Source organism: Streptomyces sp. NPDC043996, assembly GCF_056435225.1.
The window spans coordinates 1-57000 of sequence record NZ_JBWKEY010000015.1 but is presented as its reverse complement, the minus strand read 5'-3'; the positions used below and the strand labels follow the sequence as shown (position 1 = coordinate 57000).

Here is a 57000-nt window from a genome sequence, read left to right as displayed (position 1 = left end):
CGTTGTGGAACCGGCCGCGCCGCACCTGGACGTCCACCGCGCCGACGGCCTCGGCGCGGGCCGCGAAGGCGTGGAAGAAGTCCGGGGCGAGCAGCAGTTCCTCCTCGCGGACCAGGGCGCGCTCCACGGCGCGGCGGACCGTGGCGGGGTCCGCGTCGGGGGCGGCGCGGCGCAGGTGCGCGGCGGTGCCGAAGGGCCGCAGGGAGCGCAGGTCGCGGACGTCGCCGACGAACACGGCGCCGCCCGGCGCGGTGTGGTCGAGGGCGCGGTCAAGGACGTCCATGAGGTAGGCGGCGCTGGGGAAGTACTGGGCCACGGAGTTGACGACGACCACGTCGAAGTGGCCGCGCGGAAGACCGGTGCTGTCGTGCGCGGCCTGGTGGCGAAGGCGCACCCGGCGGGCGAGGCCGGGCCGGGCGGCGACCTCCTCACCGAGCGCCGCCACGGCCCGCGCGGAGACGTCCGTGCCCACGTACTCCTCGCAGTCCGGGGCGAGCCGGGACAGGAGCAGTCCGGTGCCCACGCCGATCTCCAGGACACGGCGGGGCCGCAGCGCGCGCAGGCGCCGCACGGTGGTGTCACGCCACTCGCGCATGTGCTCGGCCGGGATGGGCCGCCGGTCGGTGTAGCTGTCGTACCAGGTGGCGAAGTTCTCGCCGAATCCGGGGAGTTGGTCCGCGCCCTGGCCGGGCCCGGCATCCGCGTCGGCCGTGGCCGCGTCGGCGGCCACGGTGGCGACGGCAGCGGCAGCGGCAGCGGCAGCGGCAGCGGCAGCGGCAGCGGCGGCATCGGCGTACTGGGCGTCGAAGACCTTCTCCCAGTCCCGGACCTGCCGCGCGGCCGCCGCGCCCTCGTCCGCCCCCGCCCGGTTCTCCGGGACGACGTACGCGACCAGGCGCTTGTCGCCGGGGGTGTCCTCGCGGGCGACGACGGCGGCCTGCCGCGCGGCCGGGTGGGTCAGGAGCGCGGCCTCGATCTCGCCGGGCTCGATGCGGAAGCCGCGGATCTTGATCTGCTGGTCGGCGCGGCCGATGAACTCCAGCTCGCCCCGCTCGCTCCAGCGGACCACGTCGCCGCTGCGGTACATCCGGCTGCCGGGCGGCCCGAAGGGGTCGGCCACGAACCGCTGGGCGGTCAGCTCCGGGCGGCCGAGATAGCCGCGCGTCACGCCGGGCCCGGCGACGTACAGCTCCCCCGCCGCTCCGGGCGGCGCCGGGCGCAGCGCCTCGTCGAGGACGTACAGGGACAGGTCGCGGATGCCGACGCCGACGCGGCTGGCGGCACCGGGGGCCGCGTCCGGGGCGGTGAGCCGGGTGATCGTGGTGTGGACGGTGGTCTCGGTGATGCCGTACATGTTCACCAGGACCGGGGCGTCGTCGCGGTGCCGCTCGTACCAGGGCGCGAGCCTGCCGAAGTCGAGGGCCTCGCCCGCGAACACCACCAGGCGCAGGGCGAGTTCACCGCCGGGTGCCCCGGAGCGGTCGGCCTCCATCAGCGGGTAGAAGGCCGATGGCGTCTGGCTGAGCACCGTCACGCGCTCCGTGGCGAGCAGCGCCCGGAAGCGCTCGGGGGTGCGGCTCGTCTCGTACGGTACGACCACGAGCCTGCCGCCGTGCAGCAGCGCGCCCCAGATCTCCCACACCGAGACGTCGAAGGCGTACGAGTGGAAGAGGCTCCACACGTCGTGCTCGTCGAAGCGGAACTCGTCGGCCGTCGCGGTGAACAGGCGGATGACGTTCAGGTGCGAGACCGCCACGCCCTTGGGGCGGCCGGTGGACCCGGACGTGTAGATGACGTAGGCGGTGTTCTCGGGGCCGAGGGGCGCGAGACGGTCGCGGGGCCCTGGGTCGGTCGCGGGGCGGACGGCGAGCTCCTCGGCGGTGCCCCGGGCGGACAGGACCAGGCGCGGCAGCTCGGCGGCGACGTCCATCGGGTCCTGGCTGAGCAACAGCACGGGGCGGGCGTCGGCGAGCGTCCGCTCGATCCGCCCCGCCGGGTGGTCCAGGTCGAGCGGCAGGTATCCGGCGCCCGTCTTCAGGACGGCGAGTACCGCGACGACGGCGTCCACGGACCGCGGCAGGGCCAGGGCGACGAGCTGTTCGGGGCCCGCGCCCCGGGCGAGCAGGGCGTGCGCGAGCCGGTTGGCGCGCGCGTTCAGGGCGGCGTAGTCGAGCCGCTCGTCACCGCAGGTCAGGGCCGTGCGGTGGGGGTGCTTGGCCACCTGGGCCGCGAACAGGTCCACGAGCGTGGCGGACGTCCCGATGGGTGGGAGCGTCCGCGTCCTGTGGTCGGTGAAAGCGCTGTCCGATCCGGTGATAGCCATTGTCCAGCCCCTTGGTTCGTCCGCTCGACGCTGTCGCGCGCCGCCGTCCCTGACGGCGCTCGTGCCGTTCCTGACCGCGCTCGTGCCGTTCTTGGCCGCGCTCGTGCCACTGATGCCGCTGATGCGCTGATGCGCTGATGCGCTGATGCCGTTCATGCCGCTGCTGACCGCTCCGCTCATGCGCCCGCCGCATGACCTACCGGCCTACTGACCTACTCACCTACTGGCCTGCCGACCCGCCGAAGGCCCCGCCGGTCCGCTGATGTGCGCCGCTCGCCGTGCCTCACCCGGCCGGGCGGCTGCCCGGCGCCAGGACGCGCAGCAGGTTCTCGCGCAGCAGCAGGTCCCGGTCCTTCGCGGACACCCCCGCGAAGACCGTCGGCCCTTCGACGACCTCGGAGATCAGGCCCTTGAGCCCGCCGTTGAGGCGGCCGAGCGGCCAGTCCGTACCGAATACGATCTTGTGGTTGACGCCGAGCCGGAACAGCCGGTTCAGGTGCTCGGGCCAGGAGGACAGGCTCGGCGCGCTCGCGAACCCGCCCGTGTCCAGATAGACGTTGGGCCGGTACGCCGCCAGGTACGCGCAGGTCTCGACGTGGGTGAGGCCGCCGTGCCCGAGGACGAAGTCCACCGCGGGGAAGTCCCGCGCCGCGCGGTCGACGTTCATCGGGTGCGCGGGCTCGTAGTCGAGGCTGCGGGCGGTCGGCCCCGTGTGCACGAACACCGGCAGCGAACGGGCCGCGCAGATCTCGTAGTACGGGTACATGCCGGGATCCGACGGCGAGTAGCCGCACGGCGGGTACAGCTTCACGCCGTCCAGGCCGTAGGCGTCGACCATCCGCTCGAAGGCGCGCACGCCCTCGGGACCCCGGCGCGGGTCGACCCCGATGTAGACCCAGAAGCGTCCGGGGTGGCGCAGCCGGATCTCGTGGTGGTGCCGGGCCGCCTCCTCGGGCGTCGCCGTGCCCTCCATCCGCAGGCCGAAGTCGGGCACGAGCAGCACGGCCCGCTCCACCCCCGCCGCGTCCATCTCGCTGACGAGGCCGTCGGCGAGGTGGTCCTCGTGCTGGGCCGCGAGCCCCGCCACGACCCTGCCGTGCGACGGCGCCGCGTTCATGGCGCCGAGGCGGCAGCACAGGTTGCTCGCCACGTCCTCCACGAAGCGCCGCGGGATGAAGCGGCTTGACGCCACGTGGCAGTGGCCGTCGAAGATCCCGGTCATCCGACGCAGTGCTTGATCAGGCCGCGGATGCTGACCCCGTGGTGGGGGTCGAAGGTGGCGAAGTCGAACTCGGCGTCGGCCTGTTCCTCCAGGTACGAGATGAGGCCGACGACGGCCATGGAGTCGAGGAGTCCGGTGTGGCTGAGGTTGGTCACCGGCGTGATCAGGGACGCGCCCTCGTCGTCCACATCTCCCTCGATCCACCGCTCCACCCATTCGACCAGCTGCTGCTCCAGCTCTGCGACATCCGTGCTCATGCCCTGCCTCCCCGGTCCGTGACGCTGCTGTCTTCCTTGGTGCCTTTAGTGCCCTTGGTGCTGTTGTCGCTCTTGGTGCTGTCGTTGCTCATGGAGCTGTCGTTGTTCTTGGTGCTGTCGTTGTTCTTGGTGCTGTCGTTGCCCTTGGTGTCCCCGCCGACCAGCCGCAGGGCGTTCCCGCCGAGGATCATGCGGCGGTCCGCCTCCCTCAGCCCGGCCACCGCGGGCCGCCCCTTGGCGAACTCCGCGACCAGCGCGGGCAGCGACTCCGAGAGCCGGTAGGAGGGCCAGCACGTGCCGAAGAGGATCTTGTGGGAGACGCCGAGGCGGAACAGCCGGTTCAGATGGGCCTGCCAGCCGTCGGCGGCGAGGGCCGCGTGGAACTGGCTGATGTCGAGGTACACGTTGGGCCGGTGCGCGCACAGGTACGTGGCCTCCTCGACGTGGGTGACCCCGCCATGCCCGAGGATGAAGTTCACCCCGGGGAAGTCCCGTGCGGCCTCGTCGATCAGCAGCGGCGTCCCGTAGGAGAACTCCAGCTGCCCCCAGCCGGGCCCCGTGTGGCTGAGGACGGGCAGGCCGTGGCCCGCGCAGATCTCGAAGTACGGGTAGAGACGCCGGTCGCTGGGCGAGTAGCCGCACAGCGGGTACAGCTTCAGGCCCGCGAAGCCGTACTCGGTGACGCACCGCTCGAACAGGTCGACGCCGTCCTGGCCGCCGCGCGGGTCCACCCCCCAGAACACCCGGAAGCGGCCCGCGTGCCGACGGTTCACCTGGTCCAGATGGGCGGCGAGTTCCGGCGGCGTGAGCGCGCACCGCGCCACGTGCGAGTAGTCCGGCACCACCAGGAACGCCTCGTCGACCCCGGCCTCGTCCAGCTCGGCGACGAGCCGGTCCGCGTCGTCGTCCTGGTGCAGGGAAAGGACCCGGTCCAGCATGCGGGTGCGCTTGGTGGCGTGGCCGTAGGCGGTCACGCGGTGGTGCGCGTTGTCCGCCTGGTACTCCAGGAACGCCCGGGGGATGGCCAGTTGGCTGCCGAGCTGCACCTGGGCGTCCACGATCGGGGGCGCGCCGGTGGCGGCCGGGGCCATCAGCGCCCCGCCCCGGCGTCGGTGCCCGCCACGGCCTCGGCGAAGTGGGCGGCGGCGCGGGCCCGGCTGAGCTTCAGGTTCGCGGTCATGAAGGACGCGTCGGAGCGCAGCGGGGTGGCGGAGAAGACCAGGGACATCACGCGCTCGTGCGGGTCGAGGGCGGCGTTGACCGCCTCCACGCCCTTCTCGATGGCGGCGCGCAGCGCGGTGTCCCCGGGGTCGCTCGGGGTCACGATGGCGCCGAGCCGCCCGGACTGCGGCGTGGGGACCACGATGATCTCCGAGACGCCCTCGACCCCGGCGAAGGCGGCCTCGATCTCGGCGGGGTGGACCTTGCGGCCGCTGCCGAGCGCGATGACGTCCTTCTTGCGTCCGATCAGGGTCAGGAAGCCGTCCTCGTCGAGGCGGCCGTAGTCGCCGGTGAGGATGGTGCCGTCGGGTTGGAAGATCTCGGCGGCCGTGTCGTCGCCGTCGGTGAAGAAGTAGCCGCGGCCGAGCGGGGCGGGCCGGTTGATGAGGACCTCGCCGTCGTCGAGGAAGGTCACGGCCTCCGGGTCGATGAGGCGCCCCACGGTGCCGACGCGGTGGTCGCCGGGGGTGTTCCAGGCGACCATGCCGGTCTCGGTGAGGCCGTAGGCCTCCAGGAGTGCGATGTCCCGCTCCCAGAAGCCGTCCAGGGTCTCGCGGCGGATCGGCGCCATGCCCGTGATCATGAAGCGGACGCGGCCGCCGAGGAAGTCGGCGAGCGAGGCGCCGCCGCCGGACTTCACATGGAGCTGGAGCAGCGTGTCGTAGAACACCGGCGGCCCGATCAGGAACGTCGGGCTCTCCTTGCGCACGGCCTGGAAGACCCGCTGGTAGGGGGCGAGCACCAGGTCCGCGCCCAGCCACAGGCACACGTAGACGGACAGCCGCTGCTGGAAGTTGGGGAGCGGCAGGAAGATCAGGTGCCGGTCCCGCTCGGTGATGTCGAAGGCCTCGATGAAGCGGTTGATGACGTACTCGGTGCCCTTGGCGCTGATCTCCAGGCCCTTGAGGCGTCCTGAGGTCCCCGAGGAGTAGACGAGGCTGTGCACGTCGGCGGTCTCGACGACGGTGGCCGTGGGCGGGACGACCGCCGCGCCGGGGAGCGAGTCGGGCCGTACGACGGCCGGGTGCTCCGCGGGGACGGGCTCGTCCGCGATCAGCAGGGCGAGGCCGTGCTCGGCGAGGAAGGCAGCGGGGTCGGGGATCTCCGTGGAGTCGGCGAACGCCTTCAGGCGCGCTCCGGCGGCGAGGGCCGCGAGGTCCCAGGCGATCCAGTCGAGGCTGTTGGCCGCGCGGATGCCGATGAGGTGGCCGGGGCGCACGCCCGCGGCGGCGAGGGCTTCGGCCCGGGTGCGCGCGAGGGCCGTGAGCTCGCTCTGGGTGAGTTCGCGGCGCTTGCCCTTGACGTCGATCTCGATGACGCGGGCGGTGGTGTGGGTGTGGGAGCGGTCCAGAAGGCCCGCGAGGTTCATGGTCACCGGTCGGCCGACTTCCTTTTCGGGTGCGGTGTCTGGTCGGGGTCGGCCGCCGCCTTCAGGGCGGCGTCCAGGGCGGGCAGGAGGTCGGCGAGGCGCGCGCCCGCCAGGAATCCGACGCGGCCGCCGAGCATGTCCTCGTACGCGCCGCTGTCGGTGTCCCAGGCGATGTCGACCTGAAGGAGGCTGCCGTCGCCGTCCGCTTCGACCCGCGCGCGGCGGTCCAGGGAGTGCCACAGCCAGCCGGGTTCGGCGGTAAGCCGGACGCCGTCGTCGAGGAGCTCAGCCCGGTCCGCCCAGACCACGGCGTCGTCGCCGAGCCGCCCGGCGAACTCCTCGGTGCGGCCCGCCGGTGCCGTCGCCTCGGGGTCCGCGGCGAACGGGTCGAGGAGCCGCGGCCGCGCGTGCAGCAGGTCGAGGACGCGCTCGGGCGGGTGCGGCAGGCGGACGGCGCGGGTCACCGGGGACAGCTCGGCCGTCGGCTCGCCCTCGCCGCGGGCGGCCCGGGTGCGGCGGTGCTCGTCGACCTCGGCGAGGATGCCCTCGAGGACGGACAGGCCGTGGTCGAGGTCCTCCGGGGAGATCACCATGGGCGGCTGCACGCGCAGGACGTTCGCGTGGTACAGCGAGTAGGTGGAGGTGACGCCCTCCTCCAGGAGCCGCCCGAGGACGAGCCCCGCGGTGGCGCCGTCGGTGAACTCCAGGCCGTGCATCATGCCGAGGCCGCGGTGTTCGGCGATGAGGCCGGGGTAGCGGGCGGCCGCGGCGGTGAGCCGGGCGTCGATCCGCGCCGCGCGTTCCTTGACGCCGGTCAGGAACGCCTCGTCGGAGGCGATCGCGAGGGATTCGAGGCCCACGCGGCACGACAGCGGGTTGCCGCCGAGGCTGGAGCCGAAGGTGGAGGGCAGCACGCGCAGGACCTCCCAGACCGCCGCGGTGCCAAGGACCGCGGACAGCGGCAGGACGCCACCGCCGAAGGCCTTGCCCACGCACACCAGGTCGGGGATGACGCCGAACTGCTCGTACGCGAAGAACGTGCCGCAGCGGCCGAACGCCGTCTGCATCTCGTCCAGGATCAGCAGCGCGCCCGCCTCGGTGCACAGCCTGCGCACCTCCTGGAGGTAGCCGGGCGGCGGCACGATCACGCCCGCCTCGGCCTGCACGGGTTCCAGGAGCACGGCGGCGACGGTGTCGTCGAGGGCGGCGGCGAGCTCGTCCAGGTCCCCGAAGGCGACCTGCTGGAAGTGCTCCATGAACGGGCCGAGCAGCTCCCGGTGTTCGGGCCGGTCGGAGGCGCTGAGCGTGGCGAACGTCTTGCCGTGGAAGCAGCCGCGGGCGCTGATCACGCCGGGGCGGCCGGTCGCGGCGCGGGCCAGCTTCAGCGCGTTGTCGATGGTCTCGCCGCCGCCGTTGGCGAGGTACGAGTACGGCAGGCGGCCGCCGGTGGCCTCGGCGAGCCGCTCCGAGAGCCGGATCTGCACCTCCTCGAACATGATCTTCGTGCTGTTGAGGACGCCGGTGTCGAGCTGCTCGCGCACCGCGGCGACGATCCGGGGGTGGGAGTAGCCGAAGGACTGGTTGCCGTACTGGTCGAACAGGGCGAGGTGGGAGGTCCCCTCGCCGTCCAGGACCCGGCTGCCCGCGCCCACGCCCTGGACGCCGCAGCCCATGACGAACGCCATCTTGGCGTAGGCCGGGTGGTTGTGGGCCGCCTTCGTCTCAGCGAGGCGTTGCCGCTGTGTCCGCATGGCCCGCCTCCTCTCGCGTGTAGGTGTCGTAGTCGCCGAAGAAGTACTGCAGGAGCCGGCTCTTCTTGCCCTCGGGGGTGCGGGCCCGGCGCACCGCCTCCGTGACGTCGAGCGCGGCGACGAGACTGAGCGGCGAGCCCTTGAACCGGGTGTCCTCATAGGGCTCGTGGAGCGCGAAGAAGCCGATTTCCTTGTAGAAGCCCCTGAGGCCTTCGGAGTCGTCCACGAAGAAGTCGCCGAGGATGTGCGTCATGTCGTGCTTCCTGGCGCTGTGGACGACGGCCTCGCGCATGAGGGCCATGCCTATTTCGCGGTGCCGCACTTCGGGCAGGGTCATCAAGTGCCCGAATTCCACGAGGCGGTGGCCCTTACGGAGTTCCGAGATGTCCACGGTGTCGTCGCAGGGCAGTCCGGCCGCCGAGTCGGGCACGACCTTGACGGTGCCGACCGGCTGCCCGTCGGCGTATCCCACGATGTACTCGGCGTACGCGTCGAAGCGGTCGAAGGTCGCGGCGGTGTCCCCGGCATCGGCGAGTCTGCCCTGGTCGGAGACGTATACGGCGTCACGAAGGCGCAGGACGTCGGCCTTGTCCGCCGCGGTCCTCGCCACCCGGAAGTCCACGGTCACCTGCTGCTCCTCTCGGCGGCCTGGCCGCGGACGAACGTGCTGAAGTACGCGATGTAGCCGCGGTGGAAGTACTTGATGCGGTCATGGACCTCGGTGTGAAGGACCGGCAGCCGCTCCAGCGGCAGGTTCGGCATCAGATGGTGTTCGACGTGGTAGTTGTTGCCGTTGGTGAACCACGTCAGGAGGCGGTTGGAGCGAATCGTCCGGGTGTTGGCGAACGGGTCGCGGTTGAGCGTTTCGCAGCCGTGGTGCTCCGGCAGTTCGATGAGGGCGTGCACCGGGCCCGCGACGAGCACGAGCGGGATCAGCCACACCCACAGGATCAGCGCCGAGCCCAGGGCCAGGGAAAGGCCGCCGAGGCCGAGAAGCGCGCCGAGCGCGAGGAAGTGGTCGCGCCGGATGCGGCGTGAGACGCGTACGCTCTCGCCGCTGAATTCCCGCCCCGCCAGGGAGCGTCCGAGGTTCGCCACGAACAGCGCGTAGTGGTGGACCATCGTGAAGCGCACCGCCCAGTCCACGCCCCTGCGGAACGTGGAGCGCCGCTCGGTGCCGTACTGGTCGCCGTAGTCGAAGAATTCCCGGTTCATCGGCGTGCCGAGGTCGCGGTGGTGACGCATGTGCGCCGCTTTGTAGGCCGCGAAGGAAATCAGCATCGGCAGGCCGAGGATCACCCCGGTGACGGTGTTCGCGCGGCGGCTGCGATAGGCGAGATTGTGCAGGGTCTCGTGCTGGAGCTCGGCGGCGTGCGCGAGCATGCAGCCGATCAGTACGACTCCGGTGGCGCGCCACCACCATTCGGGCTGCACCACCGCGACCACACCGATCGCGGTGAGAGTCGCGCAGAGCGCGAGTTTGAGGGAGAACACCCACCCCCGGGGTTCGGTGCGCAGGTGTTTCAGTGCTGCTCTGAGTTCGGTGGCCTCCTGCGGATTCTTCGTGGCCGGGTCGACGGCGTCGTCCGCTGTCAGATCCATCGTCTTCCCTCGTTATTCCCGTAGCTGTCCCAGTGGCGTTTCCCGGTCGCGGGCGCGGGCGTGCCGCGCCGCACGGCGCGTGCGGTGGCGCATGGGGGCATGACGGCACGGCGGCATTCCGTCGGCCGGTGGGACGACGGGCGCATGGCGCTGCCGCGCGTTGTTACGTGTGCTGTCGCCTACTGTTGCTCAGTTGCCGAGGTCGCCCACCGCGGTGTGCGGCGCGGCCTTCTCGACGGCGTCAAGGAGGCCGAGCAGAGCGTCCTGGTGCCGTTCCGTTTCCTGGGCGCTGTAGAGCTCGGGATGGGCGTCCAGGATGACTTCCGTGGTGCCGTCGGCGGAGGTCTGGAAGAAGTACACGGTCATATCGACGGTGAGCGGGATCGACGTGGTGCGCAGGGACCCCTGTGCCCCAGCGAAGTCCAGTTCGTAGTCGAACCGCATCACGTTGACCATGGGTCCCCACAGCCGGGTGCCGCCGCCGTTCTCCGCGATTTCCCTGGAGATCTCGGCGGTGGGATAGCGGGAGTGCAGCAGGACTTCTCTGATCTCCCGCGAGGTCCGCCGCGCGAAGTCCACGAGCGGGGCCGTGGGGTCCACGGTGAGGCGCAGCGGCAGGATGTTCATGGTCATGCCGGGGACGGTGCGCACCTGCGGGCTGAGCCGCCCGCCGGTCGGCAGGCCGAGCAGCAGCTCGCCGGACCCGGTGGCCCGCGCCACATGGACCGCCATGACGCTGACGGCCAGATCGGACCAGGTCACGCCCAGCTCTCCGGCCGCGTGCTCCAGGCGTCCGACGCGGTCGGGGGTGAGCTCGGCGGTGCGCCGCCGGGCCACGGCGACGCCGCCCGTGCGCCCCGAAGGGCTGACCGGCTCGGGGTGGTCGGCCAGCTTCCGCAGCCAGTGCGCGCGGTCGCGCGCGTGGCTCTTGCTCGCGCGGTAGGCGGCCTCGGTGTCCACCAGGCGTGCGTACGGCGGAAATCCGCCGTCGCCCGGGGAGTTCCCCTGGGCGAGCGCCGTATAGACCGCCGCGGTGCGGTTGAAGATGAGCGCGAGGCTGTAGCCGTCGACGACGGCGTGGTGCACCCGCCGGTAGAGGAGGTAATGGTCGTCGGCCACTTTGACGAGGGCCGCCGTGCACAACTGCTCGGGGTCGACGGGCCGTTGGGCCTCGGTTTCCATCCAGGCGCGCGCGGCCGTATCCGGGGTGGCTTCCCCGCTCAGGTCCACTCGGCGCAAGGGTGCTGTCGCGGCCCTCGGGAACTGCCGGTGCTCGCCGTCGACGGTCCGCACGGCGAGGCGCAGGGCCTCGGCTTCCCGTTCGACGTGTTCATGCGCGGCGTCCATCAGCTCGGGATCGATTCGGCCGCGAATGTCAAGGTGGTCGCAAATGCAGTAAACAGGGTTGTTTAAGTCTTCCAACTGGGCGAGCCAAGTGCGCAACTGTGTGGCGAGCAAGGGGAAATCTGTTCTTTCGCCATTAAGCAACGTTCGCTCCTTGCGGGGACACATGCTTAAATCGACGCCACCATACGGGCGCCACGAACTCAATTCCTTTGTCGTGCATACCCATGAGGTGGGGAAACAGTGCGAAGACTGGGAGACGGTGGGGGGTTTGATGGAAGATTGGTGGGGGGTTTGGTGGGGGCGCTGATCAACAGGTGCAGCCTACAGCTCACTTGATCGAACGTCCATACCCCTAGCGTGACGCAGGGCCAGGTCACGGAATGCAAGCATCCGGCCTGCCGCTTACTGATCCGCCAATCCCGCCCTTAGCGGCAAATCAATCAGCCAAATCGACCTGCTTCGGCCACACTTCGCCGGTCAGCGTCTACGCTGGCCTGCGGCTGTTCTGCCGGATCTTCTCCTCTCCGTGCCCAAACCCGGTACCGCGAGCCAGTTGAAGCGAGAACAGCCAGAACGCGGACTGCCGCCCTTTTGTGTACGCACGGTGAACGTGGAGGATGGATGGCGACGGAGAAGACGGTGAACCGACGCGGTGTGGCCGTGGTCGGCGCGCTCATGCTGGGCGCGTTCGCGTTCAACACCACGGAGAATCTGCCGATCGGCATCCTCAAGCTGATGTCGGACGACCTGGATAAGTCGCTGTCCGCCATCGGTCTGCTGGTGTCCGGCTACGGCCTCACCGTCGCCGTCATCTCGGTGCCGATCGCCCAGGTGACCCGCTCGGTGCCGCGCCGCCTCGTCCTCTGCGCCCTGCTGGCCGCGCTGTTGCTCGCGAGCGTGGTGGCCGCCCTTGTCTCCTCGTACTGGGTGCTGATGGCCAGCCGTCTGGTCACGGCGGTGGCCCAGGCGCTGTTCTGGGCGGTCATGGGGCCGGTCGCGGTGGGGATGTTCCCGCCGCACGTGCGCGGGCGCGTCATCGGAGCGCTGTCCGTGGGCGGTTCGGCCGCGCTGGTCCTCGGCGTGCCCGGCGGCACCTGGCTCGGCCAGCACACCAGCTGGCAGGTGCCGTTCCTGGTGGTGGGCGCGCTCGCGATCCCCGCGATGGTGGTGATCGCCACGGCCCTGCCGACGTCACCGCCGGAGGAGGGGCACGCGGTGCGCGGCGTGGCGCCGGACAGGCGCCGGTTCGCGGTGGTCCTGATCGTCACGGCGCTCACGGTCACGGGCGTGTTCGCCGGGTACACCTACGTCTCGGAGTTCCTCGTGGACGAGAGCGGGTTCTCCGAGTCCTCGGTGAGCACGCTGCTGCTCGTCCTCGGCGTCACGGGCATCGTCGGCGTCGCCGTGTACGGGCGGCTCCTGGACCGCTTCCCGCGCGCCACGCTCACCCTGCCGGTGGCGACGCAGGCGGTGGCGCTGCTCGGCCTGTACGCGGCGGGCGACTCGCGGGCCGTGGCCGTCGTCATGATCGTGTTCCTCGGGGCGTCCCTCGGCCCGATCTTCATGGCCACGCAGAGCCAGGTCATGCACTTCGCGCCGGGCCGCACGGAGACGGCCGTCGCGGCGAACAGCGCCGCCTACAACGCCGGGGTGGCCGCGGGCGCCCTCGCGGGCAGCCTGCTGCTCCCCCACATCGGCGTCGAGGGCACGTTCCTCGTGGGCGGCCTGATGACGGTGGCGGCGCTGCTGCTGCTCGTGGAGGAGCAGTTCCTGCCCTTCGGGCACGGGGAGCGGGGGGCGCGGGCGCCGCAGGAGGCGCCTCAGGGCGACGACGTGTGCGCCAAGTCGTGAGCTCCGGCGGGCGCGGGGCCGCCGGGGCTCGCTGAAGGGTGTCTCACCGCCGAGGCGCGGGGGCGCGGCGGCGCGCGGCCAGGTGCGTCAGGCGCCCGCCGCCACCGTCCGCGCCCCCGCCACGGCTGCCGCCCCCGCCGCCTCGTCCCGGTGGATCGGCACGCGGCCGCCCGTGAGCGACGCCCCGGTGCCGCCGCGCCGCGTCGCCACGATCTCGGCGGCGATGGACACGGCGGTCTCCTCGGGGGTGCGCGCACCGAGGTCGAGCCCGATCGGCGAGTGCAGCAGGGCCAGTTCAGCCTCGGTGACGCCCACCGCGCGCAGCCGCCGCGCACGGTCGTCGTGGGTGCGCCGCGAGCCCATCGCACCGACGAACGCGAGGGGCAGGCGCAGCGCCACCTCCAGGACGGGCACGTCGAACTTGGCGTCGTGCGTGAGCACGCACACCACCGTGCGGGCGTCCGTGCCGGTGCGCCGCAGATAGCGGTGCGGCCAGTCGACCACGACCTCGTCGGCGTCGGGGAAGCGGGCCCGGGTGGCGAACACCGCACGGGCGTCGCACACCGTCACGTGGTAGCCGAGCAGCTTGCCCGCGCGGACCAGGGCCGCCGCGAAGTCCACGGCACCGAACACGATCATGCGCGGGGGCGGCACGCGCGACTCGACGAGCAGCGTCACCCCGCCCGGGCAGCGCGAACCGTCCTCGGACACCTCGACGGTGCCGGTGCGGCCCGCCTCGAGCAGCGCGCGGGCCTCAGCCACGGCCGTACGCTCCAGGTCCGGGGCGGGAAGGGGCACGTCCGTGCCCGTACGGTCCGTATGACCCGTACGGTACGAGCCCTGGTCCGGGACGACCGGGATGCCCGAGTCGCCGCCGAACCCGCCGACGTACGAGCCGTCGCCGCGCACCAGCAGGGACCGGCCAAGGAGGTGTTCAGGACCCCGGGCCACCCGGACGAGCGCGGTGGGCTCGCCGCGGGCGGCCGCGCCGAGCGCCTCGACGACCGGCTCCCGGTCCGGGGCGTCCACGGGGACCGGCACCACCAGGACCTGGAGGGTGCCGCCGCAGGTGAGTCCGGTGGCGAAGGCGTCCTCGTCGCTGTAGCCGAACTCCTCGACCACCGGGCGGCCTTCGTCCAGGGCGCGCTGGCACAGGTCGTACACCGCGCCTTCCACGCAGCCGCCGGAGACGGAGCCGATGGCCGTGCCCGCGCTGTCGACGGCCAGGGCGGCGCCGGGGCCGCGCGGGGCGCTGCCGCCGACGGCGACGACGGTCGCGACGGCGAAGGACCGCCCCTCATCGGCCCAGCGCAGCAGCTCGTCGGCGAGGTCAAGCACGCCCGGTCCCGTCCACCGCGCCGCCCGGCCGCGTCGCCGGGGCGCCCGCGAGCAGCACCCGGTCCGGGCGGATCGGCAGGTCACGGTGGCGCACGCCGGTCGCGTGCCACACGGCGTTGGCGATCGCCGCGGCGACGCCGACGATGCCGATCTCACCGAGGCCCTTGATCCCGACCGGGTCGTCCGCGTCGACGTCCTCCACCCAGTCCGCCTCGATGGGCGGCACGTCGGCGTGCGCGGCGAAGTGGTAGCCCGCGAGGTCGGCGCCGACGGGGGTGCCCGATGGCCTGTCCCGCGCGGCCTCCTCGTGCAGCGCCATCGACAGGCCCCACGTCATGCCGCCGACGAGCTGGCTGCGCGCGGTCAGCGGGTTGACGATGCGGCCCGCGGCGAAGACGCCGAGCATCCTGCGCACGCGCACCTCGCCGGTGGCCGTGTCCACGGCGACCTCGGCGAACTGCGCGCCGAAGGAGTGGCGTTCCTTCTTCGCCAGGGCCTTGATGGCCTCGGTGGTGTCGGAGCGCACGGTGATGCCCTCCGGCGGCACGGCGCCGCCGAGGGCCAGGCGCTCGCGCAGCTCGCGGGCGGCGAGGGCGACGGCCCAGCCCCAGGAGCGCGTGCCCATGGAGCCGCCCGCGAGCCAGGCCATGCCGTAGTCGCTGTCCGCGATGCGCACGCGCACCTGTCCCGGAGTCACCTCCAGGGCGTCGGCGGCGATCTGCGTCAGCGCCGTCCGGGCCCCGGTGCCGACGTCCGCCGCGGTGATCCGCACGGTGAAGGTGCCGTCGGCCTCCGCGGTCAGGGCCGCCGTGGAGGGCGCGGCCCCGGCGGAGTACGTGGCCGAGGCCATGCCGGTGCCAAGGAGCCAGCGCCCCTCGCGGCGGACGCCGGGGCGCGGGTCGCGCTCGGCCCAGCCGAAGCGGCGGGCGCCCTCGCGGAAGCAGGCCAGGAGGTTGCGGCTGCCGAACGGCAGGCCGGAGACGGGGCCGACGGCCGGTTCGTTGCGCTCGCGCAGGGCGATCGGGTCGATGCCGCACCGCTCGGCGAGCTCGTCCAGGGCGCACTCCAGGGCGAACGAGCCCGGCGCCTCGCCGGGCGCGCGCATCCACGTCGGCGTGGGCACGTCCAGCGGCACCAGGCGGTTGACGGAGTGGTGGGCGTCGCAGGCGTACATCACTCGTCCGAACAGGGCGCTGCCCTCGACGAACTCGAACAGCTTCGACGTCACGCTGTGTGCCTCGTGCCCGAGGGCCCGCAGCCGTCCGTCGGGGTCGGCGCCGAGGCGCACCCGCTGGGTGGTGGCGCTGCGGTAGCCGATCACCGAGAACATCTGGCGGCGCGTCAGGACGACGCGGACGGGCCGGTCAAGGACCGTGGCCGCCATCGCCGCGGCCACCTGGTGCGGCCGTACGCCCTTGGAGCCGAAGGCGCCGCCGACGTGCTCGGACCGCACCCGCACCGATGCCAGGTCGAGCGAGAACAGCTGGGCGAGCTCCTCGGCCACCCATCGGCTGCCCTGGTTGGAGTCGACGACTTCGAGCCTGCCGCCGTCCCAGCGGGCCGTCGCCGCGTGCGGCTCCATCGGGTTGTGGTGCTCTTCGGGGGTGGTGTAGCGCTGGTCAAGCACGACGGCGGACGCGGCGAGTTCGGCCTCCAGGTCGCCCTTCTCGGCCTCGTTGGGCGCGCCGAGGACGCTCTGGGGCGTGTACGTGTCCGGGTGGTCGGTGCGGAAGCCGATGTCGTGCGCCTCGGTCTCGTACCGCACCTGGAGCGCTTCCGCGGCCTCCCTGGCCTGCTCGGAGGTCTCGGCGACGACGAGGGCGACGGGCCAGCCCGCGTACGGTACGCGGTCGTGCTGGAAGAGGCCGACGACGGGGTCGGGCGGCCCGAGCGTGCCCGCGTAACCGGCGTTGACGCGCGGCGCGTTGCCGTGGTGCACGACGGCGAGCACGCCCGGCATCCGCAGCGCGGGCCCGCTCTCCACGGCGAGCACGCGGCCGCGGGCGACGGTGGAGAGCACCAGCCAGCCGTGGGCGAGCTCACCGAAGGGGATCTCGCTCGCGTAGCGCGCGGCGCCGGTGACCTTCTCCCGGCCCTCGACGCGCGTGTGGCTGGTGCCGACGGCGGCGGTGACGCCCGTAGCGCTGGTGGCGGTGGTCATCGGCCCGCCTCCTCGGCGAGTTCGGTCAGGACGGCGGTCATGAGGTTGCGGGTCAAGGTCACCTTGTAGGCGTTGTCGGGCAGGGGGGCCGCGGCCGCCAGTTCGGCGTCCGCGGCGGCGGCGAACGCCTCCGCGTCCGCCCGCTTCCCGAGCAGCGCACGCTCGGCGGCGCGGGCCCGCCAGGGCCGGGACGCCACCGCGCCGAGGGCGATCCTGACGTCGCGCACGACTCCGTCCCGCACGTCCAGGGCCGCGGCGAGCGAGCCGATCGCGAAGGCGTACGAGGCGCGTTCGCGCACCTTGCGGTAGCGGGAGCGCGCGGCGACGGGGGCGGGCGGCAGGGTGACGCCGGTGATCAGGGCGCCGGTCGGCAGCGCGGTCTCCTCGTGGGGCGTGTCGCCGACCGGAAGATAGAACTCCGTGAGCGGCGACTCGCCGGGCCCGTCGAGGGTTTCGTACGTGACCACCGCGTCGAAGGCGGTGAGCGCGACGCCCATGTCCGAGGGGTGCACGGCCACGCAGTGCTCGGTGGCGCCGAGGATCGCGTGGTTGCGGTGCTCGCCGCGCACGGCGGCGCAGCCGCTGCCGGGCGTCCGCTTGTTGCAGGGCCGCGCCAGGTCGGTGAAGTAGGCGCAGCGGGTGCGCTGGAGGAGGTTGCCGCCCACCGTGGCCATGTTCCGCAGCTGGCCGGAGGCGCCGGCGAGGACCGCCTGGGACAGCGCCGGGTAGCGGTCGCGGACGTGGAGGTCGGCGGCGAGGTCGCTGTTGGTGACGGTGGCGCCGATGCGCAGGCCGCCGTCGGGGGTCGCCTCGATCCGGTCCAGGGGCAGCTCGGTGACGTCGACGAGCCGCTCGGGGCGCTCCACGCCGAGCTTCATCAGGTCGACGAGGTTGGTGCCGCCCGCGAGGAAGCGGGTCGCGCCGTCGGCGCCGTGCAGGGCGAGCGCGCCGGAGACGTCCGGTGCGCGCAGATACCCGAACTCCCTCACGCCACGGCCTCCTTGGCACCGTCGTCGGCTCGCTCCGCCTGGGCCGTGGCCGCCGCGCGCTCGACCGCCTTGACGATCGACACATAGGCGCCGCACCGGCACAGGTTGCCGCTCATGCGCTCCTGGATCTCCTCGGCGGTCAGCCGCGGGGCGCCCGCCTCGGGCCGCACGTCGGCGGTGGCGGCGCTGGGCCAGCCCGCCGCGTGCTCGTCGAGGACGGCGAGCGCCGAGCAGATCTGCCCGGGCGTGCAGTACCCGCACTGGAAGCCGTCGAGGTCGAGGAAGGCCTGCTGCACCGGGTGCAGCCGGTCGCCGTCGGCGACGCCTTCGATGGTGGTGACGGCGCGCCCTTCGGCGGCCACGGCGAGCTGGAGGCAGGAGACGGCCCTGCGGTCGTCGATCAGCACGGTGCAGGCGCCGCACTGGCCCTGGTCGCAGCCCTTCTTCGTGCCGGTCAGACCGAGGCGTTCGCGCAGCGCGTCGAGCAGCGTGGTGCGGTGGTCGACGGGCAGGGTGTGCTTCTCTCCGTTCACGTGCAGCGTGATGACGCTGGAGGTCGGCGGCGGGAGTGGGGCCATGGTCAAGCCTTCTTTCGCGGACACGGGTGCGCGCGCCGGGTGCGCGCTCCGTGACGTACGGGATGCGTGGCGAGGGAGTGGCGTGGTGCGCGGCCAGGAGGGGCCGCGGGGTGGCTTCCGGGAGAGTGCGCGATCGCTGCTGGTGGGGCCTGCGTGCGGGGTGGTGCGGGTCGCTGGAGCCGGTCGTCGGCGCTGTGGTGCGGGGGCGGGCGCGGCCTTGAGGCGTCATCGCACGCCCGGACCAGCCGGTCTGCCGATATGGTGAACCCAAGCGGACAGTTGTCCGTCACCTCCGAACCTAACGGACAGCTGTCCGCTTAGCAAGGGCGGACGGCCTCGATTCCCGGAAGGACGAGGAGTGGACGACCGAAAGAACGCGCCCCTGCGCTCGGACGCGCAGCGCAACCGCGAGCGCATCCTCGAAGTGGCCCTCGCCGAGCTGACCCGGTCCGCGGACACCCCGCTGAGCGCGATAGCCAAGAAGGCGGGCGTCGGCCAGGGCACGTTCTACCGCAACTTCCCCAGCCGGGAGGCCCTCGTCCTTGAGGTCTACCGCTACGAGGTGCAGCAAGTCGCCGACACCGCCTGCCAGTTGCTGCGCACCCGCACCCCCGACCAGGCGCTGCGCGAGTGGATGAACCGCCTCGCCCGGTACGCCATGACCAAGGCGGGCCTGGCCGACGCGATGGGCAAGGCCACCGCGTACGGCAGCTTCGCCGGGCTCGGCCACGGCCCGCTCACCGCGGCCATCACCGCCCTGCTGCGCGCCAACGAGGAGGCGGGCACCATCCGCCCGGGCCTGACGCCCGACGACTTCCTGCTCGCCATCGCGGGCCTGTGGCAGATCGACCCGCACAGCGACTGGCAGGCCCGCTCGGCCAAGCTCCTCGACATCGTGATGGACGGCTTGCGCGCGGGGGCCCCGGGCGACTGAGGGGCCCCTAGCCCAGGAAGCTCAACCGGACCTGGCGGTCGGGGTTGTCCTTGTTCGTGTCGACCAGGCACACCGACTGCCAAGTGCCCAGCTCCAGGCGGCCGCCGATGACGGGCAGCGTCGCGTGCGGGGCGACGAGGGCGGGCAGGACGTGGTCGCGGCCGTGGCCGGGGCTGCCGTGCCGGTGCTGCCAGCGGTCGTCGGCGGGCAGGAGCGTGTGCAGGGCCGCGAGCAGATCCCTGTCACTGCCCGCGCCCGTCTCCAGAACGGCGACGCCAGCCGTGGCGTGCGGGACGAAGACATTGAGGAGGCCGTCGCGGCCCCCGGCCGCCTCGCGCAGGAAGCGGGCACAGTCGTCGGTGAGGTCGACGACCGCCTCCGCCGAGCCGGTCGCGACGCGCAGGATGCGAGTGGTGAAGGCATCGGACATGCCTCCCATCCTGCACCAGGGCGGCACCCGGCCGCCGCCCGGCGCACTCCGGAACCCGCCCGGATCCTGCCCGGAACCCTCCCGGAACCTTCCCGGCGCTTTCCACCAAGTGATACGGCATGTCCGCTGTGCGAGACACCGTTGACCGTGCGCGGCCCGGATGGCTACGTTTCGGCGCATGTTGCGTTCAGCTCTGCTCACTTCGCGCGGTCACATCGACCTGCTGCGGGTGGCCTCCTCCGCGTGTCGTCGCGGCTGCTGACGCCCTCTCACCTCCCCTCGCGCACGTCCCCCGCGCCCGGCCCTTCGCGGCCGTCCTGACCGCGCGGCCCCGGCACGCCGCGGCCCCGCCGCTCTCCCGTACGTACCGCCTCCGCTGAGCCGAGCGGGCGAGCCGGGCCGGCGGTGATCCGTGCCGTGGCCGTGCCGCCTCTCCCTGTCACTCCCCCGCCCTGGAGCGCCATGAGCATCAGTCATGCCCCGCCGCATCCCTCGCCGGACATATCAGGAAAACAACCCGGCTCCGCGGGCCCGGCTTCCGGTGTCGCCGCCGACGGCACCCCCGAACTCGTCGCCCTCATCCCCGCGTCCGCCCGCCGCGTCCGCGTCCCCCGCTGGCTGCGCCGCACCACGGGCCCCGTGCTGCTGCTCGCCCTGTGGCAACTCCTCAGCTCCACCGGGGTCCTCAGCGGTGACACGCTGGCCCCGCCGGGGACCATCGCGCGGGTCGCGGGAGACCTCGTCGAGGACGGTTCCCTGACCACCGCGATGGGCGTCTCCCTGCAGCGTGTGGCGATCGGGCTGCTGCTCGGCACGGTGGTCGGCACCGGACTCGCCCTCGTCTCCGGGCTCTTCCGCGTCGGCGAGGACCTCGTGGACGCGAGCGTGCAGATGCTGCGGACCGTGCCGTTCGTCGGGCTCATCCCGCTGTTCATCATCTGGTTCGGGATCGGCGAGACCCCCAAGATCGCCCTCATCACCCTCGGGGTCTCCTTCCCGCTGTACCTCAATGTGTACGCGGGCATCCGCGGCGTCGACTCCCAGCTCATCGAGGCCGGGGAGTCGCTCGGGCTCTCCCGGTGGGGGCTCGTGCGGCACGTGATCCTGCCGGGCGCGCTGCCCGGCGCCATGACCGGCCTGCGCTACTCCCTCGGCATCGCCTGGCTCGCCCTGGTCTTCGCCGAGCAGATCAACGCCGACGCGGGCATCGGCTTCCTGATGGTCCAGGCACGGGACTTCCTGCGGACCGACGTGATCGTCGTCTGCCTCATCGTCTACGCCTTCCTCGGCCTCCTGGCCGACTTCGTGGTCCGCACACTCGAAAGGCTGCTGCTGCAATGGCGACCGACGTTCACCGGCCGGTGACCCCCGACGCGCCCGCCGCCGTCCGCGTGGCGGGACTGACCCGCTCCTTCGACGGCCGCGCCGTCATCGACGGGCTCCGGCTCGACGTGCGCCAGGGCGAGTTCGTGGCCCTGCTCGGCCGCAGCGGCTGCGGCAAGTCCACGCTCCTTCGCGTACTCGCCGGGCTCGACCGGGACATCGAGGGCACCGTCCTGGTGCCGCGCCGCAAGGCCGTGGCGTTCCAGGCGCCCCGCCTGATGCCCTGGAAGCGGGTGTGGCGCAACGTCCTGCTCGGCCTGCCCGGCAATCCCGGACGGGCCGTCGCCGAACGGGCCCTGGAAGAGGTCGGGCTCGGCCACCGCGCACACGCCTGGCCCAAGACGCTGTCCGGCGGCGAGGCCCAGCGCGCCTCGCTGGCCCGCGCCCTGGTGCGCGAGCCCGACCTGCTGCTCCTGGACGAGCCGTTCGGCGCGCTCGACGCGCTGACCCGGGTCACCGCGCAGCGGCTCGTCGCCGAGCTGTGGCAGCGGCGCGGCTGCGCCGTGCTCCTGGTCACCCACGACGTGGAGGAGGCGGTCCTGCTCGCCGACCGCGTCCTGGTCATGGACGACGGCGTCATCGCGCATGAGCAGCCCATCGACCTCGACCGGCCCCGCGACATCGCCGACCCGCGCTTCGCCGCCCTGCGCGCGGGCCTTCTGGAGCGCCTCGGCGTCGAGGCCCCCGCGCGGGCCGCGGCGTGACCGCTCCCCCTCCCCCGCGCCCTCTCTCCCCACTCTCCCCTCGCACGTACGCGAAGAACGGACCTCCGCCCATGCGACGCCGACGTCTGGCCCCGCTGCTGCTGCTCCCCCTGGCCCTGACCCTCGCCGCCTGCTCCGGGTCGTCCGCCGCCCGTTCCTCGACCGGCGGCCTGGGCGGCACCAGCGTCGACGGCGAGGGCTCGCTGACGCTCAACGTCGGCGACCAGAAGGGCGGTTCGGAGGCGGTGCTGCGGGCCGCCGGGGAACTGGACGATCTGCCGTACCGCATCAAGTGGTCGACGTTCACCTCCGGGCCGCCGCTGCTTGAGGCCGTGAACGCCAAGGCCGTCGACGTCGGCGCGGTCGGGAACACGCCGCCGGTGTTCGCCGCGGGCGCGGGTTCGAAGATCACCGTGATCGCGGCGAGCCACGGCACCGCCCACGGCGAGGCCGTCGTCGTACCCAAGGACTCCGGGGCCCGGCGCACGGCCGACCTCAAGGGCAAGTCCGTGGCGGTGGCGCAGGGCTCGTCCGCGCACTACCAGCTGATCGCCTCGCTGCGGAAGGCCGGGCTCACGCTGAAGGACGTGCGGGTCAAGTACCTCCAGCCCGCCGACGCGCTCGCCGCGTTCACCGGCGGGAAGGTGGACGCGTGGGCGGTCTGGGACCCGTACACCTCGCAGGTCCTGCGCGGCGGCAAGGCGCGGGTCCTCACCGACGGCCAGGGCGTCGTCAACGGCCTCAGCTTCCAGGTGGCGGCGCCCGGGGCCCTGAAGGACAAGAAGAAGTCCGCCGCCGTGTCCGACTACCTCAAGCGGCTGCGCAAGGCGCAGGCCTGGGTCTTCAAGCACCCCGAGGCCTGGGCGAAGGTCTGGGCGAAGGACACGGGACTGCCGTACGAGGCCGCCCTGGACTCGGTCAAGCGCACCCAGGGGACCCGGGTGCCGGTCGCCGTCGACCGCAACGTCATCGACACCGAGCAGGAGATCGCCGACACCTTCGCCGAGCTGAAGCTGATCCCGCGCCGGGTGGACTTCGCCGCGTTCACCGACGACCGGTTCAACGGCTCGCTGCCGCCGTCCACCACCGAGCCCCGCACGTACAAGGAGTCCTGAGCATGACCGTCCACCTCCACTGGTTCCTGCCGACCGGCGGCGACGGCCGCACCCTCGTCGACCGGCACGCGTACACCGACGGCGGCATCACCCGCTCCCGCGTCACCCCGGTGAGCGGCGTGCGGGCGCCCGACATCGAGTATCTGGCCCAGATCGCCAAGGCCGCCGAGCAGTTGGGCTTCGAGGCGGTGCTCACCCCCACCGGCACCTGGTGCGAGGACGCCTGGCTGACCACCGTCGCGCTCGCGCAGCACACCGAGCGCCTGAAGTTCCTGGTGGCGTTCCGGCCGGGCGTCCTGTCCCCGGTCCTCGCCGCGCAGATGGCGGCGACGTACCAGCGCATCACGCGCGGGCGGCTGCTCCTGAACGTCGTGACGGGCGGCGACTCCACCGAACAGCGGCGGTTCGGCGACCACTTGGACCACGACCGCCGCTACGCCCGCACCGACGAGTTCCTCTCGGTGGTGCGCGGGGTGTGGGGCGGCAGGCCGTACGACTTCGACGGGGCGCACTACCAGGTCGAGGGCGGTCTCACCGCGCTGCCGCCGGACCCGCTGCCGGAGATCTTCTTCGGTGGCTCGTCGGCCGCCGCGGGGCCGGTCGCCGCCCGCCACAGCGATGTCTATCTGACCTGGGGCGAGCCGCCCGAGCAGGTGCGGAGGAAGATCGACTGGATCCGTGGCCTGGCCGAGGCCGAGGGCCGCACGGTCCGCTTCGGCATCCGTCTGCACACCATCTCGCGCGACTCCTCGAAGGAGGCGTGGGCCACCGCGGACCGCCTTCTCGACGACCTCGACGCCGATACCGTCGCCGCCGCGCAGGAGGCGCTCGGCCGCAGCGAGTCGGTGGGCCAGCAGCGGATGCTCGCGCTGCACGGCGGCTCCCGCGACGGCCTGGTGATCGCGCCGAACCTGTGGGCGGGCGTCGGCCTGGTGCGCGGCGGCGCGGGCACCGCGCTCGTGGGCAGCCACGCGGAGGTCGCCGACCGCATCGAGGAGTACCACGCGCTCGGCGTCGACCACTTCATCCTCTCCGGTTATCCGCACCTGGAGGAGGCGTACTGGTTCGGCGAGGGCGTGATCCCCGACCTGGCGGCGCGCGGTCTGCTGGCCCGCATCCCCGCGTCCCCGCTCACGGGGGTCCCGGCCGTGAACGGCCGCCCGGCGTCGGCTCCGGGCGGGGCGCCGCTCCTGGTGGCCGGGGGTCGCTGACGCCGCGGGCGGCGCCGCACCGGGTCAGGCGTGCAGGGCGCGCAGGACCCGGTGCAGCTCCGCCTTGGCCTCGAAGCCGATGCCGGGGACGTCGGTGAGCCCGACGCGCCCGTCGCGGACGGTGGCGGTGTCCGCGAAGCCGCCGGTGGGCTGGAACTCGCCCGGGTAGGACTCGTTGCCGCCGAGCTTGAACGCGGCGGCGATGTGCAGCGAGAACTGGTGCCCGCCGTGCGGGACGCAGCGGCGCGACGACCAGCCGTGCCGGTCGAGCAGGTCGAGGATCCTGCGGTACTCGACGAGGCCGTAGCTGAGCACCGGGTCGATCTGGATCGTGTCGCGGTCGGGGCGCATGCCCGCGTGGCGCAGCAGATTGCGGGCGTCGGCCAGGGAGAAGAGGTTCTCCCCGGTGGCGAGCGGGCCGCGGTAGCGCTCGGCGAGCGCGGCGTGCTGGGCGAAGTCCAGGGGGTCGCCGGGTTCCTCGTACCAGAACAGGCCGTACGGTGCGAGGGCCTCGCCGTAGCGCAGCGCGGTGTCCAGGCCGAAGTGGCCGTTGGCGTCGACGGCGAGGCGGTGGCCCGCGCCGTCGAGCACGGTGAGGACCGCTTCGATCCGCCGCAGGTCCTCGGTGAGGCCGGCGCCACCGATCTTGATCTTCACGACGCGGTAGCCGAGGTCGAGGAAGCCCCTTATCTCGTCCTTGAGCTGGGGCAGGCCCTTGCCCGGGGCGTAGTAGCCGCCCGCGGCGTAGACGAACACGTCCTGGTCCGGCTCGCCGAGGTCGTGGTGCCGGGCCAGCCAGTGGTGCAGCGGCAGGCCGTCCAGCTTGGCGGCGAGGTCGTGCAGGGCCATGTCGAGCACGCCGACGGCGACCGGGCGTTCGCCGTGGCCGCCCGGCTTCTCGTCGCGTGTCATCACGTCCCAGGCCCGCGCCGGGTCGATGTTCGTGCCGTCGACGGTCAGCAGGTCCTCGGGCGGGGCCTTCAGGAGCCGGGGGATGGCGCGACGGCGCAGGATCTCCCCGACGCTGTAGCGGCCGTTGGAGTGGAAGCCGTAGCCGACGACGGGGCGTCCGTCGCGGATGACGTCGCAGACCACGGCGACGATCGAGCAGTCCATGGTCTGGAAGCTGATGGCGGCGTTGCTGATCGAGGAGCCGATGGGGAGGGTGCCCTCGTGGACGGCGGTGATCCGTGGCACGGTCTACCTCCTGGGGGTGCGGCGTCTCGCGATGGTCTTGGTGAAGCGTTCCTCGTCGATCCCGTCGGGTTCCCAGCGCGCGACGGCGACGGCGGCGACGGCGTTGCCGAGCACGTTCGTCACGGCCCGCATGAGGGAGAGGAAGCGTTCGATGGACAGGATGAGCGCGAGCCCGGCGACCGGGATGAAGTCGACGGCGGCGATCAGGTTCGCCAGCGTGACGAAGGCGGAGCCGGTGACGCCCGCGGTGCCCTTGGACAGGAAGAGGAACACCAGGAACAGCGTGATCTGATCGGCGAGGCCGAGTTCCACGCCGTACACCTGGGCGATGAACACGGCGGACATGGGCACGGTGACCGCGACCCCGTCCAGGTTGAACGAGTAGCCGGTCGGCACGACGAGGCCGACGATGTCGCGTTTGCAGCCGAACTGTTCGAGGCGCGCCATGAGGTGCGGCATGACGGCTTCGGAGGACGACGTGCCGAGTACGACGACGAGTTCGGGGCGAAGGCCCCTGATCAGGCGGAGCAGGGACACCCCGGCGATGCGGGTCACGGTGCCGAGCACCAGCGTCAGGAAGACGAGGAGCGTGCCGAGGGCGAGCCCGACGTACTTCATGAGCGCGGTGAGGGCTTCGGGGCCGTACGCGCCGACGGTGTAGGAGACCGCGCCGAAGACGCCGACCGGGGCGAGCCGGATGACCATCGCGATGACGCGGAAGAACACGTCCGCGAGGATGCCGCACCCGCGAAGCACGGGCGCCGAGGTGGCCTTGGGCAGTTGGAGCAGCGCCACGGCGAAGAGGATCGCGAACACCAGGACCTGGATGATGTCGCCTTCGGCGAAGGCGCCCACCACGTTGTGCGGGACCAGGCCGAGCAGGAACTCGCTGAGCGATTCGTCCTTCGCGCCCTCGACGTAGCTGTCGAGGTCGTCGGAGGCCCCGGCGGGCGGCGCCACGCCGTCGCCGGGGCGGAAGAGGTTGATCGCCGCCATGCCGAGCAGCGTGCCGATGGTGGTGACGATCTCGAAGTACACGACGGCCTTCAGCGCGATCCGGCCCGCGGCCTTCATCCCTCCGACCGAGACGATCCCGGTGACCACGACCAGGAACACGATCGGCGGGATGGTGAGCCGCACGAGCGCGATGAACGCGTCCGCGAGCGGCTTGAGTTCACTGGCGGGGTCCGGCGCGAGGATGCCGAACACCGCGGCCACCAGGGCCGCCGCGAGCACCTGCAGGCCGGTGTTGCCCGCCGCGCGCCGCCACCGCGGTCGCTCGCGCGGGGGTTCGGCGGTGGTCGTGGTGCCGTTGTCCGTGCGGCTGCTCATGGGCTTCGACCACCCTCCCGGTCACCGGATCACATGTCCGGCAGGAGGGTTTCGCGCAGCGCGTCCCGGTCGACGCTCAGGCCGAGGCCCGGCCGGTCCGGGAGCGTGATGCGGCCTTCGTGCGGCCGGGGCGCGTCGGGGAAGAGGAGCGCGCCGACCTGGGCCATGCCCAGGTGCCATTCGAGGATCCAGCCGTTCATCAGGCCCGCCAGGGTGTGCATGTTGATCAGCGGCCAGCCGCCGCCGTGCGCCAGCGGCAGGTTGTAGGCCTGGGCCAGGTGGGCGGCCTTGCGGGCCTCGGTGAAGCCGCCGCAGTAACAGGCGTTGGGCTGGAGGAAGTCGACGGCGTGGCGCTCGACGAGTTCGCGCAGCCGCCACCGGTGGCCCTCCATCTGTCCTGCCGCGAGCGGGATGCGGGTGTGGGCGCGCAGGTCGGCCAGGGCCCTGGCGTCGTTCTGGTGCAGGGGCTCCTCGAACCAGGTGAGGCCGCAGTCCTCGATGGCCCGGCACAGCTGCTTCGCGTCGGCGGGGCTGAGCAGGTAGTTGGCGTCGATCATGAGGTCGACGCCGTCGCCGACGGCCTCGCGGACCGCGCGCACCCGGGCGGCGTCCTCCCGCCAGCCGCCCTCGTCGACGCCGACGACGAGCTTCAACGCGGTGAAGCCCTGGTCCAGTTGGAGGCGGGCGGCCTCGGCGAGCTGGTCGCGGTCGTACTGCGGGAAGCCGAACGTCACGTACGTCGGCAGCTGTGTCCGCGCGCCGCCGAGGAGGCCCGCCACCGACCGTCCGGCGTGGTGGCCCGCGATGTCCCACAGCGCGATGTCGAGGAGGGACAGGGCGCTGGACACGACGCCGGTCATCGCCCTCGGGTTGAGCGACCGCCAGATCCGCTGGTGGACGGCCTCGATGTCGCGTGGGTCGAGGTCCGTGACCACGGGCAGGAAGTGCCGTTCGAGGGCGGTGACGACCGACCGGGACAGGAAGTGCCCGGTGAGCGCGACGCCGGTGAGGCCGTCGTCCGTCTCGACCTCGCAGAACACGAACTCCCGCTGTTCCTCGCGTCCGTAGCCCGCGACCTTCTCGGTCAACAGCGGCACCTCGATGGACGTGGTGTGCACGCTGGCCCGGATGTCCTTGATCCTCATAGCGCCCCCTGAGGTCCACGCGGCAGTGACGTGGGCCACAGTCTGGGTGCGAGAATCGCCAACTGTCAACGATTTGCCTTTCACCTCAGATCCGGCTAGTCGCGCTCGGGCGCGCGAGCCCGAGGTGCGATAAATGCGGAGATCAAGGCTTAAAGAGGGGCAAGATCGGGGTGAATCCCAGATGGTAAATTGTCGACAGTTTCTGTCCGCTGGAGGAGGTCCGGGTCGGCCGTGCGGGACAACTCAGATGCGATGACGGCGCTGCGTCGTCGCGTGGCCGAGCGCCAGGCGAGCACGCTGCCCCACATGATCGTCGAGGAACTCGAAAGCATGATCATCAGCGGGGCCCTGGGCGGCGGCGACCGGATCAACGAGTCCGCGCTCGCCCTGCGCCTCGGCGTCAGCCGGGGCCCGGTCCGGGAGGCGTGCCGCCAGCTGGAGCGCAGCCGCCTGGTGGAGTTCCGCGCCAACCGCGGCATGTTCGTCCGGGAGATCACCGTCGACGAGGCGGCCCAGCTCTACGACATCCGCGCCAGCCTGTTCGGCCTGGCCGGGCGCCTCGCCGCCACGCGGGTCGACGCGGCCGAGGCCACGGCGCTGCGGGCCGCGGCGCGCGAACTCGGCGAGGCCGACAGCACGGACGACTACTACCCACGGAACGTCGCCCTCCACCGGCGCCTGGTCGCCCTCTCGGGCAACCCGAGACTGGTCGAGCTCTACGACGCGATCTCCAAGGAGCTGCATCTCTTCCGTCGGCACGGCCTGGAGTCCGACGCCGCGCGGCGCACCTCCAACGACCAGCACCGGCACATCATCGACCGCCTCGAAGCGGGCGACGCGCAGGAGGCGGGCCGGCTGATGGAGGCGCATATCGTCGCGGGCAAGAACCGCATGCTGGCCGAGCACCAGCGGGACTCCCCGGCCGCGCCCTGACGCCGCGGCGCGGCCGGGGCCGACGGCGCGGAGCGGAGTCGGCGGGCGGGACGGGGTCGGCGACGCGGGGCTAGGCGGGGCGGGAAGATCCCGGCCCCTGCCGTAGTTAGTAGAAGCGTGAACGACATCGGGGTACGAGACGCGGGCGTGGCGGACGTCGACGTGGTGGTCGTGGGGGCCGGGCAGGCGGGCCTCTCCAGCGCCTACCACCTGCGGCGCAGGGGCTTCGAGCCGGAGCGGGACTTCGTCGTCCTCGACCACGCGCCGCGCCCGGGCGGGGCCTGGCAGTTCCGCTGGCCGTCGCTGACGTACGGCAAGGTGCACGGCATGCACGCGCTGCCGGGCATGGAGCTGACCGGCGCGGACCCCGACCGGCCCTCGGCGGAGGTCATCGGGGAGTACTTCGCGGCGTACGAGCGCCGCTTCGGCCTGCGGGTGCGGCGCCCCGTGGACGTGCTGCGGGTCAGCGAGGGCGAGGGCGGGCGGCTGCTCGTGGAGACGTCGGCCGGGACCTGGTCGACGCGGGCCCTGATCAACGCGACCGGTACGTGGGACAAGCCGTTCTGGCCGCGCTATCCGGGTCAGGAGACCTTCCGGGGGCGGCAGTTGCACACGGCCATCTACCCCGGCCCGGAGGCCTTCCGCGGGCAGCGCGTCATCGTCGTCGGCGGGGGCGCGTCCGGCACCCAGCACCTGATGGAGATCGCCCCGTTCGCCGCGGCGACCTGGTGGGTGACGCGGCGGCCGCCGGTCTTCGCGGAGGGGCCCTTCGACGAGGGGCGGGGGCGGGCCGCCGTCGCGCTGGTCGAGGAGCGGGTGCGGCGGGGGCTGCCGCCGCTGAGCGTGGTGTCGGTGACGGGGCTCGCGGTCACCGACGCGGTGCGTGAGGCGCGCGCGAACGGGGTGCTCGACCGGCTGCCGATGTTCGACCGGATCACGCCGGGCGGCGTGGAGTGGGACGACGGCCGCGCCGTCGAGGCCGATGTGATCCTGTGGGCGACGGGGTTCCGCCCGGCCATCGAGCACTTGGCGCCGCTGCGGCTTCGGGAGCCCGGGGGCGGCATCCGCATGGACGGCACGCGGGCGGCCGCCGACCCGCGCGTGCACCTTGTCGGCTACGGCCCCTCGGCCAGCACCATCGGGGCGAACCGGGCGGGGCGGGCGGCGGTGCGGGACATCGAGCGGCTGCTGCGCGCGGAGGCGCCCGTACCGGTGTGAGCCGCCCGCTCAGGCGGGCGAGGGGGCGGACGGGCGGTGCCGGTGGGTGTCGCCGGGCCGCTGGGCGAGGGCCTCGCGGAGGCTGGGGACGACCTCGAAGTCGTCGGCCACGCCCGCGAGGCGCAGGACCTTGCGGTGGAAGGGGTCTTCCAGAACGACCGTCAGGCGCAGCCCCCTGCGGTGCGTGGCGTTGCGCGCCTGGCACAGCAGGGAGAGGCCGCCGCAGTCCAGGAACGTCACCTCGCGCAGGTCGAGGATCACGTCCTGGCGGCAGGTCAGCGTGTGGCCCGCGAGGGGGCCGGTCAGGCGCTCCGTGGCGTAGACGTCCAGTTCTCCCCACAGCGCGATGACCAGCCGCTCCTGCCGCGCTGTGGCGCGGAGACCGAAGGGTGGGCCCTCGTCGTGCATCGTTCCCCCTCGTGGCGCGGTGGCGCGGGTCGGGGTGTGACGGGCCTCGTGGCTCCCGGCGGGGGTGCGGTGGATCGGCCGGGAGCACGGACCCGTCACATCGAGTGCGGTCTGTGCGGTGAACTGCCGCCACCGGCGGCACGAGCGGCACGGTGGTGCCTATGGCATACCCGACCAGCGCGAGATAATGCAACTCCCCTGCATTAAACCCGGGGTTGGTCGATTCGGCCGAGCCCCGGCGCACGGAGCCGCGCGGGGCGCTGTCCTTCGAGGTCAGTGGCCGCCGCTCGCCTTGAAACCGCGCGGTACGAGCCACACCACGAGCAGCGCGACCGCCGACACGATGGCGACCGAGACGTACGCCGTGGTCGTCAGGGCGGACTCGAACGCGCCCCGGGCCGTGTCCAGCAGGCGGGCCCCGGCGCCGCCGCCGAGTTGCTCGGCGGCCTCGACGGCGCCGCCGATCGACTCCCGGGCGGCGGTGGGCCCGTCCATGTGCCCGGCGTAGACGGTGGCGTGCAGGGAGCCGAGGAGCGCGACGCCGAGCCCGATGCCGAGTTCGTACGCGGTCTCCGACACGGCTCCGGCCTGACCGGCCCGCTCCGCGGGGACGGCGGACACCAGGACGGCGGCGGACGCGGTGACGGCGAGCCCGTCGCCGAGGCCGAGCGCGACGAACACCACGGCCACCACGCCGTACGGCGTCGGCTCGGGCGACAGGGCGAGCAGCAGGAACCCGGCGACGAGCCCGCCGAGCCCAAGGGCCAGCACGGCCCGCACGCCGCACCGCTCCATCAGCCACGGCGTGAGCAGCGACCCGATGAGCATCGCCCCGGCGGCGGGCAGTGTCCGCAGGCCGGCGCCGAACGGCGAGTACCCGTGGACGTACTGGAGCCACAGCGACATCAGGAACAGCGCCGCGCCGATGGCGAGCATCGCGAGGAAGACGGCGAGCGCCGCGGCCGTGAACGCGCGCCGGGTGAACAGGCGGACGTCCAGGAGCGGGTCGTCCAGCGTCAGTTGGCGGCGGGCGAACAGGGCGAGCAGCACGAGGCCGAGCAGCAGGATGGCGAGGTCGCCGACGGCGAGTCCGCCCTTGGCGATGTGCTTGATGCCCCAGGCGAGCGCGATCACGCCGACGACGGAGAGGACGGCGCCCGGCCAGTCGAGCGGTCCGCTTCCTGCGCTGCGGAACTCGGGGAGCAGCTTGACGGCGGCGACGACGGTCACCACGACCACCGGCACGTTCACCCAGAACGCGGCCGCCCAGCCGTGCTGTTCCACGAGCAGGCCGCCGACCAGCGGGCCGATGGCGGCGCCCGCGCCCGCGACGGCGGCCCAGATGCCGATGGCGAGGGTCCGCTCGCGCGGGTCGGTGAACACGCCGCGGATCAGGGACAAGGTGGAGGGCATGACCATGGCGCCGCCGATGCCGAGCAGGACGCGTCCGGCGATCAGCTGCCCGGGGCTCGTCGCCGTGGCGGCGACGACCGAGGCGACGCCGAAGAGGACGAACCCCAGCAGGAAGAGCCGTTTGCGGCCGAAGCGGTCGCCGACCGCGCCGGAGGTGACGAGCAGACCGCCGAGGACCAGGCCGTAGATGTCGATGATCCACAGCTGTTGCACGGCGGTCGGCCGCATGTCGTCGATCAGCGAGGGCAGGGCCACGTTGAGGATGGTGGCGTCCATGGCCACCAGGAGCAGGCTGGCACACAGCACAGCGAGTGCGGCCCAGCGCCCGGGAGCGGGCGTCGGGCGGCTTTCCGCGGCGGGGCCTGAGGGCTTCAGGTCACGAGCCACGGGATATCTCATCCCTTCGAAGCCTCGGCGCGCGCTGGGGCGGCCGGGGCGGACGCACTACGAGCGCCACTGTGGCGCTCGTAGGCAAGTATGACCTATTCACCCGAACACTGCATGTCTGGGGCAGATAAGGACGTTACGTCTGTGGCACCGCCTTACGTCCGATAGGTCCAGGCTGTCGCGCTACGGCAGATAGAGCGTGTACAGCAGCTTGTTCGGCACCACCGGTGGTGTGCCCTGGAGTACGCCGGTCGTGGCGTTGTCGACGAGGCCGCGCTTGACCTGGGCCGGGGTGTCGGTGGGCCGGAACGCGAGGTGCAGGGCCGCGGCTCCGGCGGCGTGGGCGGCCGCCATGGACGTGCCGCTGATGGTGTTGGCGGAGGTGTCGCTGTCCTTCCAGGCCGAGGGGATCTGCACGCCGGGCGCGAACAGGGACACGCAGCCGCCGTAGTTGGACGAGGAGGCCCTGCGGTCCGCGCGGTCGCTCGCGCCGACGCTGATGACCTCGGGCAGCCGCGAGGGCGAGGTGGAGCAGGCGCCCGTGGACGAGCCGGCGCTGCCCGCGGAGACGGTGTAGGTGACTCCGGAGCGGATGGAGGCGCGCACGGCGTTGTCGAGGACGTCGCTGGGCTGGCCCCCGAGGCTCATGTTCGCGACGGCGGGGCGCGGCGCCTTCGCCGTCACCCAGTCCACGCCCGCGACGACGCCCGCGGTCGTGCCCGAGCCCTGGCAGTTCAGGACGCGCACGGCCACCACTTTGGCGCCCTTGGCGACGCCGTAGGTGCGCCCGGCGGCGATGCCGCCGACGTGGGTGCCGTGGCCGTTGCAGTCGTTGCCGTTCTGCCCGTCGCCCACGGTGTCGACGCCGACCGACGCGCGCCCGCCGAACTCCTGGTGCGTGGTGCGCAGTCCGGTGTCGATGACGTACACGCCGACGTCGGGGGCGGTGGTGCGGTAGGTGTACGTGCCGGACAGGGGAAGCAGGCGCTGGTCGATGCGGTCCAGGCCCCAGGGAGCGTTCGGCTGGGTGTCGTCGAGGGCGCTGGCGCCGAGGCTGACGCGGGTGTCCTGGCGGACGTGGGCGACCCGGGGGTCGGCGGCGACGCGCTCGGCGCGGGCGCGGCTCATCGTCGCGGAGAAGCCGTGCAGGGCGGCCCGGTACACATGTCCGAGCCGCGCTCCGTCGGCCCGCCGGACGAGGTCGCGCGCCACGCCGGGCACGGCGCGGGACCGGGTGTCCTTCAGGACCACGATCCAGCCGTCCGGCACGGCCTTCTCCCCGGCACCGGCGAGGCGCAGCTTCCCCGGCGCCGTCGACGGGCCGGGCGGGGCGGCGCCGGTGGCGGACGCGGCGCCGAGCTGGAGGCCCGCCGCGAGCGTCATGACGGACAGGACGGCCGCCGTGCGGCGGCGGGCAGCTCCTGGGGCTCTCGTCGCCCCTATGGTTCTCTTCGTTCCTATGGCTCTCTTCGTCCCTATAGTTCTCTTCGTTCCTGTGGCTCTTGCGGCTCTTGCGGTTCCCCTCATGGCCGTACACCTGAACCTTTCGTGGGGGCGGAACAGGAAGGGAAACGGAGGAACGAGTCCGGTCCCCCCGTCCCGCTCACCGCTCCCTCCGGCGGCGCGGCACCGCCGGGGAAGCCATGGAAGCGGTGGTGCGGCCTTGCCATCAATGGGGGCGCGGGGCCCCGAGGCGACTTTCGGCCTACGTCAACTCGCTTGAGGCAGGGGGAGGGTGAGGGAACGTCAGCGCATGTACATGTACGGGGTTTCGCGGGCGTCGGCGGCTACTGGTTCCTGTTGAACTCCGCCACGTTCCGCTGCTGTTCCTGGTAGTCGGCCGTGAACCGGGTGTCGCCCGGCTTCACGGTCACGAAGTACAGCCAGTCCCCCGGCGCCGGGTTCGTCGCGGCGCGTACGGCGGCCTCGCCGGGGTTGCCGATCGGGGTGGGCGGCAGGCCCATGCGGGCGTAGGTGTTGTACGGACTGTTGATCTTCGTGTCGCGGCCGGTGGTCCTGAGGGTGGAGCGGTTCAGGGCGTAGTTGATCGTGGAGTCCATCTGGAGGGGCATGCCCCGGTCGAGGCGGTTGTAGATGACGCGGGCCACCTTGCCCATCTCCTCCCTGGAGCCCGCCTCCGCCTCGATCATGCTCGCGATGGTGACGGTCTGGTAGACGTTCACCGCGTTGCGGTCGGCGCCCGCCGTGATGTGGCCGCCGCTGAACTTCTTGTTGGCGGTGTTCACCATGTACGACAGGACGGACGCCGGGGTGGACTGGGAGCTGATGGGATAGGTGGCCGGGAACAGATAGCCCTCGGGGTTGCCGCCCGCGTCGCCGGGCAGCTTGAGCCCGGCCTGGCCGACGGCCTTCTTGGTGGTGCCCTTGGAGACGTTCAGGGCCGCGTCGACGGCCGCGTAGACCTGTCCTGAGCGCCACCCTTCGGGGATGGTCAGGGTGCGGGGCCGGGCTTCCCGCTCGTCGTCCGGGAGCAGCAGGGGGACCGCCACGGCGGTGACCGCCGCGCCGGCCCCGATGGCGATCGCGGCGATCCGGCCCCGGCGCGTCAGCCGGATCGCGCCCCGTCTGGTGCCCCGTGGCGGGGTGGTGGTGTGCATGCGGGCACGGTAACCCGGCTTTTGTCATATTTCCGGCATTTTTCCCGTATCTCTCTACGTCGCGGGCTCCAGGCGGGCGTCCTTGCGGACGAGGGCGGCGTACCGCCCGTCGTGCGCGAGCAGCTCCTCGTGGGTGCCGCGCTCCACGGCGCGCCCGCCCTCCAGGACCACGATCTGGTCGGCTCCGCGCACGGTGGACAGGCGGTGGGCGATGGTGATCGTGGTCCGGTTGGCCGACAGGGCGTCGATGGCCTGCTGCACGGCGTGCTCCGTGCGGGTGTCCAGGGCGCTGGTCGCCTCGTCCAGGATCAGCACGGGCGGGTCGCGCAGGATCGTGCGGGCGATGGCGAGGCGCTGCTTCTCGCCGCCGGAGAAGCGGTGGCCGCGTTCGCCGACGACCGTGTCGTAGCCGTCGGGCAGGGCGGCGACGTGGTCGTGGATCTGCGCGGCGCGGGCCGCGGCGACCAGTTCCTCGTCGGTGGCGTCGGGCTTGGCGAAGCGCAGGTTGTCGGCGACGGAGGCGTGGAAGAGGTACGTCTCCTGGGAGACGACGCCGACGCCGCGCGCGAGGGTGTCGAAGTCCAGGTCGCGCACGTCGACGCCGTCGAGCGTGACCCGCCCGCCCGTCACGTCGTACAGACGCGGCACCAGATAGCTCAGCGTGGACTTGCCGGAGCCGGTCGCGCCGACGACCGCGAGGCTGCCGCCCGCGGGCACGGTGACGTCGATGCCGTGCAGGACGGGGGCGCTGTGCGCGTCGTAGCGGAACTCGACGCCCTCGAACCGGACTTCACCCTTGACCTGGTCGAGGCGGACGGGGCCGGGGCGCTCGGTGATGTCGATGGGCAGGTCGAGGTACTCGAAGATGCGCTGGAAGAGCGCGAGGGACGTCTGGATCTGCACGCCCGTCGACAGCAGGCTGACCGTCGGCCGGAACAGGCCCTGCTGGAGCGAGACGAACGCGACGAGCGTGCCGAGGGAGACGGTGGGGCCGCCCATCTGGAAGGCGAGGCCCGCGCTCCAGTAGATGACGGCGGGCATCGCGGCCATCACGATCGTGATCACCGCCATGCGCCAGCGCCCGGCCATGTTCGAGCGGACCTCCAGGCGCACGAGCTCGGCGGACTCGTCGGCGAAGGAGCGCGTGAGTGAGTCGGCGCGGCCCATCGTGCGGCCGAGCAGGATGCCGCTCACCGAGAGCGACTCGGTGACCGTGGCGGCCATCGCCGCCATCTGCTGCTGGCGCTCGGTGGCGATCTTCTTGCGCTCGCGGCCGACGCGGCGGCTGATCCACGCGAACAGCGGGAGCAGCAGCAGCGAGACCGTGGTCAGGCGCCAGTCGAGGGCGAGCATCGCGACCACCGACGCGAGCACGCTCGTGACGTTGGAGACCAGGGAGGTCGCCGTGGAGGTGACGGTGGCCTGCATGCCGCCGATGTCGTTGGCGATGCGGGACTGGACCTCGCCGGTGCGGGTGCGGGTGAAGAAGGCGAGCGACATCCGCTGCAGACGGCCGTAGACGGCGGTGCGCAGGTCGTGCATGACCTGCTGGCCGACCGTCGTGGAGATCAGCGTCTGCAGGACGCCGAAGACGCTGGTGACGACGGCGCTGACGATCATGCCGAGCGCGAGCAGGCTGAGCAGGCCCGTGCGGCCCTGCGGGATGGCGGTGTCGAGGATCTCCTTCAACAGGAAGGGGGTCGCCACCGAGACCAGGGAAGCGGCGCACACCAGGAGGCCCACGAGGGCGAGGCGGCCGCGGTAGGGACGGAAGAGACGGAGGATGCGGCGCAGCTGGCGGGGCTGCTCCGGCTCCTGGGCGGAGGGTTTCGACTCCTCGACGGAGGGTTTCCAGGTGGGTTCTTCGGGAGGCATGGGCTCCTACGGGACGGGATGCGACGGGGCGTGGCGTCGGCACCGGCGCACCGACGACGGGTTCGAGAGCATAGCTCATTGTTACCTATGCTCACAATGTACCTGGTCCTGCTAATGTTCCAGGCATGAGTTCCCCTGACCCCGACGGACTGCTGGCCGAACAGCTGCTGCGGCTGACGCGCCGACTGCACCGCATCCAGAAGCGCCATCTGGAGCCCATCGGCGTCACGCCCGCGCAGTCCCGCCTCCTGCGCACCCTCGCCCACTACGAGAGCCCGCCCCGCATGGCGGACCTGGCCCAGCGCCTGGAGGTCGTGCCGCGCGCCGTGACGAGCCTCGTCGACGGCCTGGAGGGCGGCGGCCTCGTGCGCCGCGCCCCCGACCCCACCAACCGCCGCGTCATCCGCATCGAGCTCACCGACGCCGGGCAGGACGCGCTGCGCCGGCTGCGCGGCGCGCGCCGGGCCGCGGCGGAGGACATCCTGGCACCGTTGGACACCGCCCAGCGCGCGCAGCTTGGCGGACTGCTCGACGCCCTGTTCGAGGCCCCGGATCGCTGATTCGAGGTCCCGGATCGCCGATGTGACGTCTCGGACCGCTGATTCGAAGTCCCGGATCGCCGATGTGACGTCCCGGACCGCTGATTCGAAGTCCCGGATCGCCGATGTGACGTCCCGGACCGCTGATTCAAAGTCCCGGACCGCTGATGCGAAGTCCCGGATCGCTGAGGAGAGGCCATGCCCCTGCTGGAGCCCGATCCCGAAGCACTGCGCCCCGCCCCCGACGGCCGCGAGCCGTCACCCGACCGGGTCCCGGAGGACCGGGCCACCGGCACCCCCGAGCCGCTGCGCGGCGACCTCACCGCGCTGCTCGGCGCCGACAAGGTCCTCACCAAGGTGTCCGACCTCGTCCGGTACGCCTCGGACGCGAGCCCCTACCGCTTCGTGCCGCGCGTGGTGGTCGTCGCCGAGGACATCGACGACGTGTCCGCCGTCCTGTCGTACGCCCACGGCAAGGGCCGCGAGGTCGTCTTCCGCGCGGCGGGCACGTCCCTGAACGGCCAGGCGCAGGGCGAGGACATCCTCGTCGACGTGCGCAGGCACTGGGCGGGCGTCGAGGTCGTCGACGGCGGCCTGCGGGCGCGGATCGGGCCCGGCACGACGGTCGTACGGGCGAACGCCGCGCTCGCCCGCCACGGGCGGGTCCTCGGCCCGGACCCGGCCAGCGCCGTCGTCTGCACCATCGGCGGCGTCGTCGCCAACAACGCGTCCGGCATGACGGCGGGCACCACCCGCACCGCGTACCGCACGGTGGCGTCCCTGACCTTCGTCCTCGCCTCGGGCACGGTCGTGGACACCGCGGACCCGGACGCCGACGACCTGCTCGCGCGCGCCGAACCGGCCCTGTGCGCGGGCCTGCTCGACCTCAAGCGCGAGATCGAGGCGGACGCCGCGCTCACGGCCCGCGTCCGGGCCAAGTACGAGATCAAGAACACCAACGGCTACCGCCTGGACGCCTTCCTGGACGGCGCGACGCCCGTGGAGATCCTGCGCGGTCTGATGGTCGGCTCCGAGGGCACCTTCGGCTTCATCTCCGAGGTCGTCTTCGACACGCTGCCCCTGGACCGGCGCGTCTCGACCGCCCTGCTGTTCTTCCCCTCGCTGACCGCGGCGGCCGCCGCCGTGCCGCGGTTCAACGCCGCGGGAGCGCGCGCCGTGGAGCTGATGGACGGCAACACGCTGCGCGCGTCGGTCAGCGTCGCGGGCGTCCCCGCCGACTGGGCCGGGCTCCCCAAGGACACGACGGCGCTCCTGGTGGAGTTCCGGGCACCCGACGAGAGCGCGCAGGAGGCGTACGAGGCCGCGGCCGAGGAGGTCCTTCGCGCCCTCGACCTGGTCGCCCCGGTGGCGTCGGTGACCAACGCGTTCACCCGGGAGTCGGGGGTGATCGCGGGCTACTGGACGGCGCGCAAGGCCTTCGTGACGGCTGTCGGCGGCTCCCGGCCGCCCGGGACCACGCTCATCACCGAGGACTTCGCGGTGCCTCCCGCGCGCCTCGCGGAGGCCTGCGAGGCGCTCCTCGACCTCCAGGTCCGGCACGGTTTCGACGCCGCCGTCGCCGGGCACGCCGCGCACGGCAACCTGCACTTCCTGCTCGCCTTCGACGCCGCGAAGCCGTCCGACGTGGACCGCTACGCCGCGTTCATGGACGCCTTCTGCCGTCTGACCGTCGAGCGCTTCGACGGCTCCCTGAAGGCCGAGCACGCCACCGGCCGCAACATCGCGCCGTTCCTGGAGCTCGAATGGGGGCCGAAGGCGACGGCGTTGATGTGGCGCACCAAGCAACTCATCGACCCGGACGGCGTGCTCGCGCCGCGCGTCGTCCTGGACCGCGCCCCCCACGCCCATCTGCGGGGCCTGAAGACCATCCCCACGGTGGAGGCCGTCGCGGACCCGTGCATCGAGTGCGGGTTCTGCGAACCGACCTGCCCGAGCGAGGACCTGACGACCACGCCGCGCCAGCGCATCGTCCTGCGCCGCGAGATGATGCGCCAGCCTCCCGGCTCCGGCGTCGAGGACGGCCTGGTGGAGGCGTACGGGTACGACGCCGTGGACACCTGCGCGGGCGACTCCACCTGCAAGCTGGCGTGCCCGGTCGGCATCGACACCGGCGCGCTGATGAAGTCCCTGCGCCGCGCCCGGCACTCGCCGCGCGAGGAGCGCGTCGCGGAGCTCGGCGCGCGCGGCTTCAAGGCCGTCGAGGCCTCGGCGCGGCTCGCGGTGGCGGCCGCGGCGAAGCTCGGCGACGTCGTCGGCGCCCGCGCGGCCGACCGCGCCCTGACCACCGTGACCCGCGCCGCCCGCCGCGTGGTCCGCCCCGACCTGGTCCCCGAGTGGCTGCCCCGGCTCCCCGGCGCCGCCCCCCGCCGCCTGCCGCGCACCGCCCGCGTGGGCGCCGCCGCCGTCTACTACCCGGCCTGCGTCAACCGGATCTTCGCCGCCCCCGGCGACCTGCCCCTGCCGCACGCCGTCGTCGCCGTGTCGGCGCGCGCGGGCAGGCCCGTGTGGATTCCCGACGACGTGGCCGGGACGTGCTGCGCGACGATCTGGCACTCCAAGGGGTACGAGGCGGGCAACCGCCTCATGGCCAACCGGATCGTCGAGGCCGCCTGGGGCTGGACGGCGGGCGGCGCGCTGCCGCTCGTCGTGGACGCCTCGTCGTGCACGCTCGGCATCGCGCACGAGGTCGTGCCGTATCTGACCGACGACAACCGCGCGCTGCACGAGGAGCTGAGGGTCGTCGACTCCGTCGTGTGGGCCGCCGACGAGCTCCTGCCCCGGCTCACCGTGCTGCGCACGGTGGACTCCGCCGTGCTCCATCCCACCTGTTCCATGCGGCACTTGGGCGACGAGCCGCAGCTGCGGGCCGTCGCCGAGGCGTGCGCGCGGGAGGTGGCCGTGCCGGACGACGCGGGGTGCTGCGCGTTCGCCGGGGACCGGGGGATGCTGCACCCCGAACTCACCGCGTCCGCCACGCGCGCGGAGGCGGCGGAGGTCGCCGCCCGGACCTACGACGCGTATCTGTCGGCCAACCGGATGTGCGAGGTGGGCATGGAGTCCGCGACCGGCCGACCCTACGCCTCGGCCCTCCAGGCCCTGGAGCGGGCCACGCGTCCCGTGTGAACGCGTCCTGCGTGAACGCGTCGTGTGTGAACGCGTCGTGTGTGAACGCGTCGTGTGTGAATCCGTACCGCGTGACCCCGTACCGCATGACCCCGTACCGCGTGTAAAAGTCCAACCCCCCGGCCACTTCGGCCTCTTGCGTCCCGTCCGGGCCCCCGCCAAGGTGGGCCCCGCCCAGTGACATGGCACCGTGACGACGGAGGTCCGATGCACGACGAGAACGCGACACCGGCACCCGACGAATCCACCGACGGCCACTCCCGGCGCACGGTCCTGCGCACGGCGGGGGTCGCCGGAGCCGGGCTTGGGCTCGGCGCCTTCGCGGGCGGCGGCGCCGCCCACGCGGGCCCGCAGCACGCGGAGGCGGGCGTGGCGGGGGGCGCGGCGGAGGACGCCGCGGCCGCGCCCGCCCGCAAGGGCAAGACCATGATCGGCGTCCCGTTCACCCCGCGCTCCACGGTCCGCGTCGGCATGGTCGGCCTCGGCAACCGCGGCGGCGGCATGATCGACCTGTTCCTCGCCCAGCAGGGCGTCCGCGTCGTCGCGCTGTGCGACCCGGTCAAGGACAAGGTGGCGGCCGCCGCGAAGAAGGTCGTCGCCGCGGGCCAGCCCGCCCCGGCCACGTACACCAAGGGCGAGCACGACTACGAGAAGCTCTGCGAGCGCGGCGACGTCGACTTCGTGTACGTCGCGAGCCCCTGGGAGTGGCACTTCGAGATGGCCAAGTCGGCCATGCTCAACGGCAAGCACGTCGGCGTGGAGTGCCCCATCGCGCTCCGCCTCGACCACCTCTGGGAGCTCGTCGACCTGTCCGAGCGCACCCGCAGACACTGTATGCAGCTGGAGAACTGCTGTTACGGCAAGAACGAGATGCGCGTACTGCGCATGGCGCACGCGGGCAAGTTCGGCGACCTGCTGCACGGCGCGGGCGCCTACAACCACGACCTGCGCCAGCTGATGTTCGACCCCGACTACTACGAAGGCCCCTGGCGCCGCCTGTGGCACACCCGGCTGCGCGGCGACCTGTACCCGAACCACGGCTTTGGTCCCGTAGCCAACTACATGGACGTCAACCGCGGCGACCGCGCCACGCACATCTCCAGCTTCGGCACCCCCGCGCTCGGCCTGGCCGAGTACCGCAAGGAGCACATGCCGCCGGGCGACCCGAGTTGGAAGGAGACGTACATCGAGAGCGACCGCACCATCAGCCTGGTGCAGACCGCGAAGGGACGTGTCATCCGCCTCGAGCACGACGTGTCCACGCCCCACCCCTACAGCCGCGTCAACAGCCTCGGCGGCACGAGGGGCGTCTTCGAGGACTACCCGGCCCGCATCTACATCGAGCCGGACCACACGGACGACCGCTGGGGCGACTTCTCCAAGTACGCCACGGAGTTCGACCACTGGCTGTGGAAGGAACACGCCAATCCGCCCGGCGGCCACGGCGGCATGGACTACCTGATGGTGTTCCGCCTCATGCAGTGCGTGCGGCTCGGCCTCGTCCCCGACTTCGACGTGTACGACGCGGCGACGTGGACCGCGCCGGTGCCGCTCAGCCACGCCTCCATCAAGGCCAAGGGCGCGCCCCAGGAGATCCCGGACTTCACCCGGGGCGGCTGGAAGAAGGCCCGCCCGGGAGTGGACTCGGAGAAGCCGAAGGAGTCCTGACGCGGTCCTGGAAGGAGTCCTGGAAGGAGTCCTGACGCGGTCCTGAACGAGCGGGCGCGTGACCGGGGCGGTTCTCAGGACTTGAGAGCCGCCCTGTCCCCCATCACCACCACCGGACGCAGCTTCGGATCGAGCGTGCGCAACAGGTACCGCATGCCGGACTTGGACAGGCTCACACAGCCCGACGTGCCGCTCCCGTGGTCCATGTGCAGCCAGATGCTGCCGCCCTTGGCCTGCCCCTCGGGGCGCGCCGGGTCGTTCGGCGGGGTGCCCTTGACGCGGTTGTAGTCGATGGCGACGACGTAGTCGAAGTCGTGCCAGTGCGTCTTCGGCCAGTAGTGCGGCGCCTGGAGGGACGCGGTCCGCGTGTACGGGAGCCCGGCCCCGGGGTCGGGGTCGGCGAGGACGCCGCCCGCGTCGCTGAGCGTGAACACGCCGACGGGGCTGCGCTTGTCGCCCTCCCGGTGGTCGGGCGTCCAGCCCTTCTTGCCGTTGTGGCCGGGCCAGCTCTTCGTCTTCTTCCAGGTGGCGCCGGTCTTGGCACTGGTCTTGGTGAACAGCACGACCGTGGCCTTCGCCGAGTCGGCGCCCTCTCCGTAGACGGCCACGACCTGGCGCGCGTTCTTCGGGATGCGGGACTGGAGGCGGTCGCCGACGTCCGGGATGCGCTTGAGGTCGGCGGCGGGGCGGGCCGCCGGGCGTCCGCCCCCGTCGCGCGCGGGGCGTGACGCGTCCCCCTCGTCGTCCTTCGCGCCCCCGCACGCGGTCAACAGGACCGCGCCGACGGCGGCCACGGCCGCCGTTCGCACCACACCGTCTCTCCGCATGCGCCCCATCGTCGCACCGGCCCTGGCGGCACCCCGGCGGCGGGCCCCCGCTCGCCACAGGAATGGCCGACTCTTTGCCCGGACCCGGAAAATCGTTTGCTTCGAGCCACCGTACGAGGTGAACCTTGCACGGTTTGTTACCGCCGTACGGCCGCCGCCCCGCTGCCGCCGCGCGCCCGTCGCTCCGAGCACGACCGCTCTGGGTACCACCGCTTCCGACTGCTGGGACGTCATGCAGATTCGTGATCTTCCATACGCCGATCCGGGCACCCCGGACGTCCGCTCCGGCGCCCGCTTCCTGCTGTGGCTCGGCCGAAACCAGCTGGGCGGCCAGCTCAAGTCGCTGGGCTGGGGTCTGCTGCACTTCCTCGGCATCGCCGCGCTGCCCTACATGGTCGGCCTCGCCGTCCAGGCCGTCATCGACGGTTCGGGCGCCCGGCTCGCCCTCGCGGGCGGCGTGATCCTGCTCGCGGGAGTCGCCGTCGCGGCGGGCGACACCATGCTGCACCGCACCGCCGTCACCAACTGGATCACGGCGGCGGCCCGGGTGCAGCAGCTGCTCGCCCGCAAGACCGCCCGGCTCGGCTCCGCGCTCACCCGCCGCGTGGCCGCCGGTGAGGTCGTCGCGGTCTCCACCGGGGACGTCGAGAAGATCGGCTGGTTCGTGGAGGCCCTGTCCCGGTTCGCGGCGGCGGCCCTGACCGTCCTCGCGGTCTGCGTGGGCCTCGCGGTGTACCAGCCCGCGCTCGGCGTCGTCGTCGCCATCGGCATCCCCGTCCTTGCCGTCGCCGTGCTCCCGCTGCTGCCGCGCGCGACGCGGCGGGCGGACGTGCAGCGCGAGAAGGCAGGACGCGCCACCGAGCTGGCCTCGGACACCGTCGCGGGCCTGCGGGTGCTGCGCGGCATCGGCGGCGAGGAGCTGTTCCTCGAGCGCTACCGCGGCGCCTCCCAGGAGGTGCGCGTGGCCGCCGTACGCAGCGCGCGCATGTGGGCGGTGATCTCCGCCGTCCAGGTGCTGCTGCCCGGCCTGCTGCTGATCGCGCTCGTCTGGTACGGCGTGCACCTGGCCCGCGAGGGCCGCATCACGGTCGGCGAACTGGTCACCGTGTACAGCGCGGTGATGCTCCTGAACTATCCGCTGCGCCACTTCGAGGAGATCGCCATGGCGTACTCCTTCTCGCGGCCGTCCGCGAAGCGGGCGGCGCGGGTGCTCTCGCTGGAGCGGGTGACGGGGTCGGACGTTCCTGAGGGTGCGGAGGGTGCGGAGGGTGCGGAGAGTTCGCGGGGCGCGGAGGGCGCTGAGGGCACGGCGCGTACAGCGCGTACGGTCGGCGCGGGGGGCGCGGACGGGCCGCCCGCCGGGGACCTGTGCGACCCGGCCACGGGCCTGCTCGCCCCGGAAGGCCGGTTCACGGCCGTCGTCTGCGGCGACCCGGACGCGGCCGGGCGGCTCGCCGAACGCCTCGGCGGGCACCCGGCGTTCGACACGGACCTGCCGTCGGTGCGCCTCGGCGGCGTACCGCTCGACGCGCTGCCGCTCGACACCGCCCGCACGGCCGTCCTCGTCCAGGACAAGGACCCGGTGCTGCTGTCCGGGACGCTGGGCGCGCTGCTCGACGTCCCGGCGTCCGGCGCGGTCGCCGCGTCGCGCGCCCTTGCCGCCGCGCAGTGCGCCGACGTCCTGGACGCGCTGGTGCAGGGCTCCGTGGCCGACGATCCGATGGAGGCCCATCTCACCGAGCGCGGGCGCTCGCTGTCCGGCGGCCAGCGTCAGCGCCTGGCCCTCGCCCGGTCGCTGGTCACCGATCCGCGGGTGCTTGTCCTTGACGAGCCGACGTCGGCCGTGGACTCCCACACCGAGGCCCGGATCGCGGACGGCCTGCGCGAGCTGCGCGCGGGCCGCACGACGGTGGTGCTCACCTCGTCGCCGCTGGTCCTGGACCGGGCCGACCAGGTGGCGTTCCTGCACGACGGCGAGGTCCTCGCGGTCGGCACGCACCGCGAGCTCGTGGCCGCGCAGCCGCGCTACCGGGCGGTCGTGACGCGCGAGACCGACGAGGAGGCGGCGGCCGATACGGCGGCCGATGAGGCCGCGCACACGAAGGCCGACGACGGCCGGGACGGCGAACCGGCGCGCATGCGCGTGCCCGCGCACACCACCGACACCAGCATCGACATCGAGGAGACGGCATGATCGGCCTGGCGCCACCGGAGTACGACCCGGCGGCACCGACGACGGCGGAGACGCTGCCCGTGGGCGCCCCGGCGACGGTCCGGGCCTATGTGGGCGAGCTGCTGCGGCGCCACCGCGGGGCCTTCGTCCTGCTGGTCGTGGTGAACACGCTCGCCGTGGTGGCGTCCATGGTGGGCCCCTACCTCCTCGGCGGGCTCGTCGAGGACGTGGCGGACGACGCCCGCGAGCTCCCGCTGGGGCGCGTCGTGGCCCTGTTCGCGCTCGCCCTGGTCGTGCAGGCCGTCTTCGTGCACCAGGTGCGGCTGCGCGGCGCGATGCTCGGCGAGCGGATGCTGGCGGACCTGCGGGAGGACTTCCTGGTCCGCTCGGTCGGCCTGCCGCCGGGCGTCCTGGAGCGCGCGGGCACCGGCGACCTGCTGTCGCGCATCACCACCGACATCGACCGGCTCGCCAACGCGATGCGTGAGGCCGTGCCGCAGCTCGCCATCGGCGTGGTGTGGCTCGGCCTGCTCGTGGGCGGGCTCGTCGTGACCGCGCCGCCGCTGGCGCCCGCGCTGCTCGTGGCCGTACCGCTGCTGGTCGTCGGCTGCCGCTGGTACTTCAAGCGGGCGCCGTCGGCCTACCGTTCGGAGGCCGCGGGGTACGCCGCCGTGGCGGCGGCGCTCGCCGAGACCGTCGACGCGGGCCGCACGGTGGAGGCGCACCGGCTCGGCGCGCGCCGCGTCGCGCAGTCGGAGCAGCGGATCAAGGAGTGGACGGCCTGGGAGCGGTACACGCTCTACCTGCGGTCGGTCCTCTTCCCCGTCATCAACGCCACCCACGTCACGGTGCTGTTCTCGGTGCTGATGATCGGCGGTGTGTTCGTCCTGCAGGGCTGGATCGGCGTGGGCCAGCTGACGACGGGCACGCTGATCGCGCAGATGCTCGTCGACCCGCTCGGCATCATCCTGCGCTGGTACGACGAGCTCCAGGTGGCCCAGGTGTCGCTGGCCCGGCTCGTGGGCGTGCGCGACATCGAGCCGGATGCCGGGGACGCCTCGGTGGTGCCGGACGGGCGCGACGTCCACGCCGACGACGTGCACTTCGGCTACCGCGCGGGCGTCGACGTGCTGCGCGAGGTGTCGCTGGCCGTGGAGCCCGGCTCGCGCGTCGCGCTCGTCGGTCCCTCGGGCGCGGGCAAGTCCACGCTCGGCAGGCTGCTGGCGGGGATCTACGGCCCGCGCACGGGCCGCGTGACGCTCGGCGGCGCCGAGCTGGCGCGGATGCCCGCGGAGGACGTCCGCGCGCACGTGGCGCTCGTCAACCAGGAGCACCACGTGTTCGTGGGGTCCCTGCGCGACAACCTGCGGCTCGCCCGCGCCGGTGCGGGGGACGCCGAGCTGTGGGCGGCGCTCGGCGCCGTCGACGCGGACGCGTGGGCGCGGGACCTGGAGGAGGGCCTGGACACGGAGGTCGGCTCGGGCGGTCTGAACCTCACGCCCGCACAGGCCCAGCAGATCGCGCTGGCCCGGCTCGTCCTCGCCGACCCGCACACGCTGGTCCTGGACGAGGCGACGTCGCTCCTCGACCCGCGCGCGGCCCGCCACTTGGAGCGCTCCCTCTCGCGGGTCCTGGAGGGCCGCACGGTGGTCGCCATCGCCCACCGGCTGCACACCGCGCACGACGCGGACGTCATCGCCGTGGTCGAGAACGGCCGCATCAGCGAGCTCGGCGGCCATGACGACCTGGTGCGCGCGCAAGGGGCGTACGCGGCGCTGTGGAAGTCCTGGCACGGGTGACGCCGTGCGGTGGTGGCCCGCGACGGTGCGGCTGGGGCCGTGCGGCCGGGGCCACCACCGCCTCAGTACAGCCCTTGGGTGTCGTTCTTGTAGGTGTTGTCGAGGATGTCGTCGAGGAAGGTGTCGAAGCCCCTCTCCAGGCGGAGCCCCGTGTCTGGTTCGTAGGTGAACAGGCCGGGGCAGATGCCGGCGTCAAGGCTGCTGTCGACGAACAGGGCGTAGGAGAAGCGGTCGGGTTTCGCGCCGTCCGTGGGCGGCTGGCGCACCACGCGGTGGGCGACCGCGGCGACCGGGGTCGCCGTGGAGCGGGTCAGGATCTCCAGCGCGCAGCCGAAGTTGACGATGAAGGTGCCCGGGAGCGGGTCGATGGGCAGCCAGTCGCCGTCGCGGTCCACTTCCAGGCCGCGTTCGGTGGAGCGCAGGACCGTGACCCAGCCGGAGTCCTTGTGGGTGTTCAGGCCGCGCGCGGCCACTTCGGGGCGGAAGTGGTTGAAGGTGAGGGTGTGTGTCCCGTGACCGGTGAGGCTGTGCCCGGTGGCCTCGTCCCACAGCTCGCGCGGCAGGTCCAGGCGGGCGAGCACCGCGCGCTGCACGTCGAGGGCGAAGTCCCGCATGCGCCGGGCCTGGTCGGCGAGCGCGCGCGGGTAGACGCGGTCCCAGTGGGCGCTCGCCAGGAAGAACTGCTCGGTCTGGTCGGCGTCGCGGCGGAAGTAGCCCTGGTGGCGGCCGAGGTCCTCGGCCGTCCAGCGCTGGAAGCCGCGGTAGGGGTCGTCGCCCGCGGGTTGGTAGAAGGAGCGGGCGAAGCGGTCCCCCGCGTCCAGGTCGATGCCCGGGGGCCTGCGCACGTAGAAGAAGCCGTCCCGCAGCGCGTGCCGCAGGCCGTCGCGGCCGGTGAACAGCAGCTCTCCGTCCCGCAGTTCGGCCAGTTGCCAGTCCTTGGGCGCGGCGGTCGCCGGGTGTCCCGTCGCGGTGCTCATACCCGGGAGTGGAACGCGTAGCCGAGCTTGCCCGCCTTCTCCACGGAGAACTCGCGGAAGCCCTGGTACGGGCGCAGGGTGCCCTCGGTGTCGTACTGGTACAGGTCCATGTCGTAGCGGGGCCCCATGTAGACGGTGAACGAGGAGCGGTCGGGGGCGCCCGCTTCGGGGCGCAGTTCGGGCACCCGGTGGTAGACGGCGGTGACCGGGCGCGCCAGTTTCCTCGTCAGGACCCTGAAGGCGTCACCCAGGTTGACGGTGAAGTGCCCCGGGCGCTCGCGGACGGGAAGCCAGCGGCCCTCGTGCAGGATCTCGTAGCCGGGCTTGTCGGTGCAGATGGTGGTGATGAAGCCGCTGTCGGAGTGTTCGACGATCCCGGCGCGGTCGCTGAGGCCCGCGCGGTAGTGGTTGACGGTGGTGTAGCACAGGCCGGTGTCGCGGCGGGCGCCGCCGGTGATCAGCTCGCGGTCGTCCACGGGCACGCCCGCCGCGTCGAAGACACCGTCCAGGACGTCCAGGGTGAGGGCCTTCATGCGGCGCAGGACCGCGGTCACCTCGTCGGGCAGGTAGTCCTGCCACAGGAAGCTCTCCAGCTGGAGCTGCTCGACCTGGTCGGGCCGGTCCTCGTAGCCGAGCTTCGAGGCGGGGTGGCCGTGCTCTCGGTGGCCGCGGTGGCGGTCGTCCGGGCCGTCGGCGGGCCGGTAGAAGCTGCGGCAGAAGGCGAGGCCCGCACTGACGTCGAGGCCGTCGGGGACGGCCAGGTGGAACGCGCCGAGCCGCAGCGCCTCGTGTGCGGCGCCCGGTGTGGCGAAGCGCAGCCGTCCGGCGTCGACCTCGGCCGCGGGCAGGGTGAGGTGGGTGTCTTCGCTTGCGGTGTCCGTCGTCATGGTGCGGCTCTCCTGGCTCGGGGGGTCACTGCGCCTGCCTGGTGCGCGCGGCGCTCACAGGGCGCCGGTGTCGTCATGTCGCCATAGGGGGCTGGCTTCTTCGTAGAGCGCTGATTTCGTCACAGGGCTCCGGTGTCGTCATAGGTGCGGCTCACCTCCTGGACGGCGAACTCCGCGACCGACTGCAGGGGGCGCGCGACGCCGCCTTCGAGCCGGTACACCGTGCCGTCGAGCGTGGAGTCCAGGAAGGTCACGTACGAGAAGCGGTCGGGGCGGCCCGGGGGCCGCTCGGTGGCGACCACTCCGTGCACGTTGGCGCGGACGGGCCGGGGCAGCCGCTCGGTGAGGACTTCCAGGGAGCTGCCAAAGTTCACGACGAAGTGGCCGGGCTCGGGGTCGATCGCGCCGAGCTTCCCGTCGACCAGGGCGAGCAGGCCGGGTTCGACGGAGCGCAGCACCGTCACCCAGCCCGAGTCGCGGTGGAACTTGCAGCCGCGGGCGGCCCGCTCGGAGCGGAAGTGGTTGAAGGCGAGCATCTGGTGGCCGCGGTCGTCCGTGAGCCCGCCGGACACCTCGGCCCACAGGTGCCGGGGGACGTCCAGGTGCCGCAGGACGGCCCGCAGGACGGCGACGCCGAGCCCGGTCATGCGGCGCCCGAGCGCGGCGACCTCGTGGGGCAGCAGCGCCCAGTTGGCCTTCTCCAGGTAGAAGTTCTCCCACTGGTCGTGCGGCCGGTCGAAGTAGCCCTGGTACGTGCCGGGTGCCTGGAGGTCCCGGTAGCCGCGGTAGCGGTCCAGGGCGTCCCCGGCCGGGTCCTCGTGGAAGTGCGTGGCGAACCGGTCCCCGGCCGCGGTGTCGAGGTCACCGGGGACGCGCAGCAGGAAGAAGCCCTGCGCGAGGGCGCGGTCGAAGCCGTCGGCCCGCTCGAAGACCAGCTCGTCGCCGTCGATCCTGGACCGTTCCAGGGCGATCGGCGGGTAGGCGGCGCGCGCCTCGTGCTCGCCGGGCATGGGCGGCAGGCTGACCGGGGACCGGACCGTCTCGGACTCGAAGCCGCTCATGGGGTGCTCTCCCTGTCGCGCTGGACGGTGAGGGTGCCGGGCCGCGCCGGACGCGGCATGGAGGCGTGCCGCCGCAGGCTCAGGTCGGCGTCCTCCAGACGGACGGTGTAGTGCCCGTACAGCACCTCCAGGACCAGCGACTGCATCCGTACGGAGAACAGCCTCCCGGGGCACTTGCGGGGGTTCCGGGCCGTGTTGACCATGCTGAACGAGTTGATCTCGTACCGGCTCCGGGAGAGCAGCGAGGCCACTGTCTCCCGTTCCGAGCGGGCGATCGCCGCGATGTTGGCGGGCGCGAAGCGGCACGGTTCGGGGAACAGGGCGGGGTCGCGGTTGGCCTGCCGCCGGTCGAGCCACAGCATGGTGCCCGCCGGGACGGTCACGGCGGCGCCTTGGTGGCGCAGCGTGAAGGGTTCGGTGGTGCGGCGCCACAGGGCGCTGGGGTTGCTGCCGCCGAGGCGGACCGCCTCCAGGACCGCGAGGTCGATCACGGACGGCGCCGCCCCGGTGCGCGGGCGGCCGCCGCGCCGGGCGGCGGCGGTGACGGCGGCCTTCACCTCCGGTGCCGACTCCACGTATCCGATCGCCCACATCAGGCTCAGGGCCGTGGTGTCGTACGTCGCCACGATGAGGGTGCCGAGTTCCTTCACGCGGGCGGCGTCCAGGCCCGCGACGGCCGCGCGTGTGAAGGGCTCGCGCCACAGGGCGAAGCAGCGCCGGACGAGGTTGGACGCGGGCGCAGCGGCCAGGGCGTCGAAGTTGGCGGTGAGCAGGTCGCGCACGAAGGGGACGATGACGTCGAACTCGCGCATCGCGCGCGGGTTGTCGTTGGCGATGACGTCGGACGCCAGGTCGAAGAAGCCGCGGACGACGCCGCCGTACTCCGCCGAGTCCAGGTACTCCGGCAGCGGCCGCTGGGTCAGGTCGAGGACGCCGGGGATCATGCTGTCTACGTAGGCCGTGAGGGTCAGCGCGAACTCGTCGAGCGGGGTCGGGCGTCCGGCCGCGCGGGTGAGGTGATCGGCGGTGTGGCGGCGGACGGCGGGCTCCAGGGCCGCGACGAACGTGCCGCTGCCGAGGGAGCGTTCGACGGCTGCCCGCTTGGCGGGGCGGTCCGGGTGGTCGTGGGGCAGGGATCCCATGAAGTCGCCGAACAGCTCGCGGTTGGCGTCGGTGGAGGGCGCCAGGGCCTCGTCGCCGATCAGCGCGGTGTTGGTGATCTGGTACAGGGCGAGCCGCTCCCCCATCCAGAACGTGCACAGGCCGCCGTTGTCCTCGGCGCGGGCGCTGATGCCGGAGGCGCGGAAGTACTCCGACGCGGGCTCGCCGCGCACCACGGTGGCCTCATGAAACGCCGGGGCGTGGCCGTGCAGCCTGCTGGGGCCCCTGTGGTGGGCGACGACTCCGGGGAAGGGAGCGTCGGGCCCTTGCGGCAGGGGCACCTCGCGTGGTGGGCGCGGGGTGGGGCGGTCGCCTGCCGAGCGAGGCATGTCGTCTGTCGAGCAGGACGTGTCGTCTGTCGAGCGGGGGATGTCATCTATCGGGAGGGGCACGTCGCTTGTCGAGAGGCTCACGTCGCCGGTCGGGAGGGTCATGCGGCATCGCCTCCGCTCGGGGCGGTCGAGGGGTGGGGGGTTCGGGTGCCGGGCCCGTCACTCGGGTGCGCGCCGCCGGATGCCCCGGCGGACGCGGCGGCGTGTGTGATCCCGAAGTCGGCGTGCCGGTCGGACCACGTGCGCGCGTTGAACTCCCGCAGGAAGTCCGCGGAGTCGCGCACGGCCTCGGCGGAGCCGTCGGGGCGCATCTGGTACAGCTCGCCAGTGGCGGGCGGGTTGGCGAACGCCGCGAAGGAGAAGCGGTCCGCGGCGCCGGGCTCCGGAGTGCACCGCCTGACCCGGTGGAGGATGGCCCGCACCGGGCGCGGCAGGGCGGCGGTGAGCAGTTCGAAGGCGCCGCCGAAGTTCACCACGAAGTGGCCGGGGACGGGGTCGACGGGCACCCACGCGCCGTCGACAGCTGCCTCAAGGCCCGGTTCCTCGTTGTAGAGGACCGTCACGAAGCCGGTGTCCTTGTGCGGGGCGCAGCCCAGTTGGGCCCGCTCGGAGCGGTAGTGGTTCGCCGCGAACCAGTGGGTGCCACGGCCGTCGACGGCGCCGCCGGTGACCTCGTGCCACAGGGCCGGGTCGACGCCGAGCTCGGCCATCGCAGACCGCAGCACCAGCAGCGTCAGCTCGCCCATCCGCTCGGTCATGGCGCGAAGCGCGGGCGGGAAGTGCCGGGCGCGCCCGGGGGCGTCGACGAGCAGGTGCTCGGTCTGGAAGTGCTCCCGGTCGAAATAGATGTCCTCCAGCGCGCTGAAGCCGCGGTAGGGCCGGGTGGCGTCGGGGCCGTCGTCGGGCGGGCGGTAGAACTCGCGGCACAGGGTGATGCCGGGTCCGGCGTCGAACCCGGCGGGAACGGCGAGCAGGAAGCAGCCGTCGCGCAACGCGCGCGTCAGGCCGCCCCGGCCGTCGAAGGCCAGCCGGGTCCCGTCCACGGCGGCGCGCTGGAGCACCATCGCCGGGGCCGTCATCGGCTCCTGCCTTCCGGGGGCGTGGCGTCCGGGGCTTCAGTGCCCGCGTAGATCTCGTAGTCGTTCTCGTCGATGAGTTCGCGCGAACCGCAGACGCGCTCCAGGCCGACGCCGTGGACGTAGCGGAAGATGCCCTCGTCGTCACCGGGCAGGCAGCCGCTGGAGCTGAAGTGCCCGAAGCTGGTGCGGTCCTCCTCCTGGCGTGCGACCCGGTGCATGATCGCGGCCACGGGCATGCGGCTGCCCGCGGTCAGGATCTCCATGGACAGGCCGAAGTTGACGATGAAGCAGTCCGGGGCGGCCGGCACGGTCTCCCAGTGCGTGTCCCGGCTGACCTCGAGGCCGGGCGTGGTCGTGCGCAGCACGGTCAGGAAGCCGTCGTCCTTGTGGGAGCTGAGCCCGATGTCCTCGCGCGCGGGCCGGTAGTGGTTGAACGTCAGGTGGTACGAGCCCGCCGCCCGCGCGCAGCCGCCGGTGGCGCGCGGCCAGTCCCGCTCGGGGATGCCCACGTGGGAGAGCACGGAGCACAGCACCCGCCGGGAGAGCCGGGTGAGCGCCTCCCCGAGCTCGGTGATCTCCCGTGGATACGTACCGGGCCAGAACCGGCGTTCCAGAAGGAACTGTTCGATCTGGTTGACCCGCTGGTGGAAGCCGAGCAAGGGGTCACCGAAGCGGTCGCTGCGCAGGTCCCGAAACCGGCCGTACGGGGTGGCGGCGGGGCCCTCGTGGAACTGCCGGGCGAAGGTGTCTCCCGCGGACACGTCGAGGTCGTCGGGGATCTCCAGGAGGAACACGCCATCGCGGAACGCGCGGTTGCGCGCCGCGGAGCCCCCGAAGTCCAGCCCCTCGTCCATGCATCGGGCCCTCTCGAGCTGCGCCACACAGAGGGCGAGCTGGTCGGGCGAGCGTTTCGCGTAGACGTCTCGGTATATCTTGCCGCGCCGTATTTCAGGTACGGAGTAACGGTTCCCGAAGGCGGGTCCGCTGTACCCGGACGGCACTCCACCGCCCCCAAACGGTATCTCGCTGCCCCCGGGTGAGGCCTTTCCGGGCGGCGGTCCGTCGTTCCCAGGCGGAGGCGCACTGCCATCATAGCGCTCCCCGCCGCCTTGGGGCGCAGGGCCGTGGGCTTCGAATGCCGAGCTCACCATTCACCGGCCTTTCAGATGGAGGGACACCACGACGAGTTCACGCAATTCATCAGGCGCACCCGGATGCACACCCTTCGCGATTTCGGACAGCGTGCTGAACGACCCCGGATAGACCATCACCGGAAGGCCGCGCCGCTGGAGGCAGGCGAAGACGGCGAACTCCTCAAGGAAGTAGTCACTCGACATCCGAATCCGCTCGTCGAGATCGGCCGCGCTGATCCCTTCGGCCCGCTTTCGGTGGTAGGAACGGCCGAACGCCTCGACCGACGCACGGAACTCGTCGTCCTCGTCGAAGAACGCCCGCAGTTTGCCGTGAAACTCCTCATAGTCACCCCAGTTCTGCACCTCACCGCAGGTCAACAGGGTGAACTCGGTCGCGTCACGGTACTCGGCGAAGACCTCCACCGAGTCCCTCTCGAAACAGCGACCCAGTTCCAGAGCCCGCTCGCGAGCCGCCTCGGGTGCCATCCCTTGGGTCGACTGCAACGTGATGCGGTGGATGCTGTCCCCCACGAGCACCGTGCAGCGAGAGAATCTCCGGGAGATCCACTTGACCATGCTCGTGAGCTTGGGCGTGGTGAAGTTGCTGTTCTCAAGGCTGACGCCGAGAAAACAGGTTTCGTATCGCTCAAACGTACCCCTGCTCGACTCCGGTGAGACGGAGGCGATTTCGGCCTTGTAGCGCGTCCTGCGGGTCGGCGCCTGTCGCCTTCCGGGCGCGATCAGCTGCTGCGCGTCTAACGACATCACATCCGCCTGAGTTCGTGGGAAGCAGTGCAGGAATTACTGGTAACGAGGCTCGCCGCGAGATACCCGCACCCCTGGATCCACTCCAGCGGGCGCCACGGAAAACGCCTGGCGACTGCCCTTCCTATGCCGCAGGAAAGTACTAACAGGAGGTTGAAGCGGCAGCCAACACCCCGGGGTTCGATTCAGGCCGCAGCAGTCAAGGAGGTGGACTTTCCCCGCCCGTCGCGACAACACCCCAGGCCCGAGTAGGTGTAGGTGGCACGAAGGCGCCATCAACGAGCGGCGCCTGCCATCGGGCACCACAGGTGGTGAGGGAGCGGTGGCACCGCGTGGTGCCGCGTGGCACTACGGAGGCTCCTGAGACAGATGGACACCGCGAGAGTCATGCTTTGGCCATAGCTTTGACCTGGGAATTCCCCACCCTCTCCAGCCCACCTCACCCCGCCGCGACAGTCGAACCCGGGACCACCCCGACCCGACCGGCGACCATCAGCGCGGCGTCCCCCTCACCCCTCTCCTTGATGGCCGAAACGAGGCACTCACAGCGCAACCCATCCCGCTTTGACCGCATTTGAGGGGCGCGGATGCCTAACGCTCGACAGAGCCGCCGCAGGGTTGGCAAGGCCATCGGCGTCCGTTACGGTGATGTTGCTCCGGCCGCGCACCACACGGCGTCACCGTGAGCGTTCCTGAGGTCTTGAGGCCAGCCCCTCTCCCCCCGGCGCCTCCCTCACTCGGCTTCTCTCTTCCCTCCCTTCCCCCTCTGGCAGCCATGCCCCCTGTTGCGGGCACTCTCGGGCTGCGCACTCTCCCCCTGCCACACCAGCACCAGCGACGTGTCGACCGTCGACCGGCTCTCCCAGCCGACGGCCGCGCCCGCCGCACGGCAGTACACCCGCACGGCGCGACGAGGAAAGGCAGGACAGGACCGTGAGGACCACGAGGGCGGTGAGCACCGCGAGGACGGCGGGGACCGCGACCACCGCGGGGGCCGCGAGGCCCGCAGAGACCGCGAGGCCCGCCACAGCCGCAGGGACGAGGAGGCCCAGGCCATGACGCAGGAGGTCGGGACCGCGAGGCCGACGCCGTTCGCCACCCGGCGGTGGGCGCTCATCGCCATGTCCGTGGGAGTGTTCTGCATCCAGCTCGACTCCTTCGGGCTGAACCTCGCGCTGCCGCGCATCGGCCGCGACCTCCACGCCGGAGGCGACGGCCTGCAGTGGGTGATCAGCGCCTACCTGCTGTCCACCGGCACCCTGATGCTCGGCGCGGGCCGCCTCGGCGACCTGTTCGGACGGCGTCGGCTCCTGGTCACCGGGCTCGCCCTGTTCGGAGCGTCGTCCCTGGTCTGCGCCCTCGCCACGACCCTGCCCGTCCTCGTCGGCGCGCGGGTGGCACAGGGCGCCGGAGCCGCCATGATCATGCCGGTGGGCCTGTCGCTCCTGACCAACGTCTACCCGCGCGAACTGCGCGGGCGCGCCACCGGCCTCGCCCTCGGCATCGGCGGCATCGCCACCGCCTGCGGCCCTTTCATCGGCGGCGCCCTGACCGAGACGGTGTCCTGGCGGGCGATCTTCTGGCTCAACGTCCCCCTCGCCGTCCTCGGCGCCGTCTGCGCCTGCCGCACCGCCGAGAGCTACGACTCCGGCGCCTCCCGCACCGTCGACTGGGGCGGCCTGCTCACCGCCACGGCCGCGCTCGCGGCACTGAGCGTCCTCATCGACCGCGGGGCCGCGTGGCAGTGGCCCGTCGTCCTGGCCGGGGCCTTCGCCGTGGCGGCGCTCCTGGCCCTGTTCGTCCGGCGCGAACGCGTCGCCCCGCACCCCCTCGTCAAGCTGACGCTGTTCCACAACGGGCCCTACATGGCGCTCACCCTCGCGGGCGCGGCCGCCAACACCGCCACCGTGATGTTCCTGTTCGTCGTCCCCCTCACGCTCCAGGGGCAGTGGGACCTCTCCGTCTCCGCCGCCGGCGCCGCGTTCCTCGCCCCCGCCCTCGCCATGGCCATCGCGGGACCCCTCGCCGGGCGCGTGCCGTCGTCGGCCGCCGTGCGACTGATGCTGCTCTGCCTCGGCTCGGGCGCTCTCGTCCTCGCGGCGCTCTCCGTCGCGTCTTCCCTTCCCGTCTTCCTCATCACGGCCACCGCGGGCGGCGCCGTCCTCGGCGTGGCCAACGCCCTCACCCTCATCTCCACCCAGGCAGTCATCCGCCCCGAACGTGCCGGTGAGGCCTCCGGCGTCACCAAGACCGTCATCACCGTCGCGGCAGGCCTGGGTGTGGGCCTCGCCGGAGCCGTCACCAGCCAGGACCACGGCGTGGGCGCCGAAGCCGCCTCCGATGCCGCCCTGCGCATCACGGCCGCGGGATGCCTCGCCGTGTGCTTGCTCCTCGGGGGGTGGGTCGGCGCCCGGGAGCGGCGGGGGGAGCCCTCGCGACCCACGTGATGGCGGGCGACTCGTGTCTTTCCGCGTGCCCTCGGGCCGGACGGCACCGAGACGCGCGCCGCCTTCGACGCCGCCATGGCCGCCATGACCGCCATGACCGCCATGACTGTCGAGGCCGCCATGACCGCCGAGGCCGTCGTGGCCTCCCGCCGCATGGTCACCGCCACGCACCGCGAAGGCGGCCTGGCCCCATGCGCCGTGCCACGGGCGCCCGCCACCGCGCGCACCCCGGGCCCTGCCCCCGGCCTTACCCCGGCCCTCGCTTGAGCGTCGCGTCACATCCGCAAGCCCCTGGCCATCGGGCGGCTCGCCGACCGCGCGGCCATGAGCACCCGTACGTTCAGCCGTCACTCCGCCCGCGAGACGGGGCTCACCTCGCTGCGCTGGCTCATCCGGCAACATCTCGCCCGGGCGCGCGAGCTCCCGGAGACCACGGGCCTGCCCGTCGACGCCGTCGCCGAGCGCACCGGCTTCAGCACCGGCACCGGCAATGTCCTGCGGCGGCACCTCCACCGCCGACCCGGCACCACGCCGACCGCCGACCGGTGGAAGTTCGGGCCGGGCCGACCGCCCCCGGCCGCCGCCCCCAGACCCGTCGGCCCCTAGGCCCTGTCGTCAAAGTGATCTTGGGTTGTGGATCATGGGGTGGTGATACGCCGCCATGAACTGTCCGATGCCGAGTGGGAACTCGTGCAG

General features: G+C 72.6%; 46 protein-coding genes and 1 pseudogene (1 of these 47 only partly in view). 17 read left to right on the top strand and 30 right to left on the bottom strand.

All coding sequences use genetic code 11. The features are described from left to right. From AC07A4_RS32900 to AC07A4_RS32860, 9 genes and pseudogenes are all read right to left on the bottom strand, one after another. Positions 1-2266, bottom strand: a pseudogene (locus AC07A4_RS32900) (amino acid adenylation domain-containing protein) (its annotated part extends 4094 nt beyond the left edge of the window); the annotation flags it as partial. A gap of 340 nt (positions 2267-2606) precedes the next feature. Continuing rightward, the gene (locus AC07A4_RS32895; RefSeq protein ID WP_478605817.1) at positions 2607-3545 is read right to left on the bottom strand and encodes an amidohydrolase family protein; all 939 of its coding nucleotides are present in this window, start codon (positions 3543-3545) and stop codon (positions 2607-2609) included. Next, the gene (locus tag AC07A4_RS32890; protein ID WP_478605814.1) at positions 3542-3802 is read right to left on the bottom strand and encodes a hypothetical protein; all 261 of its coding nucleotides are present in this window, start codon (positions 3800-3802) and stop codon (positions 3542-3544) included. The genes AC07A4_RS32895 and AC07A4_RS32890 overlap by 4 nt, the downstream gene beginning before the upstream one ends. After that, positions 3799-4893, bottom strand: coding sequence for an amidohydrolase family protein (locus tag AC07A4_RS32885; RefSeq protein ID WP_478605812.1), 1095 nt, complete (start codon positions 4891-4893; stop codon positions 3799-3801). Before AC07A4_RS32885 ends, AC07A4_RS32890 begins: the two co-directional genes overlap by 4 nt. Then, a complete protein-coding gene (locus AC07A4_RS32880; RefSeq protein WP_478606248.1) occupies positions 4893-6392 on the bottom strand; it encodes an AMP-binding protein in 1500 nt (499 codons plus the stop codon). Before AC07A4_RS32880 ends, AC07A4_RS32885 begins: the two co-directional genes overlap by 1 nt. Positions 6393-6394: 2 nt before the next feature. Further along, on the bottom strand, positions 6395-8143 hold the full coding sequence (locus AC07A4_RS32875) for an aspartate aminotransferase family protein (RefSeq protein ID WP_478605809.1): 1749 nt from the start codon (positions 8141-8143) through the stop codon (positions 6395-6397). Then, positions 8115-8771 carry a GNAT family N-acetyltransferase gene (locus tag AC07A4_RS32870; RefSeq protein WP_478605807.1) on the bottom strand — a complete coding sequence of 219 codons (657 nt, stop codon included), beginning with the start codon at positions 8769-8771 and terminating at the stop codon, positions 8115-8117. Before AC07A4_RS32870 ends, AC07A4_RS32875 begins: the two co-directional genes overlap by 29 nt. Beyond that, positions 8768-9745, bottom strand: a complete 978-nt coding sequence (locus AC07A4_RS32865) for a fatty acid desaturase family protein (protein WP_478605805.1) — start codon at positions 9743-9745, stop codon at positions 8768-8770. Before AC07A4_RS32865 ends, AC07A4_RS32870 begins: the two co-directional genes overlap by 4 nt. Positions 9746-9934: 189 nt before the next feature. Beyond that, a complete protein-coding gene (locus tag AC07A4_RS32860; RefSeq protein WP_478605802.1) occupies positions 9935-11257 on the bottom strand; it encodes a condensation domain-containing protein in 1323 nt (440 codons plus the stop codon). Positions 11258-11713: 456 nt separating this feature from the next. On the opposite strand from AC07A4_RS32860, the gene AC07A4_RS32855 reads away from it, so the two are divergent. Next, entirely contained in the window at positions 11714-12943 is a 1230-nt protein-coding gene (locus AC07A4_RS32855) for an MFS transporter (protein ID WP_478605799.1), read from the top strand. A gap of 87 nt (positions 12944-13030) precedes the next feature. Here the strand turns inward: AC07A4_RS32855 and AC07A4_RS32850 are convergent, their stop codons facing one another. The 4 genes from AC07A4_RS32850 to AC07A4_RS32835 are packed head-to-tail and all read right to left on the bottom strand — an operon-like array spanning position 13031 to position 18009. After that, on the bottom strand, positions 13031-14281 hold the full coding sequence (locus AC07A4_RS32850; RefSeq protein WP_478605797.1) for an XdhC family protein: 1251 nt from the start codon (positions 14279-14281) through the stop codon (positions 13031-13033). Next, the gene (locus tag AC07A4_RS32845) at positions 14274-16442 is read right to left on the bottom strand and encodes a xanthine dehydrogenase family protein molybdopterin-binding subunit (protein WP_478605794.1); all 2169 of its coding nucleotides are present in this window, start codon (positions 16440-16442) and stop codon (positions 14274-14276) included. Before AC07A4_RS32845 ends, AC07A4_RS32850 begins: the two co-directional genes overlap by 8 nt. Beyond that, complete coding sequence (locus AC07A4_RS32840) at positions 16439-17431, bottom strand: FAD binding domain-containing protein (protein ID WP_478605791.1); 993 nt, start codon at positions 17429-17431, stop codon at positions 16439-16441. Before AC07A4_RS32840 ends, AC07A4_RS32845 begins: the two co-directional genes overlap by 4 nt. Beyond that, positions 17428-18009 (bottom strand): 2Fe-2S iron-sulfur cluster-binding protein, encoded by a 582-nt coding sequence (locus AC07A4_RS32835; protein ID WP_478605788.1) that lies wholly within the window; start codon positions 18007-18009, stop codon positions 17428-17430. Before AC07A4_RS32835 ends, AC07A4_RS32840 begins: the two co-directional genes overlap by 4 nt. A gap of 358 nt (positions 18010-18367) precedes the next feature. On the opposite strand from AC07A4_RS32835, the gene AC07A4_RS32830 reads away from it, so the two are divergent. Then, complete coding sequence (locus AC07A4_RS32830; protein WP_478605785.1) at positions 18368-18943, top strand: TetR/AcrR family transcriptional regulator; 576 nt, start codon at positions 18368-18370, stop codon at positions 18941-18943. Between the two features lie 7 nt (positions 18944-18950). Here AC07A4_RS32830 and AC07A4_RS32825 read toward each other — a convergent pair whose 3' ends face one another. Continuing rightward, positions 18951-19373 carry a secondary thiamine-phosphate synthase enzyme YjbQ gene (locus AC07A4_RS32825; RefSeq protein ID WP_478605783.1) on the bottom strand — a complete coding sequence of 141 codons (423 nt, stop codon included), beginning with the start codon at positions 19371-19373 and terminating at the stop codon, positions 18951-18953. A 160-nt stretch (positions 19374-19533) separates the two neighbouring features. Here AC07A4_RS32825 and AC07A4_RS32820 point away from each other — a divergent pair, with 160 nt between their 5' ends. From AC07A4_RS32820 to AC07A4_RS32800, 5 genes are all read left to right on the top strand, one after another. Then, positions 19534-19635 carry a putative leader peptide gene (locus tag AC07A4_RS32820; RefSeq protein ID WP_478605780.1) on the top strand — a complete coding sequence of 34 codons (102 nt, stop codon included), beginning with the start codon at positions 19534-19536 and terminating at the stop codon, positions 19633-19635. Between the two features lie 200 nt (positions 19636-19835). Beyond that, positions 19836-20738 (top strand): ABC transporter permease, encoded by a 903-nt coding sequence (locus AC07A4_RS32815; RefSeq protein WP_478605778.1) that lies wholly within the window; start codon positions 19836-19838, stop codon positions 20736-20738. After that, the gene (locus AC07A4_RS32810) at positions 20711-21460 is read left to right on the top strand and encodes an ABC transporter ATP-binding protein (protein ID WP_478605775.1); all 750 of its coding nucleotides are present in this window, start codon (positions 20711-20713) and stop codon (positions 21458-21460) included. Before AC07A4_RS32815 ends, AC07A4_RS32810 begins: the two co-directional genes overlap by 28 nt. A gap of 71 nt (positions 21461-21531) precedes the next feature. After that, entirely contained in the window at positions 21532-22575 is a 1044-nt protein-coding gene (locus AC07A4_RS32805) for an ABC transporter substrate-binding protein (RefSeq protein WP_478605773.1), read from the top strand. A gap of 2 nt (positions 22576-22577) precedes the next feature. After that, complete coding sequence (locus AC07A4_RS32800; protein WP_478605771.1) at positions 22578-23786, top strand: LLM class flavin-dependent oxidoreductase; 1209 nt, start codon at positions 22578-22580, stop codon at positions 23784-23786. A 24-nt stretch (positions 23787-23810) separates the two neighbouring features. On the opposite strand, the gene AC07A4_RS32795 is transcribed toward AC07A4_RS32800, so the two are convergent. The 3 genes from AC07A4_RS32795 to AC07A4_RS32785 are packed head-to-tail and all read right to left on the bottom strand — an operon-like array spanning position 23811 to position 27460. Beyond that, complete coding sequence (locus AC07A4_RS32795) at positions 23811-24983, bottom strand: mandelate racemase/muconate lactonizing enzyme family protein (protein WP_478605769.1); 1173 nt, start codon at positions 24981-24983, stop codon at positions 23811-23813. A 3-nt stretch (positions 24984-24986) separates the two neighbouring features. Then, positions 24987-26315 (bottom strand): cation:dicarboxylate symporter family transporter, encoded by a 1329-nt coding sequence (locus AC07A4_RS32790; RefSeq protein ID WP_478605767.1) that lies wholly within the window; start codon positions 26313-26315, stop codon positions 24987-24989. A gap of 29 nt (positions 26316-26344) precedes the next feature. Continuing rightward, positions 26345-27460: a mandelate racemase/muconate lactonizing enzyme family protein gene (locus AC07A4_RS32785; protein WP_478605765.1), complete on the bottom strand. Its 1116-nt coding sequence runs from the start codon at positions 27458-27460 to the stop codon at positions 26345-26347. A 231-nt stretch (positions 27461-27691) separates the two neighbouring features. On the opposite strand from AC07A4_RS32785, the gene AC07A4_RS32780 reads away from it, so the two are divergent. Together AC07A4_RS32780 and AC07A4_RS32775 are read left to right on the top strand one after the other, a co-directional pair. Continuing rightward, entirely contained in the window at positions 27692-28393 is a 702-nt protein-coding gene (locus AC07A4_RS32780; RefSeq protein WP_478605763.1) for an FCD domain-containing protein, read from the top strand. 117 nt (positions 28394-28510) lie between these two features. Then, complete coding sequence (locus AC07A4_RS32775) at positions 28511-29611, top strand: NAD(P)-binding domain-containing protein (RefSeq protein WP_478605762.1); 1101 nt, start codon at positions 28511-28513, stop codon at positions 29609-29611. Positions 29612-29620: 9 nt separating this feature from the next. Here the strand turns inward: AC07A4_RS32775 and AC07A4_RS32770 are convergent, their stop codons facing one another. The 5 genes from AC07A4_RS32770 to AC07A4_RS32750 all read right to left on the bottom strand — a co-directional run bounded on the left by AC07A4_RS32770 (position 29621) and on the right by AC07A4_RS32750 (position 36312). Beyond that, a complete protein-coding gene (locus AC07A4_RS32770; protein WP_478605761.1) occupies positions 29621-30019 on the bottom strand; it encodes an STAS domain-containing protein in 399 nt (132 codons plus the stop codon). 273 nt (positions 30020-30292) lie between these two features. After that, positions 30293-31819, bottom strand: coding sequence for an MFS transporter (locus AC07A4_RS32765; protein WP_478605759.1), 1527 nt, complete (start codon positions 31817-31819; stop codon positions 30293-30295). Positions 31820-32002: 183 nt separating this feature from the next. Beyond that, on the bottom strand, positions 32003-33202 hold the full coding sequence (locus AC07A4_RS32760) for a S8 family peptidase (protein ID WP_478605756.1): 1200 nt from the start codon (positions 33200-33202) through the stop codon (positions 32003-32005). A 404-nt stretch (positions 33203-33606) separates the two neighbouring features. Beyond that, positions 33607-34437: an endolytic transglycosylase MltG gene (mltG, locus tag AC07A4_RS32755; protein WP_478605755.1), complete on the bottom strand. Its 831-nt coding sequence runs from the start codon at positions 34435-34437 to the stop codon at positions 33607-33609. Between the two features lie 54 nt (positions 34438-34491). Beyond that, the gene (locus tag AC07A4_RS32750; RefSeq protein WP_478605753.1) at positions 34492-36312 is read right to left on the bottom strand and encodes an ABC transporter ATP-binding protein; all 1821 of its coding nucleotides are present in this window, start codon (positions 36310-36312) and stop codon (positions 34492-34494) included. A gap of 125 nt (positions 36313-36437) precedes the next feature. Here AC07A4_RS32750 and AC07A4_RS32745 point away from each other — a divergent pair, with 125 nt between their 5' ends. From AC07A4_RS32745 to AC07A4_RS32735, 3 genes are all read left to right on the top strand, one after another. Further along, on the top strand, positions 36438-36872 hold the full coding sequence (locus tag AC07A4_RS32745; protein ID WP_478605751.1) for a MarR family winged helix-turn-helix transcriptional regulator: 435 nt from the start codon (positions 36438-36440) through the stop codon (positions 36870-36872). Between the two features lie 177 nt (positions 36873-37049). Beyond that, positions 37050-39995 (top strand): FAD-binding and (Fe-S)-binding domain-containing protein, encoded by a 2946-nt coding sequence (locus tag AC07A4_RS32740; protein ID WP_478605749.1) that lies wholly within the window; start codon positions 37050-37052, stop codon positions 39993-39995. Positions 39996-40202: 207 nt separating this feature from the next. Beyond that, positions 40203-41663: a Gfo/Idh/MocA family protein gene (locus AC07A4_RS32735; protein ID WP_478605747.1), complete on the top strand. Its 1461-nt coding sequence runs from the start codon at positions 40203-40205 to the stop codon at positions 41661-41663. 74 nt (positions 41664-41737) lie between these two features. Here AC07A4_RS32735 and AC07A4_RS32730 read toward each other — a convergent pair whose 3' ends face one another. Continuing rightward, positions 41738-42490 (bottom strand): L,D-transpeptidase family protein, encoded by a 753-nt coding sequence (locus AC07A4_RS32730; protein WP_478605745.1) that lies wholly within the window; start codon positions 42488-42490, stop codon positions 41738-41740. Positions 42491-42722: 232 nt separating this feature from the next. On the opposite strand from AC07A4_RS32730, the gene AC07A4_RS32725 reads away from it, so the two are divergent. Continuing rightward, positions 42723-44684 carry an ABC transporter transmembrane domain-containing protein gene (locus AC07A4_RS32725; RefSeq protein ID WP_478605742.1) on the top strand — a complete coding sequence of 654 codons (1962 nt, stop codon included), beginning with the start codon at positions 42723-42725 and terminating at the stop codon, positions 44682-44684. Then, positions 44681-46462, top strand: coding sequence for an ABC transporter ATP-binding protein (locus AC07A4_RS32720; RefSeq protein ID WP_478605739.1), 1782 nt, complete (start codon positions 44681-44683; stop codon positions 46460-46462). Before AC07A4_RS32725 ends, AC07A4_RS32720 begins: the two co-directional genes overlap by 4 nt. A gap of 62 nt (positions 46463-46524) precedes the next feature. Here AC07A4_RS32720 and AC07A4_RS32715 read toward each other — a convergent pair whose 3' ends face one another. From AC07A4_RS32715 to AC07A4_RS32685, 7 genes are all read right to left on the bottom strand, one after another. Further along, complete coding sequence (locus AC07A4_RS32715) at positions 46525-47439, bottom strand: 2OG-Fe(II) oxygenase family protein (RefSeq protein WP_478605737.1); 915 nt, start codon at positions 47437-47439, stop codon at positions 46525-46527. Beyond that, positions 47436-48326 carry a 2OG-Fe(II) oxygenase family protein gene (locus tag AC07A4_RS32710; protein WP_478605735.1) on the bottom strand — a complete coding sequence of 297 codons (891 nt, stop codon included), beginning with the start codon at positions 48324-48326 and terminating at the stop codon, positions 47436-47438. The genes AC07A4_RS32715 and AC07A4_RS32710 overlap by 4 nt, the downstream gene beginning before the upstream one ends. 119 nt (positions 48327-48445) lie before the next feature. Continuing rightward, the gene (locus AC07A4_RS32705; RefSeq protein WP_478605734.1) at positions 48446-49387 is read right to left on the bottom strand and encodes a 2OG-Fe(II) oxygenase family protein; all 942 of its coding nucleotides are present in this window, start codon (positions 49385-49387) and stop codon (positions 48446-48448) included. After that, positions 49384-50877, bottom strand: a complete 1494-nt coding sequence (locus AC07A4_RS32700; RefSeq protein ID WP_478605731.1) for a cytochrome P450 — start codon at positions 50875-50877, stop codon at positions 49384-49386. The genes AC07A4_RS32705 and AC07A4_RS32700 overlap by 4 nt, the downstream gene beginning before the upstream one ends. A 101-nt stretch (positions 50878-50978) precedes the next feature. Next, entirely contained in the window at positions 50979-51959 is a 981-nt protein-coding gene (locus AC07A4_RS32695; RefSeq protein ID WP_478605729.1) for a 2OG-Fe(II) oxygenase family protein, read from the bottom strand. Further along, positions 51956-52813 carry a 2OG-Fe(II) oxygenase family protein gene (locus AC07A4_RS32690; RefSeq protein WP_478605727.1) on the bottom strand — a complete coding sequence of 286 codons (858 nt, stop codon included), beginning with the start codon at positions 52811-52813 and terminating at the stop codon, positions 51956-51958. Before AC07A4_RS32690 ends, AC07A4_RS32695 begins: the two co-directional genes overlap by 4 nt. Before the next feature lie 297 nt (positions 52814-53110). Beyond that, positions 53111-53857 (bottom strand): tRNA-dependent cyclodipeptide synthase, encoded by a 747-nt coding sequence (locus AC07A4_RS32685; RefSeq protein WP_478605724.1) that lies wholly within the window; start codon positions 53855-53857, stop codon positions 53111-53113. Positions 53858-54696: 839 nt separating this feature from the next. On the opposite strand from AC07A4_RS32685, the gene AC07A4_RS32680 reads away from it, so the two are divergent. The 3 genes from AC07A4_RS32680 to AC07A4_RS32670 all read left to right on the top strand — a co-directional run bounded on the left by AC07A4_RS32680 (position 54697) and on the right by AC07A4_RS32670 (position 56910). Next, positions 54697-56304 carry an MFS transporter gene (locus tag AC07A4_RS32680; protein ID WP_478605722.1) on the top strand — a complete coding sequence of 536 codons (1608 nt, stop codon included), beginning with the start codon at positions 54697-54699 and terminating at the stop codon, positions 56302-56304. A 93-nt stretch (positions 56305-56397) separates the two neighbouring features. Next, positions 56398-56571 (top strand): hypothetical protein, encoded by a 174-nt coding sequence (locus tag AC07A4_RS32675; protein WP_478605720.1) that lies wholly within the window; start codon positions 56398-56400, stop codon positions 56569-56571. Between the two features lie 12 nt (positions 56572-56583). Next, positions 56584-56910 carry a helix-turn-helix domain-containing protein gene (locus AC07A4_RS32670; RefSeq protein ID WP_478606245.1) on the top strand — a complete coding sequence of 109 codons (327 nt, stop codon included), beginning with the start codon at positions 56584-56586 and terminating at the stop codon, positions 56908-56910. Positions 56911-57000 lie beyond the last annotated feature (90 nt).

Coding starts and splice junctions, on each gene's coding strand:
- AC07A4_RS32815 (WP_478605778.1), top strand. CDS start 19,836: ATGAGCATCAGTCATGCCCCGCCGCATCCCTCGCCGGACATATCAGGA.
- AC07A4_RS32690 (WP_478605727.1), bottom strand. CDS start 52,813: ATGGACGAGGGGCTGGACTTCGGGGGCTCCGCGGCGCGCAACCGCGCG.
- AC07A4_RS32740 (WP_478605749.1), top strand. CDS start 37,050: ATGCCCCTGCTGGAGCCCGATCCCGAAGCACTGCGCCCCGCCCCCGAC.
- AC07A4_RS32810 (WP_478605775.1), top strand. CDS start 20,711: ATGGCGACCGACGTTCACCGGCCGGTGACCCCCGACGCGCCCGCCGCC.
- AC07A4_RS32895 (WP_478605817.1), bottom strand. CDS start 3,545: ATGACCGGGATCTTCGACGGCCACTGCCACGTGGCGTCAAGCCGCTTC.
- AC07A4_RS32725 (WP_478605742.1), top strand. CDS start 42,723: ATGCAGATTCGTGATCTTCCATACGCCGATCCGGGCACCCCGGACGTC.
- AC07A4_RS32720 (WP_478605739.1), top strand. CDS start 44,681: ATGATCGGCCTGGCGCCACCGGAGTACGACCCGGCGGCACCGACGACG.
- mltG (WP_478605755.1), bottom strand. CDS start 34,437: ATGCACACCACCACCCCGCCACGGGGCACCAGACGGGGCGCGATCCGG.
- AC07A4_RS32890 (WP_478605814.1), bottom strand. CDS start 3,802: ATGAGCACGGATGTCGCAGAGCTGGAGCAGCAGCTGGTCGAATGGGTG.
- AC07A4_RS32685 (WP_478605724.1), bottom strand. CDS start 53,857: ATGTCGTTAGACGCGCAGCAGCTGATCGCGCCCGGAAGGCGACAGGCG.
- AC07A4_RS32735 (WP_478605747.1), top strand. CDS start 40,203: ATGCACGACGAGAACGCGACACCGGCACCCGACGAATCCACCGACGGC.
- AC07A4_RS32750 (WP_478605753.1), bottom strand. CDS start 36,312: ATGCCTCCCGAAGAACCCACCTGGAAACCCTCCGTCGAGGAGTCGAAA.
- AC07A4_RS32805 (WP_478605773.1), top strand. CDS start 21,532: ATGCGACGCCGACGTCTGGCCCCGCTGCTGCTGCTCCCCCTGGCCCTG.
- AC07A4_RS32715 (WP_478605737.1), bottom strand. CDS start 47,439: ATGAGCACCGCGACGGGACACCCGGCGACCGCCGCGCCCAAGGACTGG.
- AC07A4_RS32785 (WP_478605765.1), bottom strand. CDS start 27,460: ATGAGGATCAAGGACATCCGGGCCAGCGTGCACACCACGTCCATCGAG.
- AC07A4_RS32695 (WP_478605729.1), bottom strand. CDS start 51,959: ATGACGGCCCCGGCGATGGTGCTCCAGCGCGCCGCCGTGGACGGGACC.
- AC07A4_RS32700 (WP_478605731.1), bottom strand. CDS start 50,877: ATGCCTCGCTCGGCAGGCGACCGCCCCACCCCGCGCCCACCACGCGAG.
- AC07A4_RS32845 (WP_478605794.1), bottom strand. CDS start 16,442: ATGACCACCGCCACCAGCGCTACGGGCGTCACCGCCGCCGTCGGCACC.
- AC07A4_RS32770 (WP_478605761.1), bottom strand. CDS start 30,019: ATGCACGACGAGGGCCCACCCTTCGGTCTCCGCGCCACAGCGCGGCAG.
- AC07A4_RS32825 (WP_478605783.1), bottom strand. CDS start 19,373: ATGTCCGATGCCTTCACCACTCGCATCCTGCGCGTCGCGACCGGCTCG.
- AC07A4_RS32745 (WP_478605751.1), top strand. CDS start 36,438: ATGAGTTCCCCTGACCCCGACGGACTGCTGGCCGAACAGCTGCTGCGG.
- AC07A4_RS32885 (WP_478605812.1), bottom strand. CDS start 4,893: ATGGCCCCGGCCGCCACCGGCGCGCCCCCGATCGTGGACGCCCAGGTG.
- AC07A4_RS32705 (WP_478605734.1), bottom strand. CDS start 49,387: ATGAGCGGCTTCGAGTCCGAGACGGTCCGGTCCCCGGTCAGCCTGCCG.
- AC07A4_RS32675 (WP_478605720.1), top strand. CDS start 56,398: ATGACCGCCATGACTGTCGAGGCCGCCATGACCGCCGAGGCCGTCGTG.
- AC07A4_RS32875 (WP_478605809.1), bottom strand. CDS start 8,143: ATGCGGACACAGCGGCAACGCCTCGCTGAGACGAAGGCGGCCCACAAC.
- AC07A4_RS32800 (WP_478605771.1), top strand. CDS start 22,578: ATGACCGTCCACCTCCACTGGTTCCTGCCGACCGGCGGCGACGGCCGC.
- AC07A4_RS32835 (WP_478605788.1), bottom strand. CDS start 18,009: ATGGCCCCACTCCCGCCGCCGACCTCCAGCGTCATCACGCTGCACGTG.
- AC07A4_RS32820 (WP_478605780.1), top strand. CDS start 19,534: ATGGCTACGTTTCGGCGCATGTTGCGTTCAGCTCTGCTCACTTCGCGC.
- AC07A4_RS32880 (WP_478606248.1), bottom strand. CDS start 6,392: ATGAACCTCGCGGGCCTTCTGGACCGCTCCCACACCCACACCACCGCC.
- AC07A4_RS32865 (WP_478605805.1), bottom strand. CDS start 9,745: ATGGATCTGACAGCGGACGACGCCGTCGACCCGGCCACGAAGAATCCG.
- AC07A4_RS32710 (WP_478605735.1), bottom strand. CDS start 48,326: ATGACGACGGACACCGCAAGCGAAGACACCCACCTCACCCTGCCCGCG.
- AC07A4_RS32860 (WP_478605802.1), bottom strand. CDS start 11,257: ATGTGTCCCCGCAAGGAGCGAACGTTGCTTAATGGCGAAAGAACAGAT.
- AC07A4_RS32855 (WP_478605799.1), top strand. CDS start 11,714: ATGGCGACGGAGAAGACGGTGAACCGACGCGGTGTGGCCGTGGTCGGC.
- AC07A4_RS32790 (WP_478605767.1), bottom strand. CDS start 26,315: ATGAGCAGCCGCACGGACAACGGCACCACGACCACCGCCGAACCCCCG.
- AC07A4_RS32760 (WP_478605756.1), bottom strand. CDS start 33,202: ATGACGCTCGCGGCGGGCCTCCAGCTCGGCGCCGCGTCCGCCACCGGC.
- AC07A4_RS32730 (WP_478605745.1), bottom strand. CDS start 42,490: ATGCGGAGAGACGGTGTGGTGCGAACGGCGGCCGTGGCCGCCGTCGGC.